The sequence below is a fragment of the Cupriavidus sp. USMAA2-4 genome, from assembly GCF_001854305.1.
GTDB lineage: Bacteria > Pseudomonadota > Gammaproteobacteria > Burkholderiales > Burkholderiaceae > Cupriavidus > Cupriavidus malaysiensis.
This window is the reverse complement of sequence record NZ_CP017748.1, coordinates 2,539,291-2,596,360: the sequence shown is the minus strand read 5'-3', so window position 1 is coordinate 2,596,360 and position 57,070 is coordinate 2,539,291. Positions and strand designations below refer to the sequence as shown.

The window sequence follows — 57,070 nt, the reverse complement described above, 5'->3', positions numbered from 1 at the left end:
GACCTCGACGTCGACCGGCAGCTCGGCCGGCGCCACCACCGGCGCGGCCGTGCCCGCCTTCAGCGTGCCGGCCAGCACCGGCAGGCGGAAGGCCTCGACGCGGAAGCTGCCGCTGGAGAGGCTGTCTTCCTGCGCCTGCTGGCCTTCGCCACGGCGCGTCACCAGTTCCACGTCGTAGCTGCCGAGCTTGGCCTCGGGCGGGATCTGGAAGCTGCTTTCGGCGCTGCGCCCGCCGCTGGCGGTGGCGCGCCACTGCAGCGGCAGTTCGTAGGTCTGGTCGCTGCCGACGTGGCGCATCACCACCTTGGCCGGCAGCGCCTGGCCCGCGCCCGGCAGGCCGAAGCCCTGCGCGGTCTCGATGCGGATCAGGTGCTTCATCGACACGGTCTCGCCGACGCGCAGCAGGGTGCGGTCGAAGATGGTGTGCGCGCGCACGGTCGGCGCGGCGCTGGTATCGGTCGGCACGTTGAAGCGCCAGCTCTCGATGCCGCGGTTCCAGTCGGACATGACGAAGGCCATGTCGGCCTGGCCGCGCGCCTGCGGATGATCGGCGCCGATGCGCGCCGAGACGAAGTAGCCCGACAGGCCGGTGTCGTCGCACTGGCGCTCGCGCACGTCGTCGAAGGCGGCGAAGCGCGCCACCCCGTCCGCGCCGCTGCGGCCCTGCGCCAGCAGCCGGCCGCTGCAGTCGCGCAGCGCCAGCACCGCGTCGGCCACCGGCTTGCCATCGTCGAGCGCGGTCACCCAGGCCAGGCCGCTCAGCCTGCCGGCGCCATCGCCGCGCGCCAGCTTGAAATGCACGCCCAGGTTGGTCACCAGCACGGCGGTGCGCACGTACATCGGCGCGGAGCGGCCCAGCAGCGCCTCGCCCAGTGCCGGCGAGGCTACCTCGACCACATGGAAGCCCGCTTCGGGCAGCGGTACGCCGACCACTTCGAAGGGCCGCTTGTCCTTGCCGTCCCCCAGCGGCAGCGCCAGCTGGCGCGCACCCGGCGCGCGCGCCAGCAGCGACACGCTGCGCGTCTCGATCTGCGGCGCGTTGCGCGGGTTGGCGACGGCCGACGGCGAGCGCCCTGCCAGGATGGCGTCGAGCTCGCCGCGCGTCCAGCTGGACTCGTGCAGGCGGCGCACCAGGCCCAGCCAGCGCAGCACCGCGCCATCCTCGTCGACCTTGAGCCGGCTCAGGGTGCCGGCCTGCGCGCGCAGGCCCTTGAGCGCGAGATCGGCCTCGACATTGCGCACGGTCAGCGGCAGCAGCGGCGGGTAGTCGGCCGGGGCCTTGCCCTTGGGCACTTCGCCGAAGCGCTCCACCACGCCGAATGGCGCCGCGGCGAACTTGGCCAGCGGCGGCATGGCGGCGGTCTCGACCCTGAGCGGGAACAGGTCGGCATTGGACAGCGCGCGCCCGCTCTCGTCGCGCAGCTCGCGCGGCACCTCGAGGGTCAGGCTGGCGCGCTCGGGCAGCAGCGCGGGGAAGCTCAGCCGGCTCACGCTCGCGCCGGGCGCGAGGTCGGCGTCGAACTGCGGCGCGCGCGGGCCGGACGGCGTCTTCAGCACGATGTGCTCGGCCGCCTTGCGCGGCACCGGGGCCGAGAAGCTGAGCGTGAGCGGGCGCAGCGGTGTGCAAGGCGCCTGGGCCCGTTCGCGTTCGCAGCTGAAACCGGCCGTGAAGGGCTCGCGCACGGTGTAGTCGAAGCGGCGATCCTCGCGCGTGGCCACGCCGCCGGGCGTGGCGATGCCGGCACCCAGCACCAGTTGCATGCGCGCACCGGAAGGCAGGCGCTGCTGGCAGGCCAGCAGGTGCACGGTGCCGTCGGCCTGCGCATAGCGCTTCCAGCGGATCGCGTCGAGCACGGCATCGCGCTCCTTGCCCTCCAGCAGCCGCACCGGGATGCGCTCGCCCAGCCCCTGTGCCTGGCACCAGGCATGCTCGCGCAGCGAGGCGGCGGAGGCGGCACCGTTGAAGCGCAGCGCGAAGACCTGGTCTTCCTCGATCTCGCCACCTGCCGGCCGGCTCGACAACACCGCCGGGCCGCCGGTCTCGAAGCGGTATTCGCGCTTGCCGGAGAAAGCCTTGCCGGCGACGCTGGCGAGGCCGGCAGCGATGCGCACGGTGCAGTGCACGCCCGGCGCCAGGTCCTGGGGGAAATCGAACACCCAGTTGCGCGCATCGACCCAGCGCGGCTGGCCGCCGGCGTCGGCACCACCGCTGCACGACACGCTGGCGGGCGCGGCCGCCTGCAGGTCGCCCAGCGGCACCATATCTTCGTCGAAACGGATCGCCACCTGGCGCACCTGCGGCACCACCCCCTCGGGAGACAGGCGCGCCACCTGGGCCGCCTGCACCGGGCCGGCGAGCGGCCCCGCCAGCGCCGCCGCCAACAGCAGGGCGAGCGCCGCGCCGGCTTCCCGGCACTGCCGGCCGGCTCCGTGGACGGCCCGACGGACAGCCCGAGCGATGTTCTCCCGCATCTGTGCCTTCTCCCCTGTTGGCATGCGGCGAGGGTGACATGCAGCCGCGGCGAGCGCAAGCCCGTGGCGCATACGCCACGTCGCACTTCAGCGCAGTTGCGACAGCGGCAGCGGCCCGTCCTGCTTCAGCGCGGTCAGCACGATGTTCGAGCGCACGCTCTCCACCCCGGTCACGCGCATCAGCTTCTTCATGGTGAATTCGGCCAGCGTGGGCAGGTCGGCCACCACCACGCGCAGCAGGTAGTCGGCCTCGCCCGCCACCGAGTAGCACTCCTGCACCTCCTCCAGCAGCAGGATGTCCTCGCGGAAGCGCTCGATGATGGCATCGCCGTGGTGGGCCAGCTTGACGCTGACGAAGACCAGGACACCCAGGCCCAGCTTCGCCGGCGCCAGGGCCACCCGGTAGCCGGTGATGACGCCGTCGGCCTCCAGGCGGGCCAGGCGCCGTCCGACCTGGCTGGGCGACAGGTGTACGCGCTCGGCCAGCTGCTGGTGGGTGGAGCGGCCGTCGGCCTGCAGCGCGGCCAGCAGGGCGAGGTCGTAGGGATCGAGCGAAACCATGGCGAAGGGCTCCCGAGGCAGGGCCGGCGGTGCAATGCGGGATTTCCGCATCATTATCTTGTAGTGCGCATATTACGCGCACCACAAAGCGATTCCAAGCCGAATTTGCGGGCAAATTTCGCGGGTGGATGGCTAGACTTTGCAGATAATCCGCAGCGGATACCCGATCGCCGCTGCCCATGCGCGCGACGCCGCGCGGAGACACACCGTATGGACATGCAAAGCACCGCCGCCAGCCAGGCCGGCACCCCCGCCGGCTTCCAGGGCACCCTGACCGACAAGCTCAAGGAACAGTTCGACGCCGGCCTGTTGTCGGGCCAGGAACTGCGCCCCGACTTCACCATCGCCCAGCCGGTGCACCGCTATACCGAGAGCGACCACGCGGTGTGGCGCAAGCTCTACGAGCGCCAGGCCTCGATGCTGCGCGGCCGGGTCTGCGACGAGTTCCTGCAAGGCCTGTCGACCCTGGGCATGGGCAAGGACCGCGTGCCCGACTTCGAGCAGCTCAACGAGACGCTGATGCACGCCACCGGCTGGCAGGTGGTGGCGGTGCCCGGCCTGGTGCCGGACCACGTCTTCTTCGAACACCTGGCCAACCGCCGCTTCCCCGCCAGCTGGTGGATGCGCAAGCCCGAGCAGCTCGACTACCTGCAGGAGCCCGACTGCTTCCACGACGTCTTCGGCCACGTGCCGCTGCTGATCAACCCGGTCTTCGCCGACTACATGGAAGCCTACGGCAAGGGCGGCCTCAAGGCGGCCTCGCTGAACGCGCTCGACATGCTGGCGCGCCTGTACTGGTACACGGTGGAGTTCGGCCTGATCCGCACCGACGCGGGCCTGCGCATCTACGGCGCCGGCATCCTGTCCAGCCAGGGCGAGTCCCTCTACAGCCTGGACTCGGCCAGCCCCAACCGCATCGGCTTCGATGTGCGGCGCATCATGCGCACGCGCTACCGCATCGACACCTTCCAGAAGACCTACTTCGTCATCGACAGCTTCGAACAGCTGTTCGACGCCACCCGTCCCGACTTCGCGCCGCTCTACGAGTCGCTGCGCGCGCTGCCCACGCTGGGCGCGGGCGATGTGGCCGAAGGCGACCTCGTGCTCAATGCCGGCACCCGCGAGGGCTGGAGCGACAGCGACGACGTTTGAGCCGGCGGGGCCCGGCCCCTTGCCTCACTTTGTGAAACAATGCCGGCATGCGCCCGGGTGCCGCCACGGCGGCGCGCGGACGGGCCGGCATGCCCCGTTCCGCCCCTGACGCGATCGCTGCGCGCCTCATCGCGCAGCGCAGCCGTGTCGCCCCTTGTGTCGCCCTTCCCCGATCGAGATCGCTATGACCACCCTGACCGCCCTCTCCCAGCAGGAACGCGCCCCGCTGCTGGCCACGCTGCCCGGCTGGACCGCCGTGCCTGACCGCGACGCCATCCGCAAGCTATTCACCTTCGCCGACTTCAACGCCGCCTTCGCCTTCATGACGCGCGTGGCGCTGGCCGCCGAGAAGGCCGACCACCACCCGGAGTGGTTCAACGTCTACAACCGGGTCGACATCACCCTGTCCACCCATGACGCCAACGGCCTGACCATGCGCGATATCAACCTGGCCCGCTTCATCGAGCAGGCCGCGGCCTCGCTGGGCCAGCGCTGAGCGCTGCCGCGCCGCCGGCGGGGGCGCGGGGGAATTCGCGGCGGGCCGGGCCGGCGCCCTGTACAATCTGCAGCCAGCAGCCGTATCCATCCCCTTTCCCGCTTTTCCCCCTGCCGTTATGCGTATCCTGCTGATCGAGGACGACCGCCAGATCGCCAGTGGCGTCGAAGCCGGCCTGTCCCAGGCCGGCCACCAGGTGCGCGTGGTGCACGATGGCGTCTATGCCACCGAACACCTGATGCGCGAACAGCATGACCTGGTCATCCTGGACCTGGGCCTGCCCGGCATCGACGGCATGACCCTGCTGGCGCGCTACCGCGCCCGCAACCGCACCACCCCCGTCATCATCCTGACCGCGCGCGACGAGCTGGAAGACAAGCTGTCCGGCCTCAACGCCGGCGCCGACGACTACCTGGTCAAGCCCTTCGCGCTGCCCGAACTGGAAGCGCGCGTGCGCGTGCTGCTGCGCCGCAGCCAGCACGGCGAAGCCGCGCCCGAGCGCGACGTGCGCCTGGGCAGCCTGCGCCTGTCGGGCAACGACCGCCGCATGTTCATCGACGGCAAGCCGCTGGAACTGTCGCCGCGCGAGTTCGCCGTGCTGGAACTGCTGCTGCAGCGCCAGGGGCGCGTGGTCAGCAAGGCGCAGCTGCAGGACCACCTGGCCACCTTCGCCCATCCCGCCGGCGAAGGCGGCGATACGGTGGGCGACACCGCCATCGAAGTCTATGTGCACCGCGTGCGCAAGAAGCTCGAGGAAAGCGACGTGGAGATCGTCACCGTGCGCGGCTTCGGCTACCTGCTGCAGATCCGCGCGGGCCAGTAAGCGCCCCGCGCCGTTCCACCATGTGGCTGCGTTCCAGGCCAGGTCCCAGCGCCCCCGCCGAAGGGAGCGCGCCAGCGGCCCGGCCGGCCTCCTCGCAAAGCCTGCGGGTCCACCTGCTGCGCGAGCTGGCCACGCCGCTGTTCGCCCTGGTGCTGACCAGCGGCTCGCTCTCCTACTGGCTGGCCGCCCACTACACCACCCAGGTGTTCGACCGCGCGCTCTACGGCGTGGCCAACAATATCGCCCAGCAGATCCGCATCGCCGGCCCGCGGCTCGAGCAGGACATCCCCATGATCGCCCAGACGCTGGTCGAGGCCGAAGGCAGCGACCGCATCTACTGGCGCATCCACGGCCCCGACGGACTGATCGGCGGCATGGACACCTGGCTGGGCTACGGCACCGGCCAGACCACGCTGCACGATGCCCGGCTGTTCTATGCCTGGTTCAGCGGCCGTCAGGTGCGCGCGGTGCGCCTGCCGGTCAACCTGCCCAGCGCCGCCGCCGACGAGTTCGCCACCAGCGTGCAGGGCAAGCCGCCGCGCGGGCCCATCGTGGTGGAGGTGGCCGAGCTGCTGGACCGGCGCGAGGCGGCCGCCAACGAGATCCTGCTGTCGGTGTCGGTGCCGCTGATCCTGCTGCTGCTGGTGGGCAGCCTGATCCTGTCGCACGTGCTCAAGGAAGAGCTGGTGCCGCTGCAGCTGCTGACCGACAAGCTCAACCGGCAGACCGCGCGCTCGCTGGCGGCGCTGGACGAAACCCAGGTGCCGGCCGAGGTCGAGCCGCTGATCCGTGCCCTCAACGCGCTGCTGTCGCGGCTGCGCGACGCGCTCGATGCGCAGCGCAAGTTCATCGCCGATGCGGCGCACCAGTTGCGCACACCGCTGACCGCGGTCAAGCTGCACGCCGACCGCGCCATGTCGGCCGACAGCCTGGAGGTAGCGCGCCATGCGCTGCGTGAACTGCAGATCTCCTCGGACCGCGCGGTGCGCCTGTCCAACCAGCTGCTGTCCCTGGCGCGCGCCGAGCCGGGCCTGTCGCTGGAGCGGCTCGGTCCGGTCGAGTACTTCGACCTGGCCGAGATGGCCTTCGAAACCGGCGCCGAATGGGTGCCGCAGGCCCTGGCACGCCATATCGACCTGGGCTTCGAGACCCTGCCCGGCCCGACCTTCACCGGCACCGCGCCCTCGGTGGTGCGCGGCAATCGCCTGCTGATGCGCGAAGCGCTCAGCAACCTGCTCGACAACGCGGTCAAGTATGTGCCGCCGGGCGGGCGCATCACAGTGCGCGCCGGCGGCGAGACCCTGGGCCACCGCGGCATGACGGTGGTGATGATCGAAGACGACGGTCCCGGCATCGCGCCGGCGCGGCGCGAAGAGGTGTTCAAGCGCTTCTTCCGCGGCGACCATGGCCCGGCCACGACCACGCCAGGCGCGGCGCCGGGTGGTGCCGGCCTGGGCCTGGCCATCGTCCACGAAATCGTGACCCTGCATCAGGGCACCATCCGCATCGAAGACGTGCCTGCGGCCGAGACCGACGGCACGCCGGCGATGCGTTTCGTCATCCGCGTGCCCTGCGAAGCCCCCGGCACGGCCTGAGACCGGCCGCGCCCGCCCCTTACTTCTTGTTCTTCGGCGCCAGCATGGTGCCCCGGCACTCGGGGCTGCCGCAGCGGCAGGCGTATTCGGCCTTCAGCTTCTTCGTGTAGCGCGCATCGATCACCAGGCCGTAGTCGTAGAACAGCTCCTCGCCCGCCGCCAGGTCGCGCAGTGCATAGATATGCACCTTGCCTTTCTTCTCGCGCGCCTCGCAATTGGGCTCGCAGGCGTGGTTGATCCAGCGCGCGCGATTGCCGCCGAACTTGGCGTCGATCACGTCACCGCCTTCCAGGCTGAAATAGAAGGTGTGATTGGGATCCTCGGGATCGTGCGGGTGGCGTTTGAGGGCCTCCTTCCACGAAATGCGCTCGCCCTTGTACTGGATCACGCGCTCGCCCGCCGCGATCGGCGCGATCGCGTAGACACCCTTGCCGTGCACCCCCGACTGGCGCACCTCAATGCGGTCGCGCGCATCCTTGCGGGCCTTGCCAGGCTTGTCCCCCTTGGCCTGCGCCGCCTGTTGGCCCTGCTGATCCTGCTGTTCCGGTTTCGACTCGTCCACCATTTGCCTTCCCATGCCTTCCCGCCCCTTGCCGGGCGCGCCTGCGCCAGCCCTCCGGCGCGATCGCGATGATAACCGGCCGTGGTTACGACAGCATCCCCGGGGCTACCGGGGCTACCGACACACCACGTATACGTCGAGCCGTCCGCTGCCCCCCCGCACACCGTATACGCCGTACACCGCCCGGCTACGCGGCGGCGCATACCTCACCCAGGCTAAACGTACGGAAAACGCACACGCACCCCGCCCCTCGCGGTGGATAAACCGGGCCATTTCTGTGGATAAGCACGCGCATTGCATGTGGGGCGGCTGGGGTTCGCATGGGGATGGCTCAGGCATAAGTCGGAGTCCGCGCTCCCGTCATCTCATCCAGATGGTTGAGTCATCCACCCCGGCCAACATGCCGTCCGTGCACTTACCGTTAACGCAAGACCTTGATTTACTTGGAGAAAGACGGGTTATCCACAGAAGAGGCAGGCGTTTACCTACTACCACTATCTGTATACATGAAAGAACGATGTAAACCCGATGGGCTTCGCCCTGCCAGCAGGGAAAAACGGGCCCCCGTTCCCGGAGGTCGGCCAAGCGGCCCTGCCTGTTCGATAGGCAACGGGATCGTGAAGGCTCGCCGGGTATACGTGGCGCGACGTATACGCTTTGCGCGGCGAACCCGGATCGGCGCTCGCGGTCGACGTATACGCCCCGCCCGCGCGGTCACGGAGCGGCAAGCGTCCTCCCTCACGTAAACCGTCCGGCTGCCGTTTACCTTCCCGTGGCATCTGTGGACGAGCGGGGCGGCGCGGATTCGCGGCGTGAATAGCTGGCGGGGGGCGTCGTCGCGAAGCTGCAAGATAGTGCAGGTTGCCGATAGCCCGACAGCGCGTTGCGGATTCGGTGCTGCGTCAGGTGCGGCCGCCAGGCCATTCAGGCCCGCCGGGAGGCTGCAACGCTGCCACAGGCCCGCCGGAGTCCCCGGGAGGCCTGTGGAGCCCCTGCGAACGTCTGGGAGGGGCTGGGAGGGGCTGGGAGGGGGCTGGAAGGCGCTGCGCCACGTTTCAGGCCTGGGAGCGTTCCTGGAGCTCCTGTCGCGATCCTGGGCCTGCTGGCGGCCGGATAGGTGTCCGCGACCTGCCGCAGGCGCATCGCACCTCATACGCCGGGCCGGAGATGTATCCGTGCCTGTAACAATCTGTTCCCGGTGCGCTCGGCCCGACACGGTATGATGTGGCCCGCAGCGCCAGGGCCGGCGCCGCTGCCAACGGCATCGGCACGGTCCGGGACACTGTGTTTTATCAACTCGATACGGAGTGAAGCATGACGAAAACCGAACTGATCGACGCCATCGCCGCCGGCGTGGACGGGCTCACCAAGGCCAAGGCAGAACAGGCACTGAACGTGACCCTGTCGGCCATCATGGATGCCGTGGCCAAGGGCGATACGCTCAGCCTGATCGGCTTTGGTACGTTCAGCCAGGGCGAGCGCGGTGAGCGCATGGCACGCAACCCGCGCACCGGCGAAGAAATCAAGGTCGAGGCCGCCAAGACCGTGAAGTTCAAGGCCGGCCAGAAGTTCAAGGACGCCGTCAACCAGTGAGTGGTAGCGGGCCCTGACGGAAGCCCGATCGTATGACCCCGCCGTGCCGCCACCCCCGTGCCTGAAGGCGCAGGAGTGGGCCGGGCGGGGACGTTATCCACAAGACTTATCCCGTTCCGGGTGGATCTGTTGCAGGGGGCGGAAAGGTCGCTCGCACGACTGCGCAGGCCGGTAGTAAAGTCAATCAAATCAAGCGGGTCCGCACGCTTCTCCCCGAGGTGGCCAATGGCGATCCGGTTCTTGCCAAGCCTGCTCCCACAGGCTTATTCACAAGTCTCTCCACAGGCGATTCCACAAAATTTTCCACAGCGAGCCGCGCGCTGGCTGGTGCTCTCTGCCGCCCTGGCCGCCCTGGCGGCCTGCAGTACCGAGCCACCTGCTCCGGCCCGCCCGCAGGCCATCCCCTTGCCGGACCTCGAGCGGCCGGTGACCTCGCCCGGGGCCACGCCGCGCCAGCGCATCGTCGAGATCGCGCTGCAGGAGTGGCGGCGCTGGGGCGGCCAGACCGTGCGCCTGGGACGGGACGATACGGCCTGCGTGATCGCCACGCCCCTGCCCGCGCCGGTCATCGCCTCCCCCGCCTCCGGCGAAGGCCAGGGGGAAGCGGCTTCGGCCGACAGCGAGGCCGAGAACAGCCGCCCCGACGAGGATTGCCCGAACTTTCCCGACGGCACCGGCGTGGAGGCGACCGCCCAGGGCTGTACCATGGCCCAGCGCTACTGGGGCATCGTCGGCAAGCAGCCGAGCTGCGAGCAGGTGACCCAGCCGAACTGGGCGTGGTCGGCAGTGTTCATCTCCTGGGTGCTGCGCAAGGCGGGCCTGGACGATAGCCAGTTCCTGACCGGAGCCTCGCACTCGATGTACGTCACCGATGCGCGCGACCATGTACTGCCGCGGCCGGCGTTCCACGTCGAGGCCGTGCCGGCGATGCCACGCCCCGGCGATCTCATCTGTGCCGCGCGCGGGCGCGACAAATACCTCGGCAGCCCGGCGGAGATCGGTTTCGGCACCACGCCCATGCACTGCGACATCGTGGTGGAGGTCGATCCGGCGGCCGGGCTGGTCAAGGCGATCGGTGGCAATGTCCAGCAGTCGGTGTCGATGGAGCTGGTCGAGCTGGGCGATTCCGGCCAGCTGGACGGCGTGACCAACTCGCACATGCCGTGGCTGCTGGTGATGCGCAACGACCTGCGCTGAAACCGGCTGCGGAGTGCGGCAAGTTTGCCGCCGGCGTCGGGCGCCCCCTATAATGATTAACACATTAACTAAATGTGTCGGAAAGGAGACGGCGCGCCGGCGCGGTTCCGAGCGGGCGCGGTCCGGTTCCCCACCGCTGCGAGGAGACCCGCATGCCTGCATCGTGCCATCCGCTCGAGTGGGAAGCCCGCGTCAAGCTGGCCGCCTGCTATCGCATCTTCGACCGGCTCGGCTGGACCGAGTTGATCTACAACCACATCACGCTGCGCCTGCCGGCCGAGGCCAGCTGCGGCGCTGACGGCGGCGCCCATTTCCTGATCAATCCCTTCGGCCTGCGCTATGCCGAGGTCAAGGCTTCCAACCTGGTCAAGGTCGACCTGGCCGGCAAGGTGGTCGGCGACAGCCGCTGGCCGGTCAATCCGGCAGGCTTCACGGTGCATGCCGCCATCCATGCCGGCATTGCCGGCGCTCACTGCGTGATGCACACGCATACCACCGCCGGCATGGCGGTGGCCTGTTCGGCGGCGGGGCTGTCGATGAGCAACTTCTACGCGGCCCAGCTGTTCGACAAGGTTGCCTACCATCCCTTCGAGGGCATCACCGTCCATGAAGACGAGGGGCCGCGGCTGGTGCGCCATATCGGCGACAAACCGGCGGTGATCCTGCGCAACCACGGCCTGCTGGCCTGGGGCGATACGCTGGCGCGCACCTTCAGCACGCTCTGGCTGCTCAACCGGGCCTGTGAGATCCAGCTCGCCACGCTGTCCATGGGGGCCGCCTTGCCGGTGTCGGAAGACATCCGGCGCAAGTGCACGCGCGATTCCCTGCAGTTCGATCCCCGCTTCGGTGCCGGTGAGGACGTGTTTGCCGCGCTGACCCGGGAAATTGATGCGATTGATTCATCGTACAAGGAATAGATTGTAATGATTCTTCGTGTGAATACTATGAGCGCCGTCGACCGGCGCGGACGGCCATGAGCGGGGTCTGCATCGTGGGGGCCGGCGCCGTCGGCGGTTTTATCGGCGCCCGTTTGGCCAAGTCCGGGCAGGCCGTCCAGGTGCTGGCACGCGGGCACACGCTGGAGGCCTTGCGCAAGCAGGGCCTGACCCTGATCGAGGGCGGCCAGACGGCGGCTTACGCCGTTCGCGCCGAGGACGATCCGGCCCGGCTGGGCGTGCAGGACATCGTCGTGATCGCGGTCAAGGCGCCCGCCTTGCCGGCGCTGGCGAGCGGCATCGGCCCGCTGATCGGGCCCGATACCGTGGTGGTGACGGCGATGAATGGCGTGCCGTGGTGGTTCTTTGCCCGTCCTGGCCCCTGCTCTGGCCTTGCGCTGGCTTCGGTGGATCCCGATGGCGCGATCGGCCGGGCCATTCCCGCGCGGCAGGTGCTCGGCTGCGTGGTGCACCTGACCGCTTCCACGCCGGCGCCCGGCACGGTGCGGCACGGTTTCGGCGCGCGCCTGATCCTGGGGGCTGCCGGCGGGGGGAGCGACGCGCGCGTCGAGCGGGTGGCTGGACTGCTGGCGGCGGCAGGCTTCGAGGTCGAGGCATCCTCTGCCATCCAGCAGGACATCTGGTTCAAGCTGTGGGGCAATATGACCATGAACCCGGTGTCGGTGCTGACCGGGGCCACCTGTGACCGCATTCTCGACGACCCATTGGTCAATCGTTTCTGCCTGGCGCTGATGGAAGAAGCCGGCCGCATCGGCGCGGCCATCGGCTGTCCCATCGCGCAGAGCGGCGAAGAGCGCAACCGGGTCACGCGCAAGCTGGGGGCCTTCAAGACCTCGATGCTGCAGGATGCCGAGGCCGGCAGGCCGCTGGAAATCGATGCGCTGGTCGGCGCGGTGCGCGAGATCGGCAGCCACGTCGGCATCGCCACGCCCAATGTGGATGCCCTGCTCGGCCTGGTGCGCCTGCATGCGCAGGTGCGGGGCTTGTACTGAGGCGGAGGGTCGGTCGGCCGGAGGGCTGGCCGGCTCGGCTGCCGGCCGTGTGCGCCGCCATCCAATTCGCAGTATCAATCAATGCATCGATCTTTTCTTGTATATGATTCGTCGCATTGATTTTTCTGCATTGAGCCACCGCCGGGAAGAAGCCCAGCGGAGGGGGCATTCTTCTGCAATTGCCCCATTTTGATTCACCGGATGAATTTTATTCCGGCTGGGTTTCCACTGCTTGATTCGTGGCATGGATCTTTCGGGGCATGGAGCGACGCGCCATCCAGAAGCCCTCGGCCGCATACAGTGCCAGCGAGAGCCAGATCATGCCGAAGCCGACCTGCTTCGCGGGCGGGAACGGTTCATGCCACAGCCAGACGCCCAGCAGCAGCTGCAGCGTCGGGCCGGTGTACTGCAGCAGGCCCAGCAGCGACAGCGGGATGCGCCGCGCGCCGGCGGCGAACAGCAGCAGCGGCACGGCCGTGATCGGGCCGGCCAGCACCAGCAGCGCCTGCATGCCGGTCCCGGCACCGGCGAAGCCGGCCTGGCCGTGCTGGAACAGGTACCATAGCGCCAGCCCGGCCAGCGGGAACAGCAGCAGGGTTTCGAGCGACAGGCCTTCCAGTGCGCCCAGCGGAGCCATCTTGCGCAGCAGGCCGTAGCCGCCGAAGGTGCCCGCCAGCACCAATGCGATCCAGGGCAACTGGCCGGCGCTGATCGTCAGCCAGCCCACCCCTGCCGCAGCCAGGCCGATCGAAGCCCACTGGCCCGGACGCAGCCGTTCGTGCAGAAAGAGCACGCCCAGCAACACGCTGACCAGCGGATTGATGAAATAGCCCAGGCTGGCGTCGACCACGCGTCCGGCGTCGACGGACCAGATGTAGGTGAACCAGTTGCCGCACAGCAGCAGCGCGCTGATCGCGAACACCGCGAGCACGCGCGGCCGCCCCAGCGCCGCGCCCAGCCAGGCCCAGTTGCGCCGCCAGCTGAGCACCAGGGCGAGGAAGACCAATGACCACACCATCCGGTGCAGCAGGATTTCCAGGGGAGCGATGCCCTGCAGGGTCTTGATGTAGAGCGGAAGCAGGCCCCAGAGCAGGTAGGCCAGGAGTGCGTAGAGAATGCCGATTTGCATGGTGGATCCGGTTGATCGGCAGATTCTAGTGGGCCTCGGCGATTCCTGCCGGAGGCGCCTCCCGTGCCGGGCGCCGGTGCCGGCCGGCCATGAAAAACGGGGGCCAGGGCCCCCGTTTCCATGTGCTGCGGCGATTGCCGTGCTTACAGCTTGCGCGCGTAGCTGAACTGGGCGAAGGCCTGCTCGGCTACATTGAACCAGGCGGCTTCGTTGTTGCGGAACACGCGCCAGTCGTCGTAGATCTTCTTGAACGAGGCGTTCTTGGCGCATTCGTCGGCATAGGCTTCCTGCGTCGCCTTGAAGCAGGCCTCCATGATCTCCTTGGAGAAGGGGCGCAGCTTCACGCCGTTCTCCAGCAGGCGGGCCAGCGCTTGCGGGTTCACGGTGTCGTACTTGGCCATCATGTTGGTGTGCGCCTCGAAGGTGGCTGTTTCCAGCGCGCGCTTGTACAGCGCCGGCAGCTTCTCGTATTCGGACGCCGAGGCGTAGAAGGACAGCTGCGCGCTGCCCTCCCACCAGCCCGGATAGTAGTAGTAAGGCGCGACCTTGTAGAAGCCCAGCTTCTCGTCATCGTAGGGGCCGACCCACTCGGCCGCATCGATGGTGCCTTTCTCCAGTGCCGGGTAAATGTCGCCGCCGGCGATCTGCTGCGGCACCACGCCCAGGCGCTGCAGCACCACGCCGGCGAAGCCCGCCACGCGGTACTTCAGGCCCTGCAGGTCGGCCACGGTCTTGATTTCCTTGCGGAACCAGCCGCCCATCTGGGCATTGGTGTTGCCGCCCAGGAAGTTGACCACGTTGTAGTCCTTGAAGAACTCGCGCATCAGCTTCATGCCGTTGCCCTGCAGCATCCAGGCGTTCTGCTGGCGCGCGGTCAGGCCGAAGGGAATGGTGGTGTCGAAGCACAGCGTCGGGTTCTTGCCGAAGTAGTAGTAGCCGGCGGTGTGGCCGATCTGCACCGTGTTGTTCTGCACGGCGTCCAGCACCTGCAGGCCTGGCACGATCTCGCCCGCGGCGAAGACCTTGATGTTGAACTTGCCGTCGGTCAGTTCCTTGACCCGTGTCGACAGCGTCTCGGCACCGCCGAAGATGGTGTCCAGCGACTTCGGGAAGCTCGAGGCCAGGCGCCATTCCACGGCAGGGTTGCTGCCGACCACTGCCGGCGCCGCGGGCGCATTGGTGGCGGCGGGCTTCTCTTCCTTGCCGCAGGCGGCCAGTGCGCCGGCGGCCGCGGCGGCCGAAGCTTTCAACAGGAAGGAACGACGTTCCATTGGGTTCTCCTCGTCTTTTATCGATATGGTGCGCCGGCGGGGGCAGCGCGCGTCGGCGCTGCCATGGCGCTTTCAAGACCGGTGGCGCGGGCGCGTCGCACCGGCCCTGCCCCGGGCGGACAACGGCACCATCGCTGGCGCCATCGGGGCTGTCTGCGACAATGTCGGACGCGCAATATGTCCGGCCCATAAGGCAAGCCGATCGATTATAGCGGTGGCCCTTTCGCCACGGAGGCCTTCCCACGTCCGGGTTTTCGCTAGGAAATCGTCGAACAACAGCTGTCCCCGGCGCCACCCCACGGTGTCCTGCCGGCAGCGTTCCGCATCATGAGAAGTCCACGGAGCGATGGATTTTGTAACCCGGCTTGCTGTCCAATCGGACGGCTGATACAACCTTCGACCTGCCGGTCCCGCGCCGCCGGCCATTCTGCAGCATGCCTTCCTTTCCGCCTCCCTGCTTCCGCCGACCCGCGATCCTGCGCCTGTGCGCGGTTGCGCTGGCCGTCCACAGCGTGGGCGCCTGCGCACAGGTGGCGCCGGCAGCAGCCGGGGTGGCAGGCGCGTCAGCGGACGCGGATCCGCTCGCTGCCCTGCTCGGCACGGCCGATGCGCCGCCGCGCCCTTCCGCATCTCCGGCGGCACCCCCGGCGCCGGCCAGTGTGGATGCTGCCAAGCCGCTTCCCGAACCGGCCGCCCGCGCTGCCGCGGCGACCGCGCCGGATCCGCTCTCCCAGCTCTTGCAGGCGCAAGGCAGCGGGGCATCGCAGGCGTCCGCCGATGCGGCCACGCCTGCTGGCGTAGCAGCCGGGGCGTCTGCTGCGCCAGCTGTCGCTGCCGGCAGCGATGCCGTCGCACAGCCCGCGCCACAACCCGGGCCGCAGCCCGCGCAGGAAGCCGCCCAAGCGGCGGATGCAGCGAGTGCCGCGGTGGCTCCGGCTCCGCCACCGCCGCCACCGCCGCCGCCGGTGGTGTTGTTCCCGAAGCGCCTTGGTGAATTCCTGCCTGAGCGTCCGCTCCCCCCGCCTCCGCCCCCCGCTGCGACCGTGGCGGTCGATCCTGCCGCCGCCGCAACGGATCCGGCCGCTGCCGGGTCGCCGGACCGGCCGGCCGCGGCCTCCACGGCTGCCACAACTGCGCCCGAGACCGATGGCGCTCCGGTTCCCGCCGTGGCCGCCGGCGTCCCCACCGCACAGGACGCGGCGCAGGCTGCGGCCGCCGGCACCGGCGAAGTGGACACCGCTCCCCCGGTCCTGCGCTCGCAGATCCCGGAGCAGGATCCCGCCGAGGAGTCGGTCTGGCGCTTGAGCTACAGCGGGCGGGCCGCCATCGAGGATGGCATCGCGACCCTGCACGCATGCGCCGGCGGATCGCTGTCCACCGGCATCGGCCACGGCCTGGCCTGCAAGAGCACGGGCCAGGTCAACGTGAAGGAAGCGCTGTTCTCGCTCGACGGCGGTGCGCAGGTCGAGGTGGTCGCCAAGGCCAAGGGTACCGACGTGACGACCATCAACGGGCGTCCCGTCGCCGTCGACCCCTATCAGTTGCTGCCGCAGATCTATACCGCGGTCAGCGGCCTTTCCGTGCTGGACGGCGCCACCATGTGGGCTGGGCGGCGCGAGGAGTCGCCGTTCCTGATGTCGTCCGGCCTGCTGCCGCCGAACTCCCCGGCCATGCGTTTCGGCGTCGACAATGCGCGCTTCGGCGATATCGGCCTCAACTACCAGTACACGACGCGCAACGATATCGGCGGGCAGAGCCTGCCCAGCTACCACTCGGTGCGGACCGGGCCGATTGCCACCAACGAGCAGGGTTCGGTCCAGCTCGGCTTCACCCACGTCGAAGCGCAGCCGCTGGTACAGGCGACCGGCGGCGCCTGGTGGGCCTCGGCCATGCACGAACAGAAGGGCGTGCTGGCCGGCACCAACCGCCTGGGCCTGCAGTTCGGTGAAGGCGCGCGTACCGCCATGACCGGCTACAGCGGCATGGGGCCCGCGCTGTCGCGCGTGCGCATGGCGGAATCGCTCGAATGGAAGCGTGCCGACGGCCTCGGCCTGGCGGGCTCGGTGGAGTCCAGCCTGCAGTTCGACCGCTCGCCGGTCGGCCTGCTGCAATGGACCGCTACGCGGGTGCGGCCCGCCTACGTGGCCAGCGATCGCTTCAAGCTCGCCTTCGAGGTGGCGCACGACCAGATCTCGTCGGGCTTCGGCGTGGCCGGGCAACGCACCGCGCTGACCATTGCCCCCACACTGACGCTGGGCAAGGGGGCCGGCAATGCCAACCTGCGCGCCTTCTATACCTACAGCCGCGCGACCGATGTCGACGGCATCGCCTTCACCGCGCCGGCCGATGCCTGGACCTCGCAGAACTCGGGATCGGTATTCGGCATCCAGCTCAATCGGAGCTGGTAACCGGGCGTGCGGCCATGTGCCGTGCCGTGCTTGATGTCGCGCCTGGTGCCGTGCCTGGTGCCGGGTGGCCCGCCGACGCGGCGCACAGCCAGTCGAACACCAGCGTCGCGCTCAGGGCGCCCGCCAGCTGCGCCAGCACGAAGGCGGGCACGTCGGCCGCGCGGATGCCGGAGAAGCCTGCGGTGAGCGCGCATGCCAGCGTCAGCGCCGGGTTGGCGAAGGCGCTGGATGCCGTGAACCAGTAGCCGGCCATGATGTAGGCCGCCACCACCAGCGGCACCAGCGCGGGCCGGCTGCGCGCGGTGCCCATCGCCACGCCGATCAGGCCGAAGGTGGCGACGAACTCGCTCCACCACATCGGCGCGCCGGTGCGTGCCTGCGTCGACCAGGCGAGCAGCGGCGCGCCGAACATGGCGTGTGCGGCCATCACGCCGGCGATGCCGCCACCCAGCTGCAGCAGGGCATAGCACAGCGCGTCACGCGCAGAGAGGGCGCCGCGCACCAGTGCCGACAGGCTGACCGCCGGGTTCAGGTGGCCGCCCGACACCGGTTCGAGCGCCAGCAGCAGCGCCACCAGGGCGCCGCCCGAGGCCAGCGAATTGGCCAGCAGCGCCAGCGCGGTGTTGTCGCCGGCCAGGTTGCGTGCATGGATGCCCGAGCCGACCACGGCCGCGACCAGCAGCGCTGTGCCCAGGCCTTCCGCGGCCAGCCGCCGCGCCAGCGTGCTCACGGCAGGACGGCCGCGCGGCAGGCGGCGACGGCGCGTGCCGGCGAGGAGGATGGCAAAGCGGCGAGGGGCATGGCGGCGAGGGACATGGCGGTGGCTCGATGATGGACGCGGGAGCGCGCAGTGTTCCGCCTCCACGCGACCCGATCAAGGCGCCGCCAGGCGCTTGTGAATGAACCCTGCGTATCGAATCTGCCGGCGTGCGGCCGTCAGCGCAGCAGGAAGGCGATGTCCTTGGCGCCGATCTCGGCCAGCGGCACGCCCTTGCGGCGCTGGTAGAGGATGTGCTGGAGCACGCGCCGGCGCTGGCCGGAGAACACCACCGGATCGATCGGCAGGCCCAGGCGCGCGTAATGGTCGATCAGCAGCTTGTAGGCGCGATGGCGCATCTGCAGCGACTCACCGTCGGCGCGCAGCCGGCTGGCCTCGGCCGCGCCGTCCTGTTCCTGCTCGCGCGCCATGCGCAGCGCCCGCTGTGCGGCCTCGAGCCGGGCGCGATAGTGGTCGCGCTGGGTGCGGGTCTCGTGCAACTGCGCGCGCAGTTCGCGGACCTTGTTCTGCAGCTTGAGCGCGACGCCGACCGTCTGCTGGATGCGCGTGGCGGCATCGAGCGCCTGGCTCGCTGCCGCGATGGTGGTGCGCCAGATGCCGCGCTCGTGCGTCTCGGCATCGTGCGGCCATCCCTTGCCCGTGTTTCCCATGAATGCCTGTGACCTTTGAAAAGACGCGGTTGCCGGATTGCTCGGGACCTTCCCTCACGATGTGTTGTCGGCAGCCGGCTGTACCCATCTGCCTGGCGCAGTGGACCAGGCTAGCCTCCAGGCTAACGGCCGCCAAGTAGAAGATGCTTAGATCTGAGTTCAGCTGCCCCGGGATGCCGCTGCGGCCGGCAGGGTTACGCCGGTTACGGTGCGCGCGCTTGGCGCTTCGCCGCAGGGCCTCCTATGCTGCGCCTCGTGCGCCAGGCCTGGCCTCTGTCCCGAACGCTATCCAAGCAGGAGTCCGACTTGAGAACCTTAACGATCTTCGCCGCGCTGGGCGCGGCCGTCTTCACCCATGCGGCACGCGCCGAGGTCCTGTGCACCGCGCTGGCCGATGCCGCCACCGGCCAGGTGCTGGTGCAGGAAGGCCGCTGCGACCAGCGCACCAGCCCTGCCTCGACCTTCAAGATCCCGATCGCCCTGATGGGCTTCGACGCCGGGGTCCTGCACGACGAGCACAGTCCTGCGCTGCCCTTCCGCGAGGGCTATACCGACTGGAACCCGGCGTGGCGCCAGACCGTCGATCCGCAGATGTGGATGCGCGACTCCGTGGTGTGGTACTCGCAGCAGGTCACTCAGCAGCTCGGCGCGGCACGATTCGCGCGCTACGTGCAGGCCTTCGGCTACGGCAATGGCGACGTCCGCGGCGATGCGCGCAAGCCCGACGGGCTGACGCAGGCCTGGCTCGGCTCCTCGCTGCAGATCAGTCCGCTCGAACAGCTCGATTTCCTCGGCAAGCTGGTCCGCCGTGCCCTGCCGGTCAACCAGCAGGCCTACCAGATGACAGCGCGCATCACGGCGCTGGGCAGCCTGCCCGGTGGGTGGGAGCTGCACGGCAAGACGGGGGCGTGGAACTGGAGGCCCGGTGATGGCGCTGTCGGGCGTTTCGAGGCGATCGGCTGGTTCGTGGGCTGGGCGACCCGTGCGGACGGGCGCAGCGTGGTCTTCGCCAGGCTGACGCGGGAAGACAGGGAAGAGAAAGGCAGCCCCGGCCTGCGCGCACGTGAGGCCATGATGCGGGAATTGCCGCAGCGCCTGCAGGAGCTGTAGCGCGCGGGCCGACAGGCCTGCCTGAACAGTCTGCCGCCGCATCGAGGCGAGGGCACCAAAGAAAAACGGAGGCCGAAGCCTCCGTTTCTCAGCAAACCTGGTGGCCTGGGACGGAATCGAACCGCCGACACAAGGATTTTCAATCCTCTGCTCTACCGACTGAGCTACCGGGCCAACAAAGAAGCAAAACTATAGCAGCGCGAAAACAACACGTCAAGCGGTTTTTCGCATTACTGTTCAGCCGGCTCCGGCTTGTTGCGGCTCAGCTCGACGCCGAGCTGCTTCAGCTTGCGATACAGGTGGGTGCGTTCCAGCCCGGTCTTCTCGGCTACGCGCGTCATGCTGCCGTGTTCGCGCAGCAGGTGGTATTCGAAATAGGCGCGCTCGAACAGGTCGCGCGCTTCGCGCAGCGGCATGTCGAAGGAGAACTGCATCTCGGCCTCGGGCAGGCGTTGCGGGCTGCCGTTGGCGGGTGCCTCGATGGCGGCCTCGGGTGCCATGCCCTGGGCCGCGGCCTGGGCGGCCGCCGCGGTGCCGGCGCTGGGAGCGGGCGCGGACGCGCGCTCGATGCCGCGGGCCAGGCCCTGCTGCACGGCGGTCAGCAGCTTCTGCAGCGCGATCGGTTTCTCGAGGAAATTGAGCGCGCCGATCTTGGTGGCTTCGACCGCGGTATCGATCGTGGCATGGCCCGACATCATGATCACGGGCATGGTGAGCAGGCCCTGGGCCGACCACTCCTTGAGCAGCGTGACACCATCGGTGTCGGGCATCCAGATGTCGAGCAGCACGAGGTCGGGTGTATTGCCCGCGCGGTACTCGCGCGCCTTCTGCGCGTTCTCCGCCACTTCCACGACATGGCCTTCGTCGCTGAGGATCTCCGAGAGCAGCTCCCGGATACCCATTTCATCATCGACTACGAGGATGGTTGCCATACTTCCCCTCTTAACCCCGCCACCGCATCTTGCGCATGGGACAGCAACATTGACTATGCCAGTTTAACGAACAGGATCGAGATCTGTGCACCGACGATCTCGGTGCCTTCCATGCGATTGCGCAGCTCGATGCGCGCGCCATGTTCATCGATGATCTTCTTCACCATCGCCAGGCCGAGGCCCGTGCCTTTGGCCTTGGTGGTCACATAAGGTTCGAACGCGCGGCTGAGGATGCGCGGAGCGAAACCGGGACCGTTGTCGGCGATGCTGAGCTTGACAGCCTGCCGGTCTTCGCCGGCAGAATCTTTGTATTCTACCGTCTCGGTGTTCAGAGTGATATGGGGCTCGGCCCTAGCCCCGGCCAGGTTCTCCGCCACGGCGTCCTGTGCATTCTGCAGCAGGTTGTGGATCACCTGGCGCAACTGGGTCGGGTCGCCCTTGATGGCCGGCAGATCCTGCGCCAGCGACGGATGAATCACCGCGTGGTCCTGCACGGAGGGATCGTCGATGCCGTACAGGTGCAGCACGTCGGCCACCAGGCCGTTCAGTTGCAGTGACTGCAGCATGGCCGGCGGCGTGCGTGCATAGTCGCGGAAGTCGTCGACCATGCGCTTCATCGCGGCGACCTGGTTGACGATGGTGGCGGCACCCCGCTTGAGCACCTCGGCATCCGGCACATCGAGCTTGGGTGTCAGCTTCATCTGCAGTCGCTCGGCCGACAGCTGGATCGGTGTGAGCGGGTTCTTGATCTCGTGCGCGAGCCGCCGCGCGACCTCGCCCCAGGCGACCGAGCGTTGAGCCGAAATCACATCCGAGATGTCGTCGAACACCACCACGAAGCCAGGCTCGTCACCGCTGTCGCCGCGCCCGGGCAGGCGCGCGCCGCGCACCAGCAGGGTCAGGCTCTGCTCGTCGTCGGCGTGCGGCAGTTCGATCTGTTTCTGCCAGTGCTCGGCGCCGCCCAGCATCTCGCTGGTGCTCTGCTCGGTGAAGGCCTGCCGCACGATCTCGCCGAAGTTGCCGAGTCCCGGGATCTGTTCGATCGGGTGGCCGAGGGCGGTGGCGAAGGTCTGGCCGAAGATGCGCTCCGCGCCCGGGTTGGCGGTGATCAGCTCGAAGCGCCGGCCGAACACCAGCACGCCCGCGGTCAGGTTCTGCAGCACGCTCTCGAGGAAGACCTTCGAGCGCTCCAGCGCCGAGCGGTTCTGCTCCACGGCGATGCGCGCCTCCGACAACTGACGTGTCATCAGGTTGAACTGCTGGGTCAGCATGCCGAGTTCGTCACGACTCTTCAGCTCGCGCTTGGGTGAGAGGTCGCCCTCGGCCACTTCCTTGGTCCCCTGCAGCAGCATCAGCAGCGGGCGCGCGAGCTGGCCGCCCAGCAGCAGGGCCAGCATCACGGCGATGAACACGGCCAGGAACAAGGTCAGCGTCAGCGTGCCGATATACATCTTGCGCAGGCCGGTGCGTCCGAGCGCTTTCTCCTGGTACTCCTGGTAGGCGCGCTGGACCTCGTCGGCATTGCGCGCCAGCACGGTCGGCACCGGTTGCAGCACCTGCAGGTAGCGTTCCTCGCGCACGGTGTCGCCGGTCAGGCCGAAGCCGGTCGCCGGCAGGTCTTCCGGCCGGCGTTCCACCGACAGTCCGGAACCGGCCCAGCGTCCAGGCTTGCGCGCCGGTCCGGCGGCCGGCGTGTCGGCCTGCGCACTGTCCGTGCCGATCGCACTGACCGGCGCGCTGCCCAGCGGAATGATCACGCGCAGCACGTAGAGGTGGTCGCTCTCGTCATCTTTCGAGGACGCATCGCTGCCACCTTCCACCGCCGCATAGCCGCCGGCCAGGCGGGCCTGCTCGGCCAGCATGCCGGAGGGCAGGTCGGGCACGAGCGAGGCGTAGTTGTTGGAGGCGGTGGCGATCACCCGCCCGCTGCCGGTGAAGATGGCGGCCTCGCGCACGCCGTACTGCTCGCGCAGGCGGTTGAGCTGCAGCGAGGTGGCCATCGAGGCCGAGCCGGTCAACTGGTCCGCCATCTGCCGTGCCTTGCCCTGCAGGTCGGCCAGCGCGCTGTCGATGGTGGAGCGGCCCAGGTTGAGGCCGGCTTCCAGCGCGGTCTCCACCCGCACGTCGAACCAGGACTCGATGCTGCGCGAGACGAACTGCAGCGACACCAGGTAGATCAGCACGCCCGGCAGCACGCCGACCACGCCGAAGAAGACCGCCAGCTTGGTCATCAGCCGCGTGCCGAACTTGCCGCGGCGGTAGCGGATCCACAGCGTCAGCGCGAGCGCGCCGATGATCGCCACCAGCAGCACGCCGATCACCAGGTTGATCTTGAACAGCAGCGTGAAGTAGCGATCGAAGAATTCCGTGTTGCCCGAGGCGCCGATCAGCAGGCCCACCAGCACCAGCGCGAGGAAGACGATCACCGCCGCCACGATGCGGTAGAGCACGCGGCGGAACTTGCTGTCCCACAAGCTGTTCATGGCTGGCTCTGCGCGGGAGGCTGGACCAGCAGCGCCGGCGACAGCGCTGTGGAGACCGTCTGCGACAGCGGCTGGGCGCGCGTCTCGCCGCCCGAGACGGTGGCCGATGCGGCGGGCGCTGCCGGAGCCGGCACCGGCAGCGCGGGCGCTGGCGCGGCACCGGGCACGGAAGCCGGCGGCGCGGCGTTCAGTTCGGTGGGCACCGTGTAGTTGAAGCGGCGCCAGTCGGAAGCCAGGTTCCAGTCGCGCGTATTGACCGCATTGATCTGGAAGGGTTTGGGCAATTGGGTCAGGTCCAGCCGCATGCGCACCTCGGCCTGGTAGGTCTCGCCCAGCCTGACCGCATTGCGCTCGAACACGCGCCAGCCGCGCACGCGCTGGATGAACTGCAGCGCGGCCTTCAAACGTGTGAACGGCAGTTGCAGGCCGCCGGTGGAGATGCGGTACTGGCGCGTAAGCGGATGATAGGACAGGCGGATGTTGCGGCTGGTGTTGACCGGCTTCTCATCGAACCAGTACCAGCGCGGCCGGCTGAGCTGGAAGTCGACGACGAAATACAGGGAGATGCCCTTGTTCAGGGCGTCCTCGAGCGGCGCCGGCAGGTCGAATTCGAAATTGGCGGCCAGTTCGAAGCCGCCGTCCTGGTAATCGATGCGCGCGTCGCTGGCTTCGATCACGTCGGCTTGCGTCAGCACCGGCAGCAGTGCCAGCAGCAGTGCCAGGCCCGCCTGCCGTGCCGTCCGCAGCAGGGCGCGCCACAGCGCGGCGCGGCCGCCGTGGAGAGCAGAGGACGCACGCGCATTGTCGCCAAGGGCCGGGAGGACGGACAAGCGAAGCGTGCTCGGCATCGGATCGGGTCAGAGTCGTTTCTGGAAGCGGGCGTAGAAAAATCCATCGTGGTCCGATGGCAGGCTGGCCTGGCCTGGTGCCCCGTCGTGGTGCCCGGTCGAGGGCAGGATCTGGCCGGGTGCCTGCAATCGTATCGCATCTGGCAGTTGCGCACCAAACCAGCGCGCCTGCTCTTCTCCCTCCGTTGGGAAAATAGAACAGGTCACATAGAGCAAGATGCCGCCCGGCTTGAGCAGCGGCCACAGTTGCGACACGATGCGGCGCTGCTCATTGACCAGGCGAGCGATATCGACCTCGCGGCGCAGCCAGCGGATGTCCGGGTGGCGGCGCACGATACCCGAGGCCGAGCATGGCACGTCGGCCAGGATGCGGTCGTACTGGCGGCCGTCCCACCAGTCTGCGGGACGGCTCGCATCGCCGACCACGACCTCGGCCTGCTGGCCCAGGCGGGCCAGGTTCTCGTGGATGCGCTCGGCGCGCTTGGCGTCGCTCTCCAGCGCCGTCACGTCGAGCCGGGCCAGTTCCAGCAGGTGCCCGGTCTTGCCGCCCGGCGCCGCGCAGGCGTCGAGCACACGCATGCCGTCGGCCACTTCGAGCAGCGGTGCCGCCAGCTGGGCGCCGGCATCCTGCACCGACACGTCGCCGCGGGTGAAGCCCGGGATCTGCGATACCGGGAAGGCGCGCACCAGCCGCACGGCCTGGGGCCCGATGGCCTTGCCGGCCAGGCCGGCATTGGCCAGGCGAGTCAGGTAGTCGGCCACCGGCACGCGCGCGGTATTGACGCGCAGGGTCATCGGCGGGCGCACGTTGGCGCTGGCGGCCAGCGCTTCCCACTGCTGCGGATAGGCCTCGCGCAGCGTGCGCAGCCACCAGGACGGCAGGTTCCAGCGCGCCTGCTCGTCGCGCTGCACCGACTGCAGCAGGGCACGCCGTTCGCGCAGGAATCGGCGCAGCACTGCATTGACGAGGCCGCGCGCATGGGCGCTCTTGGGTTCCGAAGCGGCCGCGCTGACGGCCTGGTCCACCACCGTGAAGCTGTTGTAGCCGCTGCGGCCGGGCTTGCCCGCGCTGTCCTGTTCGGCACCGTCGGCCTCGCCGTCGAGCAGCAGCGCCAGCGCCACCGCGAGCAGGGAGTCGACCAGCGCGCCAGGCGGGCGCGCCACCAGATGGGTGACCAGCGCGCGCACGGTGCCGAACTGGCGCACGGTGCGGTAGGCGAGATCCTGCAGGGCGCCGCGCGTGGCACCGTCGCGCTCGAGGTGGTATTGCGCGGCGGCGGCCTCGATGGCCTGCGGCAGCGCGCTGCCCTCGTTCACGCCGCGCACGGCGGCGGCGGCGGCAAGCATCTGGAAGGCGAGGGAGTCGGGTGGCAGGCGCATGGAAAACGGAAACCGATCAGGGGCACGGAGGCGGCGGCGCCGCCCAGAAGGAACGAACCCGCCGGTTCGGGTGGGAACGAGGCGGGCAGTTTACCCCGGATGCGGGGCCGCTTGCCGTTTTCGCGGCCGCGACGGCCGCGCTCAGGCCGGATAGGTGCCGGTGCGGGCCATCTGCATCAGGCGCGCGATGCGCTCCTCGGTGGCCGGGTGGGTCGAGAACAGGTTGGCGATGCCACCGGCCGAGAGCGGGTTCATGATCATCATCTGCGCCGTGGCCGGGTGTTCCTCGGCCGCCTGGAACGGGATGCCCTGCGCGTAGCGGTGGATCTTGTCGAGCGCGCTGGCCAGCGCCTGCGGATCGCCGCTGATCTCGGCGCCGCCGCGGTCGGCTTCGAATTCGCGGGCGCGCGAGATCGCCATCTGGATCAGCGAGGCAGCCAGCGGTGCCAGGATGGCCACGGCAATGGCGGCGATCGGGTTGCTGCGGTTGCCGTTCTCGTCGCGGCCGCCGAAGAACATGGCGAAGTTGGCCAGGGCCGAGATCGCGCCGGCCATGGTCGCGGCGATGGTCGAAGTGAGGATGTCGCGATGGCGCACATGGGCCAGCTCGTGCGCCATCACGCCGCGCAGCTCGCGCTCCGACAGCACGCGCAGGATGCCGGTGGTGGCGGCCACGGCCGCGTGTTCCGGATTGCGCCCGGTGGCGAAGGCGTTGGGGGCGTCCTCGTTGATCAGGTAGACACGCGGCATCGGCAGGCCGGCGCGCTGCGCCAGTTCCTGCACCATGCCGTAGAACTGCGGTGCGGTGCCGGCGTCGACTTCCTGCGCGTTGTACATGCGCAGGACCATCTTGTCCGAGAACCAGTAGGAGAAGAAGTTCATGCCCAGCGCCATCAACAGCGCGAACATCATGCCGTTGCGACCGCCGATCATGCCGCCGATGACGATGAACAGCGCCGTGATCGCCGCCATCAGCATGAAGGTCTTGACCCAGTTGAACATTGTCATGCGCTCCTGTCGTTGCAGTCGGCGCCGGCGTGGCCGGCGTGCTTATCTTAGATGATGGCGGACGGACGGAATTCAATTGGGGCCGGTGGTGCCGGCCAGGATGCCGTGCCGGCGGCGGCTCAGCGCTGCATCATGGCCAGGCGGGCGCCCAGGGCGATGAAGGCGGTGCCCACGGTGCGGTCCAGCCAGCACTTCAGCCGCGGCATGCGGCCGGCACGCCGCGTCAGCGTGCCCGCCAGCCAGGCCACCAGCGTGTTCCAGGCGGTCGACATCAGCACCATCACCGCGCCCAGCAGCAGGAAGGCGGCAGCCTGGTGGCCGGCACGCGCATCGACGAACTGCGGGAAGAAGGAAACGAAGAACAGGATGACCTTGGGGTTCAGCACATTGGTCAGGAAGCCCTGCATGAACAGGCCGCGCAGGCCGCGCCGCGGCGGTGGCGCGGCCTGCGCGGCGACGCCGGGGCGTTGCCACAGCAAGCGCAGTCCCAGCCACACCAGGTAGGCGGCACCGGCGTACTGGATGACACCGAAGGCCGCCGGCGAGGCCGCCAGCAGCGCGGTCAGGCCGAACGCGGTGGCAAGCGAATGCACGCAGCAGCCGGCGCTGACGCCCAGGGCCGACATCACGCCTGCGGCGCGGCCCTGGGCCACGCTGCGGCCGACGATGTAGGCCGTGTCCGGCCCCGGCGTCACATTGAGCAGGAAGACGGCGCCCACGAACAGCGGGAAGGCGGTGATGCCGAACATGGCGGGAACGCTCCGGGTGGAAGGTGGGAGGTGGCTGCGCCGGCTGTGATCATACCTGCCCGTCCGGCAGGGCGCAGCGGCTGCCTGCTGCCAGCGGCATGCCCTGCAGGAAGGACTGTGCCGCCTGGCGCCGTCCGCCCGGTCGCTGCAGTTCCGTGACGCGCAGCGCGCCTTCGCCGCAGGCGATCAGCACGCCATCCGCGTCGGCCGCCAGCACGGTGCCCGCCGGCGCGGCAGGTGCGGCGGGCGCAGGCTCGGCCCGGGCCTGCCAGCACTTGATGACGGTGTCGCCGATCTGCACGGTGGCGCCCGGAAACGGATTGAAGGCCCGCACCTGGCGCGCCAGCACTGCCGCCGGCCGGCGCAGGTCCAGGCGCGCTTCTTCCTTGCCGATCTTCTCCGCATAGGTGACCCCGTCCGCGGGTTGCGGGGTGGCGCCCAGCGTCTCGCCGCGCGCCAGGCGCTCCAGCGCTTGCACCACCATGCGTGCGCCTTGCGCGGCCAGCTTGTCGTGCAGGCTGCCGGTGCTGTCGTCCGCCGCGATCGGCGTGGCCTCGCACGCGAGCATCGCGCCGGTGTCCAGGCCCTCGTCCATCTGCATCAGCGTGATGCCGGTCTCGGCATCGCCCGCCTCGATGGCGCGGTGGATCGGCGCAGCACCGCGCCAGCGCGGCAGCAGCGAGCCATGGATATTGATGCAGCCGTGGCGCGGCAGCGCCAGCACCTCGGCCGGCAGGATCAGGCCGTAGGCGGCCACCACCATCACATCGGGGGCGATGCCGGCCAGCGCATCGACGGCGGCGCCCGCCTCTTCCGGGTACTTGCCCTGGCGGCGCAGGGAGCGCGGCTGCAATACCGGTCCCAGGCCCTGCGCCAGCGCGTACTGCTTGACCGGGCTGGCCTGCAGCTGCATGCCACGTCCGGCCGGGCGGTCGGGCTGGCTGAGCACGGCCACCACGGGGAAACCGGCGGCGTGGATGGCTTCGAGGGCGGCGCGGGCGAATTCGGGCGTGCCGGCGAAGGCGACGCGCAGAGGCTGGACAGGTGGCATGGCAGGTTCGGCTGGTGGCGCCCGGAGGGGCGCGAAGGGGACGCGGCGCATGGCGGCGCGCCCGAGCGCAAGCGGCCGCGCGGCGGCCGGTGCGGACTGGACTTCGACGATGCGGGAAGCGTACTACGAACGGTGCTGAGAAAGCGCTGCGGCGCCGTGCACCGCAGTTGCGCTCACATGCGGCTGCGCGTGCGCTTCTGCAGCTTGGACTTGATGCGGTTGAGCTTGAGCGGCGACAGGTATTCGACGAAGACCTTGCCGCGCAGGTGGTCGATCTCGTGCTGGATGCAGACCGCCAGCAGATCGTCCGCGTCGATCTCGAAGGTCTCGCCCTTCTCGTTGAGCGCACGCACGCGGACCCGGTCCGGACGCTCGACGCGGTCGTAGACCTCGGGCACCGACAGGCACCCTTCTTCCCACACCTTGCGGTTGTCGCTGGCCCACACCACCTCGGGATTGATGAAGACCATCAGCTCGTCGCGGCTCTCCGAGATATCGATGACCACCACCTGCTCGTGCACGTTGACCTGCGTGGCGGCCAAGCCGATGCCGGGTGCTTCGTACATGGTCTCGGCCATGTCCTTGACCAGCTGGCGGATGCGGTCGTCCACCACCGCGACGGGCTTGGCCACGGTGTGCAGGCGGGGATCGGGATAGGTCAGGATATCGAGTTTAGCCATGATGCTCGGGCGCAACGCCGGCAGCACATGCAGACCGGGCCGCGTTGCGGCAGCGGGGGTTTACATGCAGAATCGGGGCGCTAGTACAAAAATTCAAGGCGCGCCGCAGCAGGCACGCTCTCCAGGGTCAATCCGGCCGTCTCGCATGGCCGGTTCAGGAAAATGCGCAATCTTACCAAAGAGCACCGGGCGGCGCGGGGCCGCGGGCAGCATGCGCTTGTGCGCCTGCTGATGAGTGTGGCGGGCCTGGCCGCGGCAACGGGAATGCCGCTCCGGGCCACCTCCGGCGAACTGCCCGAGCGCACCGTGACGCCGGCGCAGCAGCGCACGGCGGAGGCCGCCGTGCAGGGTATACCGGCCACCGACCTGGCACCCGCCGCGCCTTCCCAGTACACGGTGCGCAGCGGCGATACCCTGTGGGACATCTCCGGCCGTTTCCTGCGCCAGCCGTGGCGCTGGCCCGAGCTGTGGGGCATGAACCGGCAGCAGGTGCGCAATCCTCACCTGATCTATCCCGGCCAGGTCCTTTACCTGCACCTGCGCGACGGCCGTGCCTGGCTGTCGACCACGCCGATCGGCGAGGGCGGCACCGTCAGGCTGTCGCCGCGCGTGCGCAGCGACGGCGCCGACGCGGCCGCCATTCCGAGCATCCCCGCCAGGGACATCGAGCCCTTCCTGACCCGGCCGCTGGTGGTGGACCAGGGCACGCTGCAGACGTCGGCCCGTATCGTCGCGCTGCCGGAGGCGCGCGTCTACCTGGGGCGCGGCGAGAATGCCTATGTGCGTGGCATCGCCGCCGCCGACGGCCTGCCCGGCAGTGACTGGCAGGTGTTCAAGCCGGTCGAGCCGGTACGCGACCCGGGTACCGGCAGGGTGCTTGGCTACCAGGCCGACTACCAGGGTAACGCGCGCCTGCTGCGCGGCCCCGAGGGGGCCGACGCCGTCGCCACCGTGAACATCACCCAGGCCCAGCAGGAGATGGGCGTCGGCAGCCTGCTGCTGCCGCAGCCTGCGCGCGAGCCGGTACGCTATGTGCCGCATGCCCCCGACGTCGAGGTGGCTGGCCGCATCGCCGCCGTCTACGGTGGCGTGCAGTACGGCGGCGCCAAGCAGGTGGTGGTGCTCAACGTCGGCGCCAATGCCGGCCTGGAACCCGGCAACGTGCTGGCGCTGTCGCGCACCGGCGAGATGGTCAGGGACCGCACCGCGGACAACCGCAAGATCGTGCTGCCCGACGAGCGCTACGGCCTGGCCTTCGTCTTCCGTGTCTTCCCCGGCGTCTCCTACGCCCTGGTCACCGACGCCTCCAGCGTGGTGCAGGTGGGCGACAGCGCCGCTTCGCCGCGTTGACGGAGACGGGCACGCACGTCGCGCCGGCGGGCGGCACGCGCGAGCCCGCCGAGATCGCCGCCTGGCTGCGCCTGGTGGCGGCACCGGGCCTGGGGCCGGTGGGTGTGCGCCGCTTGTTGTCGGCCTACGGCCTGCCGGAGCGGATCCTGGCGCAGGACGCCGCCGCACTGGCGCAACTGGTGCCGGCTGGCAGCGTACGGGCCCTGCTGGCCGCGCCGGGCCCCGCCCTGGCCGCGCTGGTGGCGCGCACCGCCGAGTGGGCCGCCATGCCCGGCAACCATCTGCTGACGCTGGCCGACGCGGCCTACCCGGCCGCACTGCTCGACCTGGCCGATCCACCTCCCCTGCTCTACCTGCATGGCGATCTCGCGGCGCTGCGGCGGCCGGCCATCGCCCTGGTGGGCGCGCGCAGCGCCAGCGCCCAGGGCGCGCGCGATGCGCAGGCCTTCGCGCGGGCGCTGGCCGGTGCCGGCCTGTGCGTGGTGTCGGGGCTGGCCGCCGGCATCGACGCGGCCGCCCATCTCGGCGCCCTCGAGGGCGCCGGCGGCACGCTGGCCGTGGTCGGCACCGGGATCGACCAGGTCTATCCGGCGCGGCACCGCGCCCTGGCCGGACGCATCGCCGGGCACGGCGCCATGCTCAGCGAGTTCGCGCTGGGCACGCCGCCGCGCAGCCACCATTTTCCGCAGCGCAACCGGCTGATCGCGGCCCTGGCGCGCGGCGTACTGGTGGTGGAGGCGGCAGCGCGCTCGGGCTCGCTGATCACCGCACGGCTGGCGGCCGAGCTGGGGCGCGAGGTCTTCGCCATTCCCGGCTCGATCCATGCACCGTTGTCACGCGGTTGCCACCTGCTGATCCGTGATGGCGCCAAGCTGGTCGAATCGGCGCAGGATGTGCTCGAGGAGCTGGGCACCCCCGGCCAGCCGGCCGCCGAAGCCCGTGGCGCGGTCCCGCGCGGGCGGCACGCTGCCGAGGCGGGGTGCGCGCTGGGGGCTGCCCTGGGATTCGAGCCGGCCAGTCTCGACGAACTGTGCCGGCGCAGCGGCCTGGGCGCCAGCCAGGCTCTCGCCGGCCTGCTCTCGCTCGAACTGGCCGGCCTGGCCGAGCGGCTGCCGGGCAACCTGTTCCGGCGCTTGGCTTGAAGATCCACAGGGAGGCCGGCAAGGCGGCCCGGGTTCGCCCCCTTTTCCGCACAGCCGCTACAATCAAGCCAAGTCAGCCCCAGAAGGGCTTATGTTTCACTTGCCATGACCGTTTACCTCCCCGAACGCGACGCCGACGCGCTGGCGCAGGCCCTCTCCGACCGACCGCAAGGGCGGCTGGTGGCCTGCCTGTGCGCGGCGTGGTGCCGTACCTGCGGGGAGTACCAGGCGGCGTTCGCGGCCGTGGCCGCGCAGTACCCGCGGGATTGCTTCGTCTGGATCGATGTCGAAACCCATGCCGACCGGCTGGGCGACCTCGATATTGAGAACTTTCCAACCATACTGGTGCAACCGATCACTGGTGGCGCGCCGCAATTCTATGGGACGCTGCTGCCACATGCAGAAGTGCTCCAGCGCATGCTGGGGCGCGACGTTTCGATGCAAGGGACGGCGCAGGAGTTGCCGGATGTGCTCGACTGGCTGCTTGAGAGCCGCGCACACTAGATCCGGGCAGCGGCGGTGGCTGGCTTGCACCGTCGTCGAGACCGCGCTTATTATTGGCGCCTCAAAGAAGCCAGCGCCCTGTTTACATACGCCGTAGTGCAATTCGCAGGCTGCCAGAAGGTGGCCGGCAAGGACCCGTTCAATGTCAAAAGCCCTCATCATCGCGGAAAAGCCATCGGTTGCTGCCGATATCGCCCGTGCCCTCGGGGGCTTTACCAAGCACGACGAGTACTTCGAGAACGACGACTTCGTGCTGTCGTCCGCCGTGGGCCACCTGGTGGAGATCGCCGCCCCGGATGAATACGAAGTCAAGCGTGGCAAGTGGAGCTTCGCCAACCTGCCGGTGATCCCGCCGCACTTCGACCTGCGGCCCATCGCCAAGACCGAGTCGCGCCTGAAGGTGCTGAACCGGCTGATCAAGCGCAAGGACGTCACCGGCCTGATCAACGCCTGCGACGCGGGGCGCGAGGGCGAACTGATCTTCCGCCTGATCGCGCAGCAGGCCAAGGCCAAGCAGCCGGTGCGCCGGCTGTGGCTGCAGTCGATGACGCCGCAGGCGATCCGCGACGGCTTCGCGCGCCTGCGCGAGGACGAGGAGATGCTGCCGCTGGCCGACGCCGCGCGCTGCCGCTCAGAGGCCGACTGGCTGGTCGGCATCAACGGCACCCGTGCCATGACCGCCTTCAACAGCAAGGGCGGCGGCTTTTTCCTGACCACGGTGGGCCGGGTGCAGACGCCGACGCTGTCGATCGTGGTCGAGCGCGAGGAGAAGATCAAGCACTTCGTGCCGCGCGACTACTGGGAAGTGCGCGCCGAGTTCATCGCCGCCGCCGGCCTCTACGAGGGCCGCTGGTACGACCCCAAGTTCAAGAAGAGCGAGCTCGACCCCGAGGCGCGCGAATCGCGCCTGTGGAGCGAGGCCGAGGCCATGAGCATCGTCGCGGCCTGCCGCGGCAAGCCCGGCACCGTCAGCGAGGAATCCAAGCCCTCGACGCAGCAGTCGCCGGCCCTGTTCGACCTGACCACGCTGCAGCGCGAGGCCAACTCGCGCTTCGGCTTCTCGGCCAAGAACACGCTCGGGCTGGCGCAGGCGCTGTACGAGAAGCACAAGGTGCTGACCTACCCGCGTACCGATGCGCGCGCGCTGCCCGAGGACTACCTGGGCACGGTCAAGCAGACCATGGACATGCTGGCCGAGAGTTCGCACAACTACCTGCCGCACGCCAAGAAGATCCTGACCAACGGCTGGGTCAAGCCGAACAAGCGCATCTTCGACAACAGCAAGATCAGCGACCACTTCGCCATCATCCCCACGCTGCAGGCGCCGAAGAACCTGTCGGAGCCGGAGCAGAAGCTGTACGACCTGGTGGTGCGCCGCTTCCTGGCGGTGTTCTTCCCGGCCGCGGAATTCCAGGTCACCACGCGTGTCACCGAGGTGGCTGGCCATCACTTCAAGACCGAGGGCAAGGTCCTGGTCAACCCGGGCTGGCTCGAGATCTATGGCCGCGAGGCGCAGGGCAAGGACGACAAAGACGCCAACCTGGTGCCGGTGGCCAAGGGCGAGAAGGTCAAGACCGACAAGGTCGAGGCGGTGGGCCTGACCACCAAGCCGCCGGCGCGCTACAACGAAGCCACGCTGCTGTCCGCCATGGAAGGCGCCGGCAAGCTGGTGGACGACGACGCGCTGCGCGAGGCCATGGCCGGCAAGGGCCTGGGCACGCCGGCCACGCGCGCGGCCATCATCGAAGGCCTGCTGACCGAGAAGTACCTGGTGCGCGAAGGCCGCGAACTGATCCCGACCGCCAAGGCCTTCCAGCTGATGACGCTGCTGCGCGGCCTCGGCGTGGAGGAACTGACCCAGGCCGAACTGACCGGCGAGTGGGAGCACAAGCTCGCACAGATCGAGCGCGGCCGCCTCAAGCGTGACGAGTTCATGCGCGAGATCGCGCAGATGACGCAGCAGATCGTCAAGCGCGCCAAGGAGTACGACAGCGACACCATCCCCGGCGACTACGCCACGCTGGACACGCCGTGCCCGCAGTGCGGCGGCCAGGTCAAGGAGAACTACCGCCGCTTCGCCTGTACCGCCTGCGAGTTCTCCATCAGCAAGATCCCGGGTGGGCGCCAGTTCGAGATCGAGGAAGTCGAGGAACTGCTGCTGAAGAAGGAGATCGGTCCGCTGCAGGGGTTCCGCAGCAAGATGGGCCGGCCCTTCGCCGCCATCCTCAAGCTCGGCAAGGACGACGACGGCCATTACAAGATGGAGTTCGACTTCGGCCAGAACGATGACGAAGGCGATGGCGAACCGGTGGACTTCAGCGGTCAGCAGGCCGTCGGCACATGCCCGAAGTGCGGCGGCGCGGTGTTCGAGCACGGTATGAAGTACGTCTGCGAGAACACGGTGGCCAGTCCCAAGTCCTGCGACTTCACCACCGGCAAGATCATCCTGCAGCAGGAGATCTCGCGCGAGCAGATCGGCAAACTGCTGACCGACGGCCGCACCGACCTGCTGACCGGCTTCAAGTCTTCGCGTACCGGCCGCAATTTCAAGGCCTTCCTGGTCAAGCAGGCCGACGGCAAGATCGGCTTCGAGTTCGAGGCACGCGAGCCGAAGGCCGGGGCCAAGCCGGCGGCCAAGTCCGCGCGCGCGGCGGCGGCGGCGGACGATGGCGTGGCAACGGCCGAGAGTGCGGTGCAGAAGGCGCCGGCGCGCAAGGCGGCGGCCAAAACCACCAAGACCGCAGCGGCCAAGACCACCAAGGCCCCGGCAGCCAAGACGGCAGCGACCAAGAAGAGCAGCAGCGGCAAGGCTGCCGCCTGAGGCCAAGGCGGCTGCCGGGGGAGGATTCCCGGCGGCCCGCCCTGCGCTGCGCCAGTTTCAGGCGCGGCGGTTCTCGCCCTCGCTCAGCAGGAAATCGATGAAGGCCCGTACCTTGGTCGGCAGGAACTTGCGGCTGGGGTAGACCACGCTCACGTCGCGCCGCGGCAGCTGGTATTGCGGCAGGATGTGCGTCAGGCGCCCCGCTTCCACATTGGGACGCGCCAGGTAGGACGACAGCATCGCCACGCCCATGTCGGCCAGGGCCGCCTGGTGCGCCAGTTCGGCGTTGCTGCACAGCAGGCCTGGCCGGATCGGCACGGTCACCTCTCCTTCCGGCCCGGACAGGGTCCATTCGTGCGCCACGTTGGGCAGGCGCAGCAAGATGCAGCGGTGGTTGGCGAGATCCTGCGCGTTGCGCAGTGGCGGGTGCTGGCGCAGGTAGCCGGGCGAGGCACACAGGATGATCTCGGCCGACAGCAGCGGCCGCGCCACCAAGTGCGAGCCCAGGCCCAGGTCCGACAGCACGATGCCGATGTCGCGCCCTTCTTCCACGATGTCGACGATGCGGTCGGACAGCAGCACGTCGAACACCATGTCCGGGTACTGCTTCTGGAAGCGCGCCAGCATCTCGGGCAGCAGGTGCAGCCCGAACATCACCGGCGCGACCAGGCGCAAGGTGCCCGACAGCGACTGGCTGCGCGCGGTGACCAGCGACTCGGCCTCGTCGACGTCCTCCAGGATCTGCTGGCAGCGCTGCAGGTAGGACTCGCCGGCATCGGTCAGCGACAGGCTGCGCGTGGTGCGGTTGAGCAGGCGGGTGCCCAGGTGGCTTTCCAGGTCGGCGACGTAGCGCGTGACGACGGCGTTCGACATCTCCAATTGCTGCGCCGCACGTGCAAAGCTGCCAAGTTCAACCACCTTGGCGAAAACGCGCATCGATTGCAGCCGATCCATGACATAGTCTCCCGTCCGTTTTGCGGATCTTTACGCTATCCGGCCTATTTATTGTGAAAACTACAATCAATCATTGTCGTTGGCAATATTTATTCATATAAGGGGAATGCCTAATATCTAGCCATCGGATGCCGCACCGCAGCGAACCAATGCCGGTGAAGAGGCGTCCCAGCCTGTGGAAAGGATTAGCCATGAAGACCCAACGCTCCGCCCTGATCGCTGTCGCGACCCTCGCCGCCGCCCTGCTGGCCGCCCCCGCCTTTGCCAAGGCAGGCAAGTTCGACCCGTACACCGACGGCGCCAAGGTCGGCAAGTTCGACACCTACACCGATGGCGCCAAGTCGGGCAAGTTCGACACCTTCACCGACGGCGCCAAGTCGGGCAAGTTCGATACCTTCACCGACGGTGCCAAGATCGGCAAGTTCGATCCGTACACCGACGGCGCTGCCCTCTGACCGGTCCTCGCGACCGGCCGGCCTGCATCGCCCGGGGCGCGCCTGCCGCGCGTCCCACCGCTTTCGGCTGATCTCCACAGGCCGGCGGGAGGGGGTCACAAGCCCGCTTCCCGCATCTCATGGAGCCAACGCCCGTGCCTTCGGCACGGGCGTTTTCGTTGGCGCGGGCAAGTCCTGCGCGCCTTGCTGTCGTGCGCGCAGGGGGAGCATACGTCACCACCTCGATCATTATGCCCGACCCCGCACATGAAAAACGGGCCTGTTGGCCCGTTTCCCTGATGCGGAGCAATCGCCCGCTGGTGGTACACGAGGGCGGGAACGGGGATGCCGTTGCCTGCGCCCGCCGTGCCGCCGGCGACGTTCAATCGTCGTGGCGATGCCACTTCTTGCGCTTGCCGTGGTGCCAGCGGTCGTCACGGCGCTCGTCCGCATAGGAGTTGCTGCGCGAGACGTTGCCACCCAGTGCCGCGCCGGCGCCGCCGCCCACGGCCGCGCCGACCAGGCCACCGGCGCGGCCGCCCATGGCATTGCCGGCCGCGGTGCCGGCGCCGCCGCCCAGGGCACCGCCGATGATGGCGCCGGTGCGCTCGCGGCGGTTGGAGGTGACCGCACCGCCGGCGCCGCCGCCGACCGCGCCACCGATCACGGCGCCGGTGCTGCCGCCGAGGGCGCCGCCGACCGCGGCACCGGCTACGCCGCCGAGGGCGCCGCCGAGGGCATTGTTCATATCGCCTGCAAATGCCGGCAGCGCCGGGAACGTGGCAGCGGCCATGGCGATGGCCAGGGTCAGGTGGCGGACGGAGTGGCGGTTCATGGATTTTTCCTTGTTCGGATTGGCTCTTGCCTTACTTGTCGCCAGTGTAGAGAAGCGTTCTCCGCTTTGCTGTAACGACCTGTAAGCCCTGTAACGTCTGCGGATTCTTGCGTGCAAAGAAAAAGACGGCTGCTTGCGCAGCCGTCTTTTCGTCACGTCATCCGCCTTGTGCCGCCCGCGGCGCCTGAGGGGCGGCGCCGCGGCCCGGCTTCAGCAGCACCGGCCGCCCTGCCCGCCGCCGTAGCGCGCCTGCTGGCGCTCGCGGAAGAACTCTTCATAGCTCATCGGCTTGCTGTCTGGGTGGGCGTTCTGCATGTGCGCCACATAGGTCTCGTAGTCGGGCAGCCCGACCATCAGGCGCAGCGACTGGCCGAGGTAGCGGCCGAAGGTCTCCAGTTGCTCCAGCATGGCGATTCTCCCTGCCGCGCTCAGCCGCGTGCCGAGGCACCGGACGGCAGCGGCTCGAACGGCGTTTCCTGGTCGGTGCGGCGTCCGACCTGGCGTGCCTGCAGGGCGGTCTTGAAGCCGTAGAACACGATCGACAGCACTACCACCATGAAGAGCGCGCACAGGCCGGCATCGAGGTAGTCGTTGAAGACGATGCGGTGCATCTGCTCCATCGACTTGGCCGGTGCCAGCACCTTGCCGGCGGCGATGGCATCGCTGAACTTGGCGGCGTGTGTCAGGAAGCTCACCTTGGGATCGGCATCGAACAGCTTCTGCCAGCCCGCGGTCAGCGTGCAGACCAGCAGCCACACGGTCGGCAGCAGCGTGACCCAGGCGTACTGGCCGCGCTTCATCTTGACCAGCACGCAGGTCGACAGCACCAGCGCGACCGCGGCGAGCATCTGGTTGGAGATGCCGAACAGCGGCCACAGCGTGTTGATGCCGCCCAGCGGATCGACCACGCCCTGATAGAGGAAGTAGCCCCAGGCGGCCACGCACAGGGCCGTGGCGATCAGGTTGGCCGGCAGCGAATCGGTGCGGCGCATGGCCGGAACGAAGCTGCCCAGCAAGTCCTGCAGCATGAAGCGGCCGGCGCGCGTGCCGGCGTCCACGGCGGTCAGGATGAAGAGCGCCTCGAACAGGATGGCGAAGTGGTACCAGAAGGCCATCATGGCCTGGCCGCCGACCACCTGGTGCAGGATGTGGGCGATGCCCACCGCCAGCGTCGGCGCGCCGCCGGCGCGCGAGATGATGGTGTTCTCGCCGACGTCCCTGGCGGTCTGCAGCAGCACGTCAGGGGTGATCACGAAGCCCCAGCTCGACACCACCTGCGCCACCGATTCCGGCGAGGTGCCGATCACCGCGGCCGGGCTGTTCATGGCGAAGTAGACGCCCGGCTCGATCACCGAGGCGGCCACCAGCGCCATGATGGCGACGAAGGACTCGGCCAGCATCGCGCCGTAGCCGATGAAGCGCGCATGCGATTCGTTCTCCAGCAGCTTGGGCGTGGTACCCGAGGAGATCAGCGCATGGAAGCCCGACACCGCGCCGCAGGCGATGGTGATGAAGAGGAAGGGGAACAGGTTGCCCGACCACACCGGACCGCCGCCCTGGGCGAACTGGGTGAAGGCCGGCATCTTCAGCTCCGGCGCCACGACCAGGATGCCGATGGCCAGCGCGATGATGGTGCCGATCTTCAGGAAGGTCGACAGGTAGTCGCGCGGCGCCAGCAGCAGCCATACCGGCAGCACGGCGGCGATGAAGCCGTAGACGATCAGCATCCAGGTCAGCGCCTTGCCGTCGAAGGTGAACAGCGGCGCCAGCGCCGGGCTCTCGTGCACGTACTGGCCGCCGATGATGGCCAGCATCAGCAGCACGAAGCCGATCACCGACACTTCGCCGATGCGCCCCGGACGGATGTAGCGCGTGTACAGGCCCATGAAGATGGCGATGGGGATGGTCACGGCGACGGTGAAGGTGCCCCAGGGCGAGCCGGCCAGCGCCTTCACCACGATCAGCGCCAGCACCGCCAGGATGATGATCATGATCATGAAGCAGCCGAACAGCGCGATCAGGCCGGGCACCGTGCCCATCTCGGATTTGACCAGGTCGCCCAGCGAGCGGCCGTCGCGGCGGGTGGAGATGAACAGGACCATGAAGTCCTGCACCGCTCCGGCGAACACCACGCCGGCCAGGATCCACAACATGCCCGGCATATAGCCCATCTGCGCGGCCAGCACCGGGCCGACCAGCGGGCCGGCGCCGGCGATGGCGGCGAAGTGGTGGCCGAACAGCACGGCCTTGTTGGTGGGTACGTAGTCGAGCCCGTCGTTATGGCGCCAGGCCGGCGTCATGCGCTTGGGATCGAGCTGCATCACCTTGTCGGCGATGAACCTGCTGTAGTAGCGGTAGGCGATCAGGTAGATGCAGACCGCGGCGACCACGATCCACAATGCGCTGACGGCCTCGCCGCGTGCGAGCGCCACGGTGGCGAAGGCGAAGGCGCCGAGGACGGCGACGGCCAGCCACACCAGGTGTTCCCCGATGCGATTCATATGAGAGTCTCCTCAATGGGTGCCGATGAATAATAGGTCCGCCACGCCGTCCTGGCTCGCCATCTGGCGCTGAAGCGTCGTTTCCGACGAAACATCGGAATCGCGAGCAATCAGCTAAGGATTTGTACCCTCCGCATTAGGAAAGTACTTGGCAAGATCAGAAATGAACCCGGTCAGACTCAGCTGGGCCGGATTCCGTCGTCGCAGACAACGGACGTGGTCACCCGCCGGGGCAGGTGGCGTCGGGCGGGGTGTAGTATTGACACCCGCTCCGTACCGCACAAGCGCGTAACTACGCAAGTGATCTGCGTAGTACTACGTAGCCCGACGAAGGCAAGCCGCTTCGCCGGCATCCATGTTTACCCGCACGTGATGAAACTCCGCCAGAAAATCCTGCTGCTCGCCGTCGCGCCGCTTGCCGTGGCCATGCTCGGCATCGCGCTGGCCGTGCGCCACCAGGCCACGGCGCTGGTGCGCCACGAGCGGGGCCTGGTCGAGGCGGCCTACCTGCAGAGCAAGGAAACCGAGCTGCGCCATTACGTCGAGCTGGCGCAAAGCGCGATCGCACCGCTGGTGCGCGCCGGGCGCGACGATGCCGCCGCCCGCCAGGCCGCGATGGCGGCCCTGGCCAGGCTCGACTACGGTCCCGATGGCTACTTCTTCCTGTACGACATGCAGGGCCGCAACCTGATGCACCCGCGCCAGCCGGAACTGGTGGGCCAGGACCTGTGGGAGCTGCGCGACCCGCAGGGCGTGCCCACCATCCAGCGCCTGATTGCCACCGCCCGTGCCGGCGGCGGGGCGGTGCGCTACCTGTGGAAGAAGCCGTCCTCGCAGCAGCTCGCGCCCAAGCTCGGCTACGTGGTGGCGGTGCCCGAATGGGGCTGGATGCTGGGCACCGGCATCTACCTCGACGACGTGGAAGAGACGCTGCGCCAGCTCGATGCGCGCGCCGAGACCGATATCCGCGAGACCATGGCCTGGATCGGCGTGATCGCCGCCATCAGCATCCTGCTGGTGGCGGCCGGCGGCCTGGCCCTCAACATCAGCGAGCACCGCGAGGCCGACGCCAAGCTGCGCCAGCTGGCCCAGCGCGTGGTGCAATCGCAGGAGGAGGAGCGCGCGCGCCTGTCGCGCGACCTGCACGACGGCGTGAGCCAGCTGCTGGTGTCGGTCAAGCTGCTGCTGGAGACCGCCGCCAACCGTCTGCGCCAGGCACCCGCGCAGGCCGAGGTGGTGGTGCCGGTGCTCGACACCACGCTGGTGCGGCTGGATGCCGCCTTCAACGAGGTGCGCCGGGTCTCGCGCAACCTGCGCCCCGCCCTGCTCGACGACCTCGGCCTGCTGGCCGCGCTGCGCCACCTGGCGCGCGAGATGGCTGACGAGAGCGGCCTGGCCATCGACGTGGCGCTGGAAGGCACGCCGCGCCCGCTGGCCGACGAGCAGGCCACCGCGCTGTTCCGCATCGCGCAAGAGGCGCTGACCAATGTCGCGCGCCATGCGCACGCGCGCCGCGTCGGCGTGACCCTCTCTTTCCTGCCGGCCCACACGCGCCTGGCCGTGCGGGACGACGGCAGCGGCTTCGACGTCGCGCGCATGCAGAGCGACCCGCGCCGCGGCATCGGCCTGCGCAACCTGCGCGAGCGCGTGGCCGCGCTCGGCGGCCACTTCGATCTCGCCTCCGGGCCCGGCGGCACGTGGCTGTGCGCCACGCTGCCGCTGGCGCCCGATTCACCGGCAAGGATGCCCGCTTGATGATTTCTTCTCCCACGGCACACGACAACGCGCCGGCGCGCGTGCTGCTGATCGACGACCACGGCCTGGTGCGCGACGGCATGCGCCTGCACCTGAGCCTGCAGCCCGGGCTCCAGGTCGTGGGCGAGGCCGACGGTGGCGAAGCCGCGCTGCAATGGCTGCAGGGCGCCGCGGCCGACGCCCTGCCCGACCTGGTGATCACCGATATCGCCATGCGCGGCATGAGCGGCATCGCCCTGGCCGAAGCGCTGCACGAGCGCTACCCGGAGCTGGCCGTGCTGATCGTCTCGATGCATGACAATCTCGAATACGTGCGCCAGGCGGTGCGCGCCGGCGCGCGCGGCTATGTCCTCAAGGATGCGCCCGGTGGTGAACTGCTGGCGGCCATCGAGGCCGTGCTGGCCGGGCGCATGTTCTACAGCGCGCGCATCGCGCGCGGCATGGCCGAGCAGTCGCCGGCGGCCGGGCCGCTCGACGCGCTGACCCCGCGCGAACGCGAGATTCTCGACGGCATCGGCCTCGGACTGGCCAACAAGGAGATGGCCGCGCGCCTGGGCGTATCGGTGCGCACGGTGGAGACGCACCGGCTCAACCTCAAGCGCAAGCTCGGCATCGAGGGGCGTGCGGGGCTGGTGAAATTCGCGGTGGAGCAGTCGGGCGAACCGGGCGAGGGCGGCGGGCCGGCGGGCTGAGCGGCCCGGCGCCTGCCGCGCGCGGAAAAAGAAAAACCCACCGCCGGGGCGGTGGGTTTGTCCATGGCCCCGGCGCCAGGCGCCGCGGCTGGAGTTCAGCCCTGCAGGCGTTCGGCCAGCGTCGCCTTCGCTGCCACCAGCGCCTGCGGCAGGCCGTGGCTGAGCTGCTGGAACAGCTCTTCGTGCAGCGCCAGCTCCTTCAGCCAGGCCTCGCGGTCGATCGAGGTGACCTGCTCGAACTGCTCGCGCGAGAAGTCCAGGCCTTCCCAGTTCAGGTCCTCGTAGCGCGGCGAGGTGCCGAACACGTGCTCGCCGCCCTGGCCCTTGCCTTCGACGCGGTCGATCATCCACGACAGCACGCGCATGTTCTCGCCGAAGCCCGGCCACACGAAGTTGCCGTCGGCATCCTTGCGGAACCAGTTCACGCAGTAGATCTTCGGCAGCTTGGCGCCGGCGGCTTCCAGCTTGGCGCCCAGCGCCAGCCAGTGGCCGAAGTAGTCGCTCATGTTGTAGCCGCAGAACGGCAGCATGGCGAACGGGTCGCGGCGCACCACGCCCTGCTGGCCGGCGGCCGCGGCGGTGGTTTCCGAGCCCATGGTGGCGGCCATGTAGACGCCCTCGGTCCAGTCGCGGGCCTCGGTCACCAGCGGCACCGTGGTGGAACGGCGGCCGCCGAAGATGAAGGCGTCGATCGCCACGCCGGCCGGGTTGTCCCAGTTCTCGTCGATCGACGGGCACTGCGAGGCCGGCGCGGTGAAGCGCGCATTCGGGTGGGCCGCCTTGGCGCCGGTCTGCTTGGCGATCTCGGGCGTCCAGTCCTTGCCCTGCCAGTCGATCAGGTGGGCCGGGGCCTCCTTGGTCATGCCTTCCCACCACACGTCGCCGTCATCGGTCAGTGCGACGTTGGTGAAGATGATGTTCTCCTTCAGCGTCGCCATCGCGTTGAAGTTGGTCTTCTCGCTGGTGCCCGGGGCCACGCCGAAGTAGCCGGCTTCCGGGTTGATGGCGTAGAGGCGGCCGTCCTGGCCGGGCTTGATCCAGGCGATGTCGTCGCCGATGGTGGTGACCTTCCAGCCGCCGAAGGCCTTGGGCGGGATCAGCATGGCGAAGTTGGTCTTGCCGCAGGCCGACGGGAAGGCGGCCGCGACGTGGTACTTCTTGCCCTCGGGCGAGGTCACGCCCAGGATCAGCATGTGCTCGGCCAGCCAGCCCTCATCGCGGCCCATGGTCGAGGCGATGCGCAATGCGAAGCACTTCTTGCCCAGCAGGGCGTTGCCGCCGTAGCCCGAGCCGAACGACCAGATCTCGCGCGAGGCCGGGAAGTGCACGATGTACTTGGTCGGGTTGCACGGCCACGCCACGTCCTTCTCGCCGGCCGCCAGCGGCTTGCCGACGGTGTGCACGCAGGGCACGAACTCGCCGTCGGTGCCGAGCACGTCATACACGGCACGGCCCATGCGGGTCATGATGCGCATATTGACCGCCACATAGGGCGAATCCGACAATTCCACGCCGATGTGGGCGATCGGCGAGCCCAGCGGGCCCATCGAGAACGGCACCACGTACAGGGTGCGGCCGCGCATGCAGCCGTCGAACAGGCCGGACAGCGTCTGGCGCATCTCCGCCGGGGCGACCCAGTTATTGGTGGGGCCGGCGTCTTCCTTCTTGTCGCTGCAGATGAAGGTGCGGTCCTCGACGCGTGCCACGTCGGACGGATCGGACAGGGCCAGGAAGGAGTTCTTGCGCTTGGCCGGGTTCAGGCGCTTCATGGTGCCGGCGGCGACCATCTGTTCGCACAGCCGGTCGTACTCTTCCTGCGAGCCGTCGCACCAGTAGATCTGGTCGGGCTTGGTCAGGGCGGCGATCTCGGCCACCCAGGCCAGCAGTTTCGGGTTCTTGACCCAGGCCGGGGCATTGAGTGCCGGCGTGCCCTGCATGGTGGGGTGATTCATGGTTTGCTCCAAAACAGAAGGGAAATCTGGAAATCCGGCTCAGCCTCCTGGCCGCCGCGGGCTCCTGCGGGGCCTGCTGCGGCATGCGCATCGCTATGACTGTCATTAGTGAACTAAGTGAACTAAGGATCACTAATCGTCACATCCCGTTACAACTCCGGCGAGGGTAATTCCACGCAAAAGTGCGCGGCTTTGCCTGTGGCTGCGCTACAGTTGCGCTTTGCCGGTACGCGGGCCGGTCGAGGCTTTCCCGCCTGCGGCCGGAAGCGGGAGCGAGGCTCTACCGACATACCGGTGCAACGGCGGGGACGGCAAGGATACCACCGCTGCCAGCGTACGTTTTCCGCTGTGCAGCATTGTCATCGCCCGCACGGTATCCGCCACATCGCGCGCAGATTTGCCGCGACAGTTTCTATAACAATAGTATCGAGCGGTGCCGCCGGCCGCTGTTGTCGCGCGCACCGAACCATTGCCAGCCAAGAATTGACCGAGTTGCCGATGAAGATTGCCGTACTCGACGATTACCAGGACGCGGTCCGCAAGCTGTCCTGCTTCAGCCTGCTCGACGGGCACGACGTGAAGGTCTTCAACAACACCGTCAAGGGCGTCGGGCAGCTCGCCGCGCGCCTGTCGGACGTCGAGGCCGTGGTGCTGATCCGCGAGCGCACCCGTATCACGCGGCAGCTGCTGGAAAAGCTGCCCAAGCTGAAGATCATCAGTCAGACCGGCCGCGTCGGCGGCGCCGGCAGCCATATCGACCTGGATGCCTGCACCGAGCGCGGCATCGTGGTGCTCGAGGGCGTCGGTTCGCCGGTGGCGCCCGCCGAGCTGACCTGGGCCCTGATCATGGCGGCCCAGCGCCGCATTCCCCAGTACGTGGCCAGCCTCAAGCACGGCGCCTGGCAGCAGTCCGGCCTGAAGTCGGCCACCATGCCGCCCAATTTCGGCCTCGGCCAGGTGCTGCGTGGCCAGACCCTGGGCATCTGGGGCTACGGCAAGATCGGCAGGATCCTGGCCGGCTTCGGCCGTGCCTTCGGCATGCGCGTGCTGGTCTGGGGCCGCGAGGCCTCGCGCAGCAGCGCCGTCGCGGACGGGCTGGACGTGGCCGCCTCCAAGGACGAACTGTTCGCCGACAGCGACGTGCTGTCGCTGCACCTGCGGCTGAACGACGAGACGCGCGGCATCGTCAAGCTGTCCGACCTCAGCGCCATGAAGCCCACCGCCCTGTTCGTCAACACCAGCCGTGCCGAGCTGGTCGAGGAGAATGCGCTGCTGACTGCGCTCAACCGCGGGCGGCCGGGCATGGCGGCGGTCGATGTGTTCGAGTCCGAGCCCATCCTGCAGGGCCACGCGCTGTTGCGCATGGAGAACTGCATCTGCACGCCCCACCTCGGCTATGTCGAGCGCGACAGCTACGAGCTGTACTTCCGCACGGCGTTCCAGAACATCCTCGACGTGCTGGCGGGCAAGCACGACAGCATCGCCAACCCGAAGGCGCTGGCGCCGGCGCTGGCGCGCTGAGCACGCCGGCGGCCTGGCGCCGCCGCTTGTGCTTCCCTCCCCCGTCATTCCCCGTGCCGGCCGGCTGCGCGCCGGCACGCCGGCGCAGGCAGCCGCCTGCATCCAGGCGTGGCCACGTGCGCCGCTTCCGGCACGCCGGCGGCAAAACCATTACACTCAGCCAATTCCGAAGCCCCGCGCGGTAGCGCCGCCGCCGGCTTCCGTCCATCCATCCTTCCCTGCTCCTTCGATTCGCGCACCGCTGCCCTCAGGCCACCATGGATCCCAGGCTCCTGACCTTGTGCGTCGGCAATTTCGTCATTGGCACCGGCGCGATGATCGTGACCGGCATGCTGAACGACATTGCCGCCGATTTCGGCCTCGGCGCGGCCAGCGCCGGCCAGCTCATCTCGGTGTTCGCGCTGGCCACCTGCGTCGGGGCGCCGCTGTTCGCCACGCTGGGCTCGCGCATCGACCGCCGCAGGCTGCTGGCCGGTGCCCTGCTGGTGTATGGCGTGCTGCACCTGGCTGCCGCGCTGGCGCCTGGCTTCGGCAGCCTGATGGCGATCCGCTTCCTGTGCGCGATCGGCGCCGCCATCTTCACGCCGCAGGCGGCCGCCACCCTGCCCCTGCTGGTCGAGGCGCATACGCGCGGGCGCGCCATCAGCTTCGTCTTCCTGGGCTGGAGCGTGGCCAGCGTGGCAGGCGTGCCGCTCGGCACCTGGATCGCCAGCACGCTGGGCTGGCGCTTCAGCATGGGACTGGTCGGCCTGCTCGCGCTGGCGGTGGCGCTGGCGGTGTGGCGCGTGCTGCCGCGGGGCCTCTATGTGGCGCCGGTCGGGCGCGCCGCCTGGGGCGCGGTGCTGCGCCATGCGCCGATCCTGCTGGTGGTGGCCACCACCATGATCCAGTCGGCCGGCATGTTCACGCTGTTCACCTATATCGCGCCGCTGCTGCGTGACGTGCATGGCATCAGCGGCGGCGCATTGAGCCTGATGTTCCTGGCCTACGGCGCCTGCGGCGTGTGCGGCAACGTGCTGGCGGCGTCCTACATGGACCGCGCCACGCCGAGCCGCATCGTCCACGTCACCCTGCTCACCTCGCTGGCGGCGATGCTGCTATGGCCGCTGGCGGCGCTCGGCGGCACGGCCCTGGTGCTGCTCTTCATGCTGTGGGGCGCGGGCGGCTTCGCCACCAACAGCGCCCAGCAGGCGCGCCTGCTGGGCCTGGCGCCGGAACGCGCGGCCGCCTCGATCTCGCTGAACTCCTCGTCGATCTACCTGGGCCAGGCGCTGGGGGCCATGAGCGGGGCCGGCATCTACACCTTGGCCGGCCCCGATGCGCTGCACTGGGGCGCGGCGGCCCTGCTGCTGCTGGCGCTGGCGGTTTCGCGGCGCGCCAGCGCGCTGTCGGGCCGGCCGGCGGGCTGCGAGCGGCCCCGGCAGGCCTGAGGCGGGGAGGCGGCAGCATGTCGGGGCGGCCCGCAATGCGGAGGGTGAGATGAGCGGCAGCCGCGAGCCGGCGGCCCACGATGGCAGGCAGGCGGCCTGCCTGCTGGCGGTCTGTGTCGGCCAGGCCCTGCCCCTGGTCGTGTCGGGCGCGGGCACCGAGGCCGTGGTGCTGTCCGGCATCCGCAAGCATCCGGCCAGCACCCTGGCCCATCCCTTGCCGGTGGCGCTCGGCCCGCTAGGCCTGGCCGGCGACGAGCAGGCCGACCTCAGCGTGCACGGCGGCCTCGACAAGGCCGTCTACGCCTATCCCGCCGAGCACTATCCCTGGTGGGACGCGCACCGGCGCGCGGCCGGCGTGCCCGGGGCGGAGCGGGCGCTGGCCTTCGGCGCCATGGGCGAGAACCTGGTGCTGCGCGGCTGCCTGGAAGCGGACCTGTGGGTCGGCGATCGCCTGCGGGTCGGCGCCGCGGTGCTGCGCGTCGAAGCGCCACGCCAGCCCTGCTACAAATTCAACGCCGTGCTCGGCTATCGCCATGCGGTGCGCGACATGGTGCAGAGCGGCCATTCCGGCATCTACCTGAGCGTGCTCGAGGCGGCGCCGTTGCAGGCGGGCGACACCGTGCAGGTGACGCCGGGGCCGCGCGAGGTCTCGATCGCCAGCATCAATCTCCGGCGCCGGGCGCCGACCGCGCGATAGGCCCTCCCCGGATGCGGCGCGATAGACGTCGGCTCAGGCTTTTCTGATAATGTTTCGCACCAGATACAAGAAGTGCGCCGGTACTGCGATCCTGGAGCAGACGTTTTCCGCCAGGGTCGCCGGCCGGACGTGGGACCGCGCCGGCCCGGCACGGCGGTGGTCTTTCCGCGGCGGCACCGGCACCCACAAGCCGGGCCGTGGGGAGCGGGCGTGAAAGGCACGGGTTGAGCGAAGGGTCTCGCATGAAAACGAACGGGATCGACCAGGCCAAGGGCTTCGTCGACGAGCAATGGAGTCCGGCGATGGGAACCGGCAAGGGACGCGCGGCACCGTGGCTGGCCGGCCTCGGCCTGGTCGTGCTGGGCGGGGCCGCCTGGTTCGGCTGGCGCCACGCCTTCGCGCCCAAGCCCGCGCCCAAGGCACCGGCCGCTGTCGTGGTGACCACCGCGCTGGCACGCCAGTCCGACGTGCCGCTGCAGGTCTCGGCCAACGGCAATGTCACCGCGCTGTCCACCGTGGAAGTGCGGCCTCAGGTCTCCAGCACCGTGCGTACCGTGCATATCAAGGAGGGCCAGACGGTCAAGCCGGGCGACCTGCTGTTCTCGCTCGATACCCGCATGGACGAGGCCAACCTCGACAAGGCGCGCGCCCAGCTGATGCGCGACCAGGCCGACCTGGCCGACGCGCGGCGCACGCTGGCGCGCAGCCAGGACCTGCTGGAGCGCAACTTCATCTCCAAGAGCGCGGTGGACACCGCGCAGGCCAAGGTGGATGGCTTCGAGGCCACCATCCGCGCCGACCAGGCGGCCATCGAGGCCAGCCGCGTGGCGGTCAGCTATGGCGCCATCCGCGCCACCATCGGCGGGCGCACCGGTGTCATCAATGTCTTCCCCGGCTCGCTGGTCACGCCCACCAGCGGCCTGCCGATGGTGACGGTGGCGCAGATCCAGCCGATCGCCGTCACCTTCAGCCTGCCCGAGCGCCAGCTCGCCGCGCTGCGCGAGGCGCTGCACAAGGGCCCGGTGCAGGTCACGGCACTGCCCAACGATGGCAGCAAGACGCCGGTCAAGGGCGAGATCGCCTTCATCGACAACACCGTCGATCCGCAGTACGGCACCATCCGCGTCAAGGCCCGCTTCGGCAATGAAGAGCAGCGGCTCTGGCCCGGCACCTATGCCAGCGTGCAGGCCGTGGTGCAGGTGCTCAAGGGCGTGCTGTCGGTGCCGCCACAGGCGGTGGTGACGGGGCCGGAGGGGCGCTTCGTCTATGCCGTGCAGGCCGACGGCAAGGTCGCGCGGATGCCGGTGCAGGTGCTCGCCACCACCGCCGAGGCCGCCGTGGTCGAGGGCGTGCCGCCGGGCACGCGGGTGGTGCTGGAAGGGGTGCAGAACCTGCGCCCGGGCAGCACCGTGCGCGAGGCCACGCCGGGCAAGGCCGCCCCGGCCGCCCCGGCCGCTTCTGCTGCTGCCGGGAAGCACTGACACCATGACGCTGTCCGAGCTCTGTATCCGCCGTCCGGTGATGACGGTGCTGCTGTGCCTTGCCGTGATCGTCTCCGGCATCGTGCTCTATCCCACCATCCCGATCGCCGCGCTGCCCAGCTTCAATTCGCCGGTGATCCAGGTCACGGCGACGCTGCCCGGGGCCAGTCCCGAGACCATGGCCGCTTCGGTGGCCACCCAGCTGGAGAAGCAGTTCGCCACCATCCCCGGGGTGACGGTGATCAGCTCATCGAACACGCTGGGCAATTCGAGCATCACCATCGAGTTCAACAACGACCGCGACATCGATGCCGCCGCGGTCGACGTGCAGGCCGCGCTGTTCCGCGCGCAGCGCTCGCTGCCGATCGAGATGACGGTGCCGCCGTCCTACCGCAAGGTCAATCCGGCCGACGCTCCCGTGCTGCTGCTGGCCATCAACTCGCCGGCGATGAGCCTGGGCGAGCTCAATGCCTTCGGCGACAACCTGATCTCGCCCTCGCTGGCCACGCTGCCCGGCGTGGCCCAGGTGCAGGTGTACGGCCAGAAGCGCTTCGCCGTGCGCGTACGCGCCCACCCCGACGCGCTCGCCGCGCGTGGGCTGACCCTGGACGAGCTGGCCACCGCGCTGAACCGCGCCAATGCCAACACGCCGGTGGGGACGCTGGACGGCGCGCGCCAGACGCTGACCATCCAGGCCAACCGCCAGCTCGCCAGCGCCGACGCCTTCCGCAACATCATCGTCGCCAGCCAGCCCAACGGTGCGGTGGTGCGCCTGTCGGACGTGGCCGAGGTCGAGGACAGCGTCGAGACCATCAAGACCGGCAGCTGGCTCAACAACGAGCGCTCCATCGTGCTGGCCGTGCTGCGCCAGCCCGATGCCAACACCGTGGCCGTGGTCGACGCCATCCGCCACGCGCTGCCGCGCCTGCTGCAGCAGATGCCGGCCTCGGTCAACGTCAACGTGGTCAACGATCGCTCGGTGTCGATCCGCGAATCCATCCACGACGTGCAGTTCACGCTGGCCCTGACGGTGGCGCTGGTGGTGATGGTGATCTTCCTGTTCCTGCGCCGCGCCGCCGCCACGCTGATCCCCACCGTGTCGCTGCCGATCTCGCTGATCGGCACCGTGGCCCTGATGAAGGCGCTGGGCTACAGCCTCGACAACGTCTCGCTGCTGGCCATCACGCTCGCGGTCGGCCTGGTGGTGGACGATGCCATCGTGATGCTGGAAAACATCGTGCGCCACATCGAGGAGGGGCTGCCGCCGCTGAAGGCGGCGCTGATCGGCTCGCGCGAGATGGGCTTCACCATCCTGTCGATCTCGATCTCGCTGGTCGCGGTGTTCATCCCGATCTTCTTCATGCCGGGTGTGATCGGCCTGCTGTTCCATGAATTCGCCGCGGTGGTATCGCTCGCCATCCTGGTCTCGGCGCTGGTCTCGCTGACGCTGATCCCGATGCTGTGCGCGCGCTTCCTGTCGGCCGAGAACGTGCCCGTCGACGAATCGCAGCACGCCTATGGCGAGCAGCCGGCGCCGGCGCACCGCCCGGCGCAGCGGCGCACGCTCGGCCTGCGCGCCACGCAATGGTTCGAGGACCTGTTCGAGTTCTCGTTGCATGCCTATGCGCGCGGGCTCGACTGGTGCCTGGCGCACCGCAGGACGGTGCTGGCGGTGGCCGGCCTGACCTTCGTGCTGACCGCCGTGCTGTTCGCCGCCATTCCCAAGGGCTTCTTCCCGGAAGAGGACATCGGCCAGATCCAGGTCAATGCCGAAGGCCCGCAGGACATCTCCTTCGACGCCATGGCCGCGCGCCTGCGCGACGCAGCCGAACGCATGCGCGCCAATCCGGCGGTCAAGAGCATCGTGGTGTCGATCGGCGGCGGCCCGTCGCCGGCCATCAACACCGGGCGCATGTTCGTCGAGCTCAAGCCGCTCGGTGAGCGGCCCAGGATGCCGCAGGTGGTGGAGTCGCTGCGCCGCGACGTGGCTGGCATCGCCGGCCTGGCGGTCTACTTTTCGCCGGTGCAGAACCTGCGCCTGGGCGGGCGCCAGAGCAAGAGCCGCTACCAGTACACCTTGCAGAGCGTGAAGTCGGCCCAGCTGCAGGAGTGGTCCGACAAGCTGATGGCCAGCATGCGCGCCGACCCGATCTTCCGCGACGTCACCAGCGACTCGCAGCAGTCCGGCCTGGAGGCCCATCTCACCATCGACCGCGACAAGGCCAATGCGCTCGGCGTGCAGATGCAGGACGTGCGTACCGCCCTGTACTCGGCCTTCGGCGAGCGCCAGGTGTCGACCATCTACACGCCGATCGACAACTACTACGTGATCCTGCAGGCGGCCGACACCGACCGCGCCGACGAGACCGCCTTCGCCAAGCTCTACGTACGCAGCAAGACCGGCCAGATGGTGCCGCTGTCGGCCTTCGCCACCACCGAGCGCCGCGTCGGCCCGATCGCGGTGAACCACCAGGGCCAGCTGCCCTCGGTGACGGTGTCGTTCAACCTGGCACCGGGCGCGGCGCTGGGTGACGCCTCGGCCAGGATCGCGCGCTTCCAGCAGCAGATCGGCATGCCCGGCTCCATCTTCACCAGCTGGGGCGGCGACGCCGCGGTGTTCCAGTCCTCGCAGGCCACGCAGATCGTGCTGCTGGTGGCGGCCATCGCCGTCATCTACACGCTGCTGGGCGTGCTGTACGAGAGCTACATCCACCCGCTCACCATCCTGGCCGGCCTGCCCTCGGCGGCCGTGGGTGCGCTGCTGACGCTGTTCCTGTTCCAGGTGGAGCTGTCGCTGATCGCCACCATCGGCGTGCTGATGCTGATCGGCATCGTCAAGAAGAACGCGATCATGATGATCGACTTCGCGCTGGCGGCGCAGCGCGAGCAGGGCATGGCCCCCGCGCACGCGATCCGCCAGGCCTGCCTGCTGCGCTACCGGCCCATCATGATGACCACCTTCGCCGCGGTGATGGGCGCGCTGCCGCTGGCGCTCGGCCTGGGCGCCGGGGCGGAACTGCGCCAGCCGCTCGGCCTGGCGGTGGTGGGCGGCCTGCTGTTCTCGCAGGTCATCACGCTGTTCATCACGCCGGTGATCTACCTGGCGCTGGACCGCTTCTCGGGCACGGGGCCGCTGCAGATCGACGCGGAAGGGAACCGGTTGCCGGCAACGGTGGGCGGGGCATAGGCTGGTCCGGCCGGCGTGCGCGTCCTGGTGGCGCGGTCGAGGACGAGTCGTCCCATATCGCGCCGGTTGTCTCCCCTCTCCCGCTTGCGGGAGAGGGGCCGGGGGAGAGGGCAGGCGCTGGCTGAGCGCAGCGGTTGGGATCACACCATCGGCTCCGTTTCCGTGCTCGCGTGCTGGACCACACCGTCGGCTTCGTTTGGGTGTGGCGCCTTGCTAGACCACCCCTCTCCCCCACCCTCTCCCGTGCGGGGAGAGGGAGCCAAGACCTTGTGCTTGGCGAGCGGTGTTGGCGCATCTCGCCGGCTTCGTTCAGCGTGACGGGGTTTGCACCGCGCCGGTTCTTTCCGTCGGCCAGAGTGCATCATCGGCATTGCCTGCCTTATCATCCACGCAGGCGGCCGGTGCCGCGCCTTCCCTGCGATCCATCCGAGGACTTCCGCATGCTTCTCCCGCATCCTTCCCGCCGGGCCGCGCTCGGCACGCTGGCTGCGTTCGGCGGCCTGGCCCTGCTGGGCGGCTGCGCCGGCGTTTCACCCCAGGCGGTCGCGGGTGATGTCGCGCAGCAGTTCCAGGGCAAGACCTATGTGCTGCTGGGCGAGGTGCATGACAACGCCGATGGCCAGAAGCGCCGCCGCATGGCGCTGGTCGATGCGCTGGCGGCGGGCTGGCGGCCCGCGCTCGCGATGGAGCAGTTCGACCGCGAGCGGCAGGCCGATATCGAGCGGGCGCGCCGCGAGCGGCCCGGGGATGCTGCCTACCTGGTGGCGCAGGCCGGTGGCAAGGGTTGGGACTGGGCGCTCTATACGCCGGTGGTGGGGCTGGCGCTGCAGTTCGATCTGCCGTTGCTGGCCGCCAACCTGTCGCGTGACGATGCGCAGCGCATCGTGCGCGGCGGGCTGGGCGAGGTCTTCTCCGCGTCCGAGCAGCGGCGCCTGGGCCTCGACCGGCCGCTGCCGCGCGATCTGGTGCGGGCGCAGACGGCGGTGCTGGACGCGGGCCACTGCGGCCGCTTCCCGGAGGCGATGCTGCCGGGCATGCTGGCCGCCCAGGCGGCGCGCGACGCGGTGATGGCGGACGTGCTGCGCGCCCAGGCCGCGCGCGGCGCGGTGCTGATCGCCGGCAATGGCCATGTGCGGCGCGATCTCGGCGTGCCGCGCTGGCTCGGCGCGGCAGCGGGCGAGATCTACAGCGTGGGCTATCTGGAAGACGCGGGGCCGGGAGAGGCCGGCGCCTACGATCGCGTCGTGCTGGTGCCGGCGCAGGCGCGGCCGGACCCGTGCCGGGACGTGGCACCGATGCCGGCACGCAGCGCGTCCTGAGCCCGGCGCGGCGCCAGCTCTCCTGCATCGCGGTTTCCCGGATCCCAGCCCCGCACGACTTCCCGCGGGCTGGGCTCATCCACGGGGCTCAGGACCTCAGGACCTCAGGACCTCAGCCGAACAGTTCCTCGGCCACCGTCGGGTGCAGCCGTACCGTGGTCTCCAGGTGATGCTCCTTCACGCCCAGGCGCAGCGCCACGGCGAAGGCCTGGATGATCTCGGGCGCGGCGCCGTCCATCATGTGCGCGCCCAGCACGCGGCCGCTGCGCGCGTTGATCACCAGCTTGACCAGCGAGGCCTGCTCGCTGCCGCCGAAGCGGTTCTCCAGCGAGACGAAGCGCTTGACCACGGTGCGGATGCGCTCCGCCTTGCCGGCCGCCTCCGCCGCCGCGGCCTCGCTCAGGCCCACGCTGGCGATGGCCGGCTCGCAGAACACGGCGAAGGGAATGTAGTCGAAATCGGCACGGTCGCCGCGGCGGCCGAACAGGCGGTCGGCCAGCCAGCGGCCCTGGGCGATCGCCACGGGCGTCAGCTGCGGTCCGTCGGTGGCATCGCCGACGGCGTAGAGCCCGCGCACCGAGGTGCGGAGCTGGCGATCCACCGCGATGCCGCCGCGCGTGCCGCGGCGCACGTCCAGCGCCTCCAGCCCCAGGCCGTCGCTGTGCGCGACGCGTCCGATCGCAGCCAGCACGGCCTGCGCGCGCAGCGATTCCGTGCGGCCGCTGCCCTGGTTGCCGTTGCCACCCTCCGTGCCGCCGCGCGGGCGGTAGCAGACCTCGACCGCGCCGTTGGCCGCAGCCAGCAGCGTAACCTCGGCATTCAGGTGGATGCGGATGCCTTGCGCCACCAGTGCGTCATGCAGCGCGGCCGCGAGATCGTGGTCGAAATGCGGCAGCAGCCGCTCGCCACGTACCAGCAGATCGACCTTGACGCCGAAGCGCGCCAGGATGGAGGCCTGCTCGACCGCGATATAGCCGCCGCCGACCACGGCCAGCGAGGCCGGCAGGCTCTTCCAGGTGAAGATGTCGTCCGAGCTGCAGGCCAGCTCTCCGCCCGGCACCGGCAGCCGGCGCGGCGCCGCGCCGGTGGCCAGCAGGATGCGGCGCGCTTGCAGGATCTCGTCGCCCACGTGTACTTCGCCGGGCGCGCCCAGGCGGGCCTCGCCGTGCAGCAGCGTGACGCCGGCCTGCTGCAGGCGCTCGGTGTAGACCACGTTGAGGCGGGCCACCTCGGCGTCCACGCGCACGATGGCATCGCCCCAGTCCTCGCGTGCGCCGGTGTGCGACAGGCAGCCGGACAGGATGGCCGCCAGGCCGGCGCCGTAGGACAGCATCTTCTTGGGCACGCAGCCGCGGTTGACGCAGGTGCCGCCGACGGCATCGCGCTCGACCAGGATCACGCGGGCGCCGTGCGCGGCGGCGCGCCGCGCCGCGGCCACGCCGCCGGAGCCGGCGCCGATCACGATGAAGTCGGCTTCACGCCGGCGCGCGCCGGCTTTGCCGCGCCCGCGCCGGGGCACGCGTTCGGGCACCGGCTCGGCGCTGACCTGCGAGGCACGCTTGCGGGGCGTGGCGGGGTTGGCTTGGCGCTTGCTCATCCGTTCCTCCTGTTGCGGCAGCGGGGACACGGCAGCGCTGCCGGCCCGGATGCCTGGCACATCAAAGAACCGCCGGCAGCCGCCGGCGCGCCCGCCGCTGGCGGCCCTCAGGCCGCGGCGGGCAGCTCGTGGCGGCGGATCGCCGGCCACTCGCGCAGGAAGGCCTCGCCGTCGCGCCGTCCCAGCGCGTAGGCGAGCTCCATGCCCTCGGGCCGCGTGTAGTCCCAGCTCGACACCGGCACGCGCTGCGAGGGTTGCAGATAGAGGCGCCGCTGCCCGCGCCGGGCCAGCACGAAGCGCGGCGGCCGCGGGTACAGGCGCGTGACCAGCACCAGCACATCGCCCTCAGCATCGTCCAAGGCGTCCACCGGCACATTGTCGACCAGGCCGCCGTCCAGTACCGCGCGGCCGGCGCGGCGCAGCACCGGCGTGAAGGGCGGTGTGCAGGACGACTGCAGCAGCAGGTCGGCCAGCGCCTCGGGCGTGGCGCAGTCCTGCGCCAGCACGAATTCGGGGTGGAAGCCGAGCTTGCGCCCCAGGCGCGGATGCAGCGTCTTGAGCAGGTGCTTGTCGATGTTGTAGGCCAGCAGGCCCGCCGCCACCGCCAGGCGCGGACCGCTCCAGCCCGGGATGTGGGCCAGCCCGACGCGGATCTCGGGGGCGTCGCCCAGCCGCGCCAGCCGTTCCTGGCCGAACAGCGTCAGCAGCGCGGCGCGGTAGATGCCGAAGTGCGGGAATACGCGCTTGCCGCGCAGCAGGTTGCCCCAGCAGGCATTGCTGCGGTTGTCGGCCAGCACTTCGCGGTAGTACGCCAGGGTCTCGCGCGAGTCGTGCGCGTACAGCATGCAGGCGGTGGCGGCGCCGGCCGAGATGCCGGCGATCACGCGCGGGCGCAGGCCCAGCTCGGGCGCCACCGTGTCCCACCAGCCGGCCTGCCACCAGCAGCGGTTGCCGCCGCCGGCGAAGACGACCTGGTCGAAGGGGCTGGCTGCCGCGTCGCTCATGGCCGGGTCCTCACAGCAGCGCGTAGGTGGTGGTGGCCTGCACCGCCAGCTTGCCGTCGGTGCCGCTCAGCTCCATCTCGCCGAACACCACGGTCTTGCCCAGGCGCAGCACGTTGGCGCGCACCAGGATGTCGCCCTCGATCACCGGGCGCATGAAGTTGGTGGTCAGCGTGACCGTGGTCATCGGGCGGAAGGCGCCCAGCGCATTGGCCACGGCGACGATCATGGCGGTGTCGGCCGCCGCCATCAGCACCTGGCCGCACACCACGCCGCCGGCATGGCGCAGCGAGGCGTCGAAGGGCAGGCGCAGCGTCACGCCCTGGCCATCCACCTGCTCGGCGCGCAGGCCAAGCTGGCGCACCCAGGGCGCCAGCACGCGCTCCAGGGTGGCATCGATGTCGGCAAGGCTCAGGGTGGGCTCGGGCATGGCTGCTTCTGTCTCCGTTCTTGTTCCGTTCTTGTCGGTGTGCCGGACGGGTGGCGCGGGGCCCCGGACTCGGCGATCCGCCAATCATACAAGGCGGCGGCCGGGCCCGCCGGGAGGGGGGCAACCCTGCCCTTGCCCCGTGCGCCGGGCAGGTCGCCGCGTTGTCCTATTCGGTCTCCGCCGGCGCCACCCGGTGCTTGAGCCAGTGGTACAGCGGCCCGGTGCACAGTACCACGAAGGCCATGCGGATCACATGGAAGGCGGTGACCAGCGGCACGCCCAGTTCCAGCACCTTGGCGGTGATGCACATCTCGGCGATGCCGCCGGGCGTGGTGCCGAGGATGGCGGTGGCCGGATGGACGCCGGACAGGGCCGACAGGCCCCAGCCGAACAGCGCCGACAGCAGCAGCGCCAGCACCGTGTACAGCACCACGCCCGAGAGAAAGCGCGGCGCCGTGTGCAGGAATTCGCGCGAAAAGCGCGCACCCAGCGAGACCCCGATCAGCAGCTGGCCGGCACGGCTCATCCAGCTGGGGATGGCCGACAGTTCGATGCCGGACGCGGTCAGCAGCGCCGCTGCCAGCAGCGTGC

Annotated in this window: 47 protein-coding genes and 1 tRNA gene (2 of these 48 running past the window's edge); 23 read left to right on the top strand and 25 right to left on the bottom strand. The window is 69.4% G+C overall.

The window, feature by feature from the left end; translation table 11 throughout:
* On the bottom strand, positions 1 to 2,472 hold the 5' end (the start) of the coding sequence (locus BKK79_RS11360; RefSeq protein WP_071037733.1) for an MG2 domain-containing protein. Its footprint begins 3,594 nt before the window's first position; 2,472 of the gene's 6,066 nt are visible here — the first part of the coding sequence; the start codon lies at positions 2,470 to 2,472; its stop codon lies off the left edge, out of view.
* Between the two features lie 87 nt (positions 2,473 to 2,559).
* A complete protein-coding gene (locus BKK79_RS11355; RefSeq protein WP_071010440.1) occupies positions 2,560 to 3,033 on the bottom strand; it encodes an Lrp/AsnC family transcriptional regulator in 474 nt (157 codons plus the stop codon).
* A 216-nt stretch (positions 3,034 to 3,249) separates the two neighbouring features.
* Between BKK79_RS11355 and phhA the strand changes: the two genes are divergently transcribed.
* From phhA to BKK79_RS11335, 4 genes are all read left to right on the top strand, one after another.
* Positions 3,250 to 4,185: a phenylalanine 4-monooxygenase gene (gene phhA, locus BKK79_RS11350; protein WP_083384178.1), complete on the top strand. Its 936-nt coding sequence runs from the start codon at positions 3,250 to 3,252 to the stop codon at positions 4,183 to 4,185.
* A 193-nt stretch (positions 4,186 to 4,378) separates the two neighbouring features.
* Positions 4,379 to 4,681, top strand: a complete 303-nt coding sequence (locus BKK79_RS11345) for a 4a-hydroxytetrahydrobiopterin dehydratase (protein ID WP_231908010.1) — start codon at positions 4,379 to 4,381, stop codon at positions 4,679 to 4,681.
* Between the two features lie 118 nt (positions 4,682 to 4,799).
* Positions 4,800 to 5,504 (top strand): response regulator transcription factor, encoded by a 705-nt coding sequence (locus BKK79_RS11340; RefSeq protein WP_071010443.1) that lies wholly within the window; start codon positions 4,800 to 4,802, stop codon positions 5,502 to 5,504.
* A 20-nt stretch (positions 5,505 to 5,524) separates the two neighbouring features.
* Entirely contained in the window at positions 5,525 to 7,099 is a 1,575-nt protein-coding gene (locus BKK79_RS11335; protein WP_071037732.1) for a sensor histidine kinase, read from the top strand.
* 19 nt (positions 7,100 to 7,118) lie between these two features.
* Here the strand turns inward: BKK79_RS11335 and BKK79_RS11330 are convergent, their stop codons facing one another.
* Positions 7,119 to 7,664 carry an SET domain-containing protein gene (locus BKK79_RS11330; protein WP_071010445.1) on the bottom strand — a complete coding sequence of 182 codons (546 nt, stop codon included), beginning with the start codon at positions 7,662 to 7,664 and terminating at the stop codon, positions 7,119 to 7,121.
* 1,311 nt (positions 7,665 to 8,975) lie between these two features.
* On the opposite strand from BKK79_RS11330, the gene BKK79_RS11325 reads away from it, so the two are divergent.
* The 4 genes from BKK79_RS11325 (at position 8,976) to BKK79_RS11310 (ending at position 12,399) form a co-directional block, all read left to right on the top strand.
* Positions 8,976 to 9,254 (top strand): HU family DNA-binding protein, encoded by a 279-nt coding sequence (locus BKK79_RS11325; RefSeq protein WP_071010446.1) that lies wholly within the window; start codon positions 8,976 to 8,978, stop codon positions 9,252 to 9,254.
* A gap of 225 nt (positions 9,255 to 9,479) precedes the next feature.
* Positions 9,480 to 10,451 carry a DUF2272 domain-containing protein gene (locus tag BKK79_RS11320; RefSeq protein WP_071037731.1) on the top strand — a complete coding sequence of 324 codons (972 nt, stop codon included), beginning with the start codon at positions 9,480 to 9,482 and terminating at the stop codon, positions 10,449 to 10,451.
* A 152-nt stretch (positions 10,452 to 10,603) separates the two neighbouring features.
* A complete protein-coding gene (locus BKK79_RS11315) occupies positions 10,604 to 11,368 on the top strand; it encodes a class II aldolase/adducin family protein (protein ID WP_071037730.1) in 765 nt (254 codons plus the stop codon).
* Positions 11,369 to 11,424: 56 nt separating this feature from the next.
* Positions 11,425 to 12,399, top strand: a complete 975-nt coding sequence (locus BKK79_RS11310; protein WP_071010449.1) for a 2-dehydropantoate 2-reductase — start codon at positions 11,425 to 11,427, stop codon at positions 12,397 to 12,399.
* Between the two features lie 208 nt (positions 12,400 to 12,607).
* Here BKK79_RS11310 and rarD read toward each other — a convergent pair whose 3' ends face one another.
* Positions 12,608 to 13,528: an EamA family transporter RarD gene (gene rarD, locus BKK79_RS11305; RefSeq protein ID WP_071037729.1), complete on the bottom strand. Its 921-nt coding sequence runs from the start codon at positions 13,526 to 13,528 to the stop codon at positions 12,608 to 12,610.
* Positions 13,529 to 13,671: 143 nt separating this feature from the next.
* Positions 13,672 to 14,799 carry a TRAP transporter substrate-binding protein gene (locus BKK79_RS11300; RefSeq protein WP_071010451.1) on the bottom strand — a complete coding sequence of 376 codons (1,128 nt, stop codon included), beginning with the start codon at positions 14,797 to 14,799 and terminating at the stop codon, positions 13,672 to 13,674.
* Positions 14,800 to 15,536: 737 nt separating this feature from the next.
* Here BKK79_RS11300 and BKK79_RS38960 point away from each other — a divergent pair.
* Complete coding sequence (locus BKK79_RS38960; protein ID WP_418235887.1) at positions 15,537 to 17,207, top strand: carbohydrate porin; 1,671 nt, start codon at positions 15,537 to 15,539, stop codon at positions 17,205 to 17,207.
* Here BKK79_RS38960 and BKK79_RS11290 read toward each other — a convergent pair.
* Both BKK79_RS11290 and BKK79_RS11285 read right to left on the bottom strand, forming a co-directional pair.
* Positions 17,191 to 17,937, bottom strand: coding sequence for an aquaporin (locus tag BKK79_RS11290; protein ID WP_071037728.1), 747 nt, complete (start codon positions 17,935 to 17,937; stop codon positions 17,191 to 17,193). The genes BKK79_RS38960 and BKK79_RS11290 overlap by 17 nt on opposite strands.
* Positions 17,938 to 18,143: 206 nt before the next feature.
* Complete coding sequence (locus tag BKK79_RS11285; RefSeq protein ID WP_071037727.1) at positions 18,144 to 18,635, bottom strand: hypothetical protein; 492 nt, start codon at positions 18,633 to 18,635, stop codon at positions 18,144 to 18,146.
* Positions 18,636 to 18,878: 243 nt separating this feature from the next.
* On the opposite strand from BKK79_RS11285, the gene blaOXA reads away from it, so the two are divergent.
* Positions 18,879 to 19,745: a class D beta-lactamase gene (gene blaOXA / locus BKK79_RS11280; protein ID WP_083383865.1), complete on the top strand. Its 867-nt coding sequence runs from the start codon at positions 18,879 to 18,881 to the stop codon at positions 19,743 to 19,745.
* Between the two features lie 98 nt (positions 19,746 to 19,843).
* Here the strand turns inward: blaOXA and BKK79_RS11275 are convergent.
* The 9 genes from BKK79_RS11275 to def form a co-directional block, all read right to left on the bottom strand.
* A tRNA-Phe gene (locus tag BKK79_RS11275) sits at positions 19,844 to 19,919 on the bottom strand.
* 56 nt (positions 19,920 to 19,975) lie between these two features.
* Positions 19,976 to 20,677, bottom strand: coding sequence for a response regulator (locus tag BKK79_RS11270; protein ID WP_071010455.1), 702 nt, complete (start codon positions 20,675 to 20,677; stop codon positions 19,976 to 19,978).
* A 53-nt stretch (positions 20,678 to 20,730) separates the two neighbouring features.
* Complete coding sequence (locus tag BKK79_RS11265; RefSeq protein ID WP_071010456.1) at positions 20,731 to 23,160, bottom strand: sensor histidine kinase; 2,430 nt, start codon at positions 23,158 to 23,160, stop codon at positions 20,731 to 20,733.
* On the bottom strand, positions 23,157 to 24,008 hold the full coding sequence (locus tag BKK79_RS11260) for a DUF4390 domain-containing protein (RefSeq protein ID WP_071037726.1): 852 nt from the start codon (positions 24,006 to 24,008) through the stop codon (positions 23,157 to 23,159). Before BKK79_RS11260 ends, BKK79_RS11265 begins: the two co-directional genes overlap by 4 nt.
* 9 nt (positions 24,009 to 24,017) lie before the next feature.
* Positions 24,018 to 25,388 carry a 16S rRNA (cytosine(967)-C(5))-methyltransferase RsmB gene (gene rsmB, locus BKK79_RS11255; protein ID WP_071010458.1) on the bottom strand — a complete coding sequence of 457 codons (1,371 nt, stop codon included), beginning with the start codon at positions 25,386 to 25,388 and terminating at the stop codon, positions 24,018 to 24,020.
* A 141-nt stretch (positions 25,389 to 25,529) separates the two neighbouring features.
* The gene (gene htpX / locus BKK79_RS11250) at positions 25,530 to 26,390 is read right to left on the bottom strand and encodes a zinc metalloprotease HtpX (protein ID WP_071010459.1); all 861 of its coding nucleotides are present in this window, start codon (positions 26,388 to 26,390) and stop codon (positions 25,530 to 25,532) included.
* A gap of 125 nt (positions 26,391 to 26,515) precedes the next feature.
* Positions 26,516 to 27,145, bottom strand: a complete 630-nt coding sequence (locus tag BKK79_RS11245) for a LysE family translocator (RefSeq protein ID WP_071037725.1) — start codon at positions 27,143 to 27,145, stop codon at positions 26,516 to 26,518.
* 49 nt (positions 27,146 to 27,194) lie between these two features.
* Positions 27,195 to 28,196, bottom strand: coding sequence for a methionyl-tRNA formyltransferase (gene fmt / locus BKK79_RS11240; protein ID WP_071010461.1), 1,002 nt, complete (start codon positions 28,194 to 28,196; stop codon positions 27,195 to 27,197).
* Positions 28,197 to 28,369: 173 nt separating this feature from the next.
* Positions 28,370 to 28,876, bottom strand: coding sequence for a peptide deformylase (def, locus tag BKK79_RS11235; RefSeq protein WP_071010462.1), 507 nt, complete (start codon positions 28,874 to 28,876; stop codon positions 28,370 to 28,372).
* 162 nt (positions 28,877 to 29,038) lie between these two features.
* On the opposite strand from def, the gene BKK79_RS11230 reads away from it, so the two are divergent.
* The 4 genes from BKK79_RS11230 (at position 29,039) to BKK79_RS11215 (ending at position 34,693) form a co-directional block, all read left to right on the top strand.
* Positions 29,039 to 30,226, top strand: a complete 1,188-nt coding sequence (locus BKK79_RS11230) for a LysM peptidoglycan-binding domain-containing protein (protein ID WP_071037724.1) — start codon at positions 29,039 to 29,041, stop codon at positions 30,224 to 30,226.
* A complete protein-coding gene (gene dprA / locus BKK79_RS11225) occupies positions 30,223 to 31,368 on the top strand; it encodes a DNA-processing protein DprA (protein WP_071010464.1) in 1,146 nt (381 codons plus the stop codon). Before BKK79_RS11230 ends, dprA begins: the two co-directional genes overlap by 4 nt.
* Positions 31,369 to 31,473: 105 nt before the next feature.
* Entirely contained in the window at positions 31,474 to 31,872 is a 399-nt protein-coding gene (locus BKK79_RS11220) for a thioredoxin domain-containing protein (RefSeq protein WP_071010465.1), read from the top strand.
* Positions 31,873 to 32,014: 142 nt separating this feature from the next.
* Complete coding sequence (locus tag BKK79_RS11215) at positions 32,015 to 34,693, top strand: DNA topoisomerase III (RefSeq protein WP_071037723.1); 2,679 nt, start codon at positions 32,015 to 32,017, stop codon at positions 34,691 to 34,693.
* 57 nt (positions 34,694 to 34,750) lie between these two features.
* Here BKK79_RS11215 and BKK79_RS11210 read toward each other — a convergent pair whose 3' ends face one another.
* Entirely contained in the window at positions 34,751 to 35,647 is an 897-nt protein-coding gene (locus tag BKK79_RS11210; protein ID WP_071010467.1) for a LysR family transcriptional regulator, read from the bottom strand.
* Positions 35,648 to 35,838: 191 nt separating this feature from the next.
* On the opposite strand from BKK79_RS11210, the gene BKK79_RS11205 reads away from it, so the two are divergent.
* The gene (locus BKK79_RS11205) at positions 35,839 to 36,102 is read left to right on the top strand and encodes a hypothetical protein (RefSeq protein WP_071010468.1); all 264 of its coding nucleotides are present in this window, start codon (positions 35,839 to 35,841) and stop codon (positions 36,100 to 36,102) included.
* A gap of 361 nt (positions 36,103 to 36,463) precedes the next feature.
* On the opposite strand, the gene BKK79_RS11200 is transcribed toward BKK79_RS11205, so the two are convergent.
* The 3 genes from BKK79_RS11200 to BKK79_RS11190 all read right to left on the bottom strand — a co-directional run bounded on the left by BKK79_RS11200 (position 36,464) and on the right by BKK79_RS11190 (position 39,417).
* The gene (locus BKK79_RS11200; protein WP_071037722.1) at positions 36,464 to 36,916 is read right to left on the bottom strand and encodes a hypothetical protein; all 453 of its coding nucleotides are present in this window, start codon (positions 36,914 to 36,916) and stop codon (positions 36,464 to 36,466) included.
* 210 nt (positions 36,917 to 37,126) lie between these two features.
* The gene (locus BKK79_RS11195; RefSeq protein ID WP_071010470.1) at positions 37,127 to 37,324 is read right to left on the bottom strand and encodes a YbdD/YjiX family protein; all 198 of its coding nucleotides are present in this window, start codon (positions 37,322 to 37,324) and stop codon (positions 37,127 to 37,129) included.
* A 20-nt stretch (positions 37,325 to 37,344) separates the two neighbouring features.
* Entirely contained in the window at positions 37,345 to 39,417 is a 2,073-nt protein-coding gene (locus BKK79_RS11190; protein WP_071037721.1) for a carbon starvation CstA family protein, read from the bottom strand.
* Positions 39,418 to 39,789: 372 nt separating this feature from the next.
* Here BKK79_RS11190 and BKK79_RS11185 point away from each other — a divergent pair, with 372 nt between their 5' ends.
* Entirely contained in the window at positions 39,790 to 41,172 is a 1,383-nt protein-coding gene (locus BKK79_RS11185; RefSeq protein WP_071010472.1) for a cache domain-containing protein, read from the top strand.
* Positions 41,172 to 41,864, top strand: coding sequence for a response regulator (locus tag BKK79_RS11180; protein ID WP_071010473.1), 693 nt, complete (start codon positions 41,172 to 41,174; stop codon positions 41,862 to 41,864). The genes BKK79_RS11185 and BKK79_RS11180 overlap by 1 nt, the downstream gene beginning before the upstream one ends.
* Positions 41,865 to 41,959: 95 nt before the next feature.
* Here BKK79_RS11180 and BKK79_RS11175 read toward each other — a convergent pair whose 3' ends face one another.
* Positions 41,960 to 43,816, bottom strand: coding sequence for a phosphoenolpyruvate carboxykinase (GTP) (locus BKK79_RS11175; protein WP_071010474.1), 1,857 nt, complete (start codon positions 43,814 to 43,816; stop codon positions 41,960 to 41,962).
* Between the two features lie 498 nt (positions 43,817 to 44,314).
* On the opposite strand from BKK79_RS11175, the gene BKK79_RS11170 reads away from it, so the two are divergent.
* From BKK79_RS11170 to BKK79_RS11145, 6 genes are all read left to right on the top strand, one after another.
* The gene (locus BKK79_RS11170; protein ID WP_071037720.1) at positions 44,315 to 45,337 is read left to right on the top strand and encodes a D-2-hydroxyacid dehydrogenase family protein; all 1,023 of its coding nucleotides are present in this window, start codon (positions 44,315 to 44,317) and stop codon (positions 45,335 to 45,337) included.
* A 257-nt stretch (positions 45,338 to 45,594) separates the two neighbouring features.
* Complete coding sequence (locus BKK79_RS11165; RefSeq protein ID WP_071010476.1) at positions 45,595 to 46,767, top strand: MFS transporter; 1,173 nt, start codon at positions 45,595 to 45,597, stop codon at positions 46,765 to 46,767.
* A gap of 49 nt (positions 46,768 to 46,816) precedes the next feature.
* Positions 46,817 to 47,464: an MOSC domain-containing protein gene (locus BKK79_RS11160; RefSeq protein ID WP_071037719.1), complete on the top strand. Its 648-nt coding sequence runs from the start codon at positions 46,817 to 46,819 to the stop codon at positions 47,462 to 47,464.
* A 242-nt stretch (positions 47,465 to 47,706) separates the two neighbouring features.
* On the top strand, positions 47,707 to 48,945 hold the full coding sequence (locus tag BKK79_RS11155) for an efflux RND transporter periplasmic adaptor subunit (protein ID WP_071010478.1): 1,239 nt from the start codon (positions 47,707 to 47,709) through the stop codon (positions 48,943 to 48,945).
* A 4-nt stretch (positions 48,946 to 48,949) separates the two neighbouring features.
* Complete coding sequence (locus BKK79_RS11150) at positions 48,950 to 52,132, top strand: efflux RND transporter permease subunit (protein WP_071037718.1); 3,183 nt, start codon at positions 48,950 to 48,952, stop codon at positions 52,130 to 52,132.
* Positions 52,133 to 52,572: 440 nt separating this feature from the next.
* Positions 52,573 to 53,451 (top strand): ChaN family lipoprotein, encoded by an 879-nt coding sequence (locus tag BKK79_RS11145; protein WP_083383866.1) that lies wholly within the window; start codon positions 52,573 to 52,575, stop codon positions 53,449 to 53,451.
* Positions 53,452 to 53,563: 112 nt separating this feature from the next.
* Here BKK79_RS11145 and BKK79_RS11140 read toward each other — a convergent pair whose 3' ends face one another.
* From BKK79_RS11140 to BKK79_RS11125, 4 genes are all read right to left on the bottom strand, one after another.
* The gene (locus tag BKK79_RS11140; protein ID WP_071010480.1) at positions 53,564 to 55,048 is read right to left on the bottom strand and encodes a dihydrolipoyl dehydrogenase family protein; all 1,485 of its coding nucleotides are present in this window, start codon (positions 55,046 to 55,048) and stop codon (positions 53,564 to 53,566) included.
* 107 nt (positions 55,049 to 55,155) lie between these two features.
* Entirely contained in the window at positions 55,156 to 56,052 is an 897-nt protein-coding gene (locus BKK79_RS11135; RefSeq protein ID WP_071037717.1) for a patatin-like phospholipase family protein, read from the bottom strand.
* Positions 56,053 to 56,062: 10 nt separating this feature from the next.
* On the bottom strand, positions 56,063 to 56,479 hold the full coding sequence (locus tag BKK79_RS11130) for a PaaI family thioesterase (RefSeq protein WP_071010482.1): 417 nt from the start codon (positions 56,477 to 56,479) through the stop codon (positions 56,063 to 56,065).
* A 166-nt stretch (positions 56,480 to 56,645) separates the two neighbouring features.
* Positions 56,646 to 57,070, bottom strand: partial view of an AbrB family transcriptional regulator gene (locus tag BKK79_RS11125; protein WP_071037716.1) — the end only. Its footprint extends 634 nt past the window's final position; 425 of the gene's 1,059 nt are visible here — the last part of the coding sequence; the start codon falls outside the window, past its right edge — the gene reads right to left on this strand; its stop codon occupies positions 56,646 to 56,648.

Bases quoted from the DNA above. Each gene is read 5' to 3' on its own strand.
- BKK79_RS11260 (WP_071037726.1), bottom strand. From the start codon at position 24,008: ATGCCGAGCACGCTTCGCTTGTCCGTCCTCCCGGCCCTTGGCGACAAT.
- rarD (WP_071037729.1), bottom strand. From the start codon at position 13,528: ATGCAAATCGGCATTCTCTACGCACTCCTGGCCTACCTGCTCTGGGGC.
- BKK79_RS11165 (WP_071010476.1), top strand. From the start codon at position 45,595: ATGGATCCCAGGCTCCTGACCTTGTGCGTCGGCAATTTCGTCATTGGC.
- BKK79_RS11320 (WP_071037731.1), top strand. From the start codon at position 9,480: ATGGCGATCCGGTTCTTGCCAAGCCTGCTCCCACAGGCTTATTCACAA.
- BKK79_RS11180 (WP_071010473.1), top strand. From the start codon at position 41,172: ATGATTTCTTCTCCCACGGCACACGACAACGCGCCGGCGCGCGTGCTG.
- BKK79_RS11230 (WP_071037724.1), top strand. From the start codon at position 29,039: ATGCGCAATCTTACCAAAGAGCACCGGGCGGCGCGGGGCCGCGGGCAG.
- BKK79_RS11310 (WP_071010449.1), top strand. From the start codon at position 11,425: ATGAGCGGGGTCTGCATCGTGGGGGCCGGCGCCGTCGGCGGTTTTATC.
- BKK79_RS11140 (WP_071010480.1), bottom strand. From the start codon at position 55,048: ATGAGCAAGCGCCAAGCCAACCCCGCCACGCCCCGCAAGCGTGCCTCG.
- BKK79_RS11300 (WP_071010451.1), bottom strand. From the start codon at position 14,799: ATGGAACGTCGTTCCTTCCTGTTGAAAGCTTCGGCCGCCGCGGCCGCC.
- BKK79_RS11340 (WP_071010443.1), top strand. From the start codon at position 4,800: ATGCGTATCCTGCTGATCGAGGACGACCGCCAGATCGCCAGTGGCGTC.
- blaOXA (WP_083383865.1), top strand. From the start codon at position 18,879: ATGCTGCGCCTCGTGCGCCAGGCCTGGCCTCTGTCCCGAACGCTATCC.
- BKK79_RS11190 (WP_071037721.1), bottom strand. From the start codon at position 39,417: ATGAATCGCATCGGGGAACACCTGGTGTGGCTGGCCGTCGCCGTCCTC.
- BKK79_RS11150 (WP_071037718.1), top strand. From the start codon at position 48,950: ATGACGCTGTCCGAGCTCTGTATCCGCCGTCCGGTGATGACGGTGCTG.
- BKK79_RS11200 (WP_071037722.1), bottom strand. From the start codon at position 36,916: ATGAACCGCCACTCCGTCCGCCACCTGACCCTGGCCATCGCCATGGCC.
- BKK79_RS11160 (WP_071037719.1), top strand. From the start codon at position 46,817: ATGAGCGGCAGCCGCGAGCCGGCGGCCCACGATGGCAGGCAGGCGGCC.
- BKK79_RS11175 (WP_071010474.1), bottom strand. From the start codon at position 43,816: ATGAATCACCCCACCATGCAGGGCACGCCGGCACTCAATGCCCCGGCC.
- BKK79_RS11265 (WP_071010456.1), bottom strand. From the start codon at position 23,160: ATGAACAGCTTGTGGGACAGCAAGTTCCGCCGCGTGCTCTACCGCATC.
- BKK79_RS11135 (WP_071037717.1), bottom strand. From the start codon at position 56,052: ATGAGCGACGCGGCAGCCAGCCCCTTCGACCAGGTCGTCTTCGCCGGC.
- BKK79_RS11270 (WP_071010455.1), bottom strand. From the start codon at position 20,677: ATGGCAACCATCCTCGTAGTCGATGATGAAATGGGTATCCGGGAGCTG.
- BKK79_RS11215 (WP_071037723.1), top strand. From the start codon at position 32,015: ATGTCAAAAGCCCTCATCATCGCGGAAAAGCCATCGGTTGCTGCCGAT.
- BKK79_RS11220 (WP_071010465.1), top strand. From the start codon at position 31,474: ATGACCGTTTACCTCCCCGAACGCGACGCCGACGCGCTGGCGCAGGCC.
- BKK79_RS11155 (WP_071010478.1), top strand. From the start codon at position 47,707: ATGAAAACGAACGGGATCGACCAGGCCAAGGGCTTCGTCGACGAGCAA.
- BKK79_RS11330 (WP_071010445.1), bottom strand. From the start codon at position 7,664: ATGGTGGACGAGTCGAAACCGGAACAGCAGGATCAGCAGGGCCAACAG.
- BKK79_RS11315 (WP_071037730.1), top strand. From the start codon at position 10,604: ATGCCTGCATCGTGCCATCCGCTCGAGTGGGAAGCCCGCGTCAAGCTG.
- phhA (WP_083384178.1), top strand. From the start codon at position 3,250: ATGCAAAGCACCGCCGCCAGCCAGGCCGGCACCCCCGCCGGCTTCCAG.
- BKK79_RS11210 (WP_071010467.1), bottom strand. From the start codon at position 35,647: ATGGATCGGCTGCAATCGATGCGCGTTTTCGCCAAGGTGGTTGAACTT.
- BKK79_RS11195 (WP_071010470.1), bottom strand. From the start codon at position 37,324: ATGCTGGAGCAACTGGAGACCTTCGGCCGCTACCTCGGCCAGTCGCTG.
- BKK79_RS11185 (WP_071010472.1), top strand. From the start codon at position 39,790: ATGAAACTCCGCCAGAAAATCCTGCTGCTCGCCGTCGCGCCGCTTGCC.
- fmt (WP_071010461.1), bottom strand. From the start codon at position 28,196: ATGCCACCTGTCCAGCCTCTGCGCGTCGCCTTCGCCGGCACGCCCGAA.
- BKK79_RS11325 (WP_071010446.1), top strand. From the start codon at position 8,976: ATGACGAAAACCGAACTGATCGACGCCATCGCCGCCGGCGTGGACGGG.
- BKK79_RS11205 (WP_071010468.1), top strand. From the start codon at position 35,839: ATGAAGACCCAACGCTCCGCCCTGATCGCTGTCGCGACCCTCGCCGCC.
- BKK79_RS11335 (WP_071037732.1), top strand. From the start codon at position 5,525: ATGTGGCTGCGTTCCAGGCCAGGTCCCAGCGCCCCCGCCGAAGGGAGC.
- htpX (WP_071010459.1), bottom strand. From the start codon at position 26,390: ATGTTCAACTGGGTCAAGACCTTCATGCTGATGGCGGCGATCACGGCG.
- BKK79_RS11145 (WP_083383866.1), top strand. From the start codon at position 52,573: ATGCTTCTCCCGCATCCTTCCCGCCGGGCCGCGCTCGGCACGCTGGCT.
- BKK79_RS11170 (WP_071037720.1), top strand. From the start codon at position 44,315: ATGAAGATTGCCGTACTCGACGATTACCAGGACGCGGTCCGCAAGCTG.
- BKK79_RS11245 (WP_071037725.1), bottom strand. From the start codon at position 27,145: ATGTTCGGCATCACCGCCTTCCCGCTGTTCGTGGGCGCCGTCTTCCTG.
- BKK79_RS11130 (WP_071010482.1), bottom strand. From the start codon at position 56,479: ATGCCCGAGCCCACCCTGAGCCTTGCCGACATCGATGCCACCCTGGAG.
- rsmB (WP_071010458.1), bottom strand. From the start codon at position 25,388: ATGCGCCTGCCACCCGACTCCCTCGCCTTCCAGATGCTTGCCGCCGCC.
- BKK79_RS11285 (WP_071037727.1), bottom strand. From the start codon at position 18,635: ATGGGAAACACGGGCAAGGGATGGCCGCACGATGCCGAGACGCACGAG.
- BKK79_RS11355 (WP_071010440.1), bottom strand. From the start codon at position 3,033: ATGGTTTCGCTCGATCCCTACGACCTCGCCCTGCTGGCCGCGCTGCAG.
- def (WP_071010462.1), bottom strand. From the start codon at position 28,876: ATGGCTAAACTCGATATCCTGACCTATCCCGATCCCCGCCTGCACACC.